This is a genomic window from Clostridium paraputrificum AGR2156 (assembly GCF_000424025.1).
Taxonomy (GTDB): Bacteria; Bacillota; Clostridia; order Clostridiales; family Clostridiaceae; genus Clostridium; species Clostridium paraputrificum.
The window spans coordinates 1-57671 of sequence record NZ_AUJC01000014.1 but is presented as its reverse complement, the minus strand read 5'-3'; the positions used below and the strand labels follow the sequence as shown (position 1 = coordinate 57671).

Genomic DNA, 57671 nt, shown 5'->3' with positions numbered 1-57671 from the left:
TAGAGAATTAGAATTAACAAATGTAGTAACAATACATTCTAGAGCTGAAGATGGTGGTAAAAATAGAGATTTGAGAGAAAAATTCGATATAGCCACTTCAAGAGCTGTTGCTAATATGACAGTTTTATCAGAATTCTGCCTTCCTTTTGTAAAAGTAGGAGGTAGTTTTGTGGCTTTAAAGGGGCCGTTGGTTGAAGAAGAGTTAAATCAAAGCAGAAATGCTATTGGAACTTTAGGCGGTAAGTTACAAGATGTGATAAAAGTAGACATTGAAGATACAGAATTAAAACATAATATTGTAGTAGTTAATAAAATAAAAGACTGTCCTATGTCGTTTCCTAGGAAAGCCGGAATGGTAACAAAGAAGCCTCTTAAATAAAATGATGTTATATGAATAATTTAATAAAAATTTGTCTTACAAAAAATAAATGTAAAAGGAAGGAAAATATACATATATATAGAAATCTATAAATAGACAAAAAAGTATTTAAGTTTAAGGATGTGTTGAATTTATGAGCAAAGAAATATTAAAGATAAATGTTAATGATATAATTCCTAATACATATCAGCCAAGAAGGTTTTTTGACGAGGTGGCATTAATAGAATTATCCCAATCTATAAAGGAACATGGAATAATACAGCCTCTAACAGTTAGAAAACGTGGGGATATTTATGAATTAGTGGCTGGAGAAAGAAGATTGAGAGCAGCTAAGTTGGCTAGTTTAGGAGAGGTTCCTTGTACATTGGTAGATATAACAGATACGCAGTCAGCACAAATTGCTTTATTAGAAAATTTACAAAGAGAAGATTTAAATTATATTGAAGAAGCAGAAGCATATTATAATTTAATGAATGATCATAATTTCACACAAGAAGAAATTGCCTCTAAAATGGGGAAAAAACAATCAACTGTGGCTAATAAATTAAGATTATTAAAGTTATCACCACAAGTTAGAGGTTTATGTCTTGAAAATTCGTTAACAGAAAGACATGCAAGAGCATTATTAAGTGTTACTGATGAGAAGTTACAATTAAAGATAATTGAAAAAGTTATAAAGAATGGATTGAATGTGAAGAAAACAGAGGAATTAATTAATAAAGAATTACTTAAATTAGCTGGTAAGTCTTTAAACTCTAAAAATAAAAATGTTAAATCAATTTTTCCTGCTAAATTATATGTAAATACTATAAAACAAGTTTTTGATAAATTTAACATTCCTGCAAACTATAAGTTTAATGAAAGTGAAGAGTATATTCAAATAACTGTAAATATACCAAAAGGAAAAAAGTAAATATTTTAATAAGAGAACTCTTATTTTTTTAAATAGGAGTTCTTTTTATATAAAATTTCTTTTAATATTACATAATTAAATATATAATAATATTATGAAAGGGGGTGTAGGCTCTATAGATTAGAGCTTTATATGAAGGTAATATGTATTTTTAATCAAAAAGGTGGAGTAGGGAAAACAACGACAAACATTAATTTATGTGCATATTTAGCTATGGAAGGTTATAAAGTTTTAACCATAGATATAGATCCCCAAGGCAATACGACAAGTGGTCTAGGGTTAGATAAGAGAAACCTTGAGTTATCTATGTATGATGTATTGACGTCTGATACATCTCTAAAAGATGTTATTTTAAAGAGTGATCTAGTTCAAAATTTACATATAGCTCCTTCTACTATGGAATTAGCAGGAGCAGAAGTTGAGATGATTGAAAGAAATTATAGAGAAAAGATATTGATAGATAAGATATCAGAAGTAAAAGATAACTATGATTTTATTTTTATTGATTGTCCTCCTTCACTAGGAATATTAACTATAAATGCATTAACTGCAAGTAACTCGGTTTTAATTCCTATTCAATGTGAATTTTACGCATTAGAGGGTGTAGGTCAACTTATCAATACAATTCAACTAGTTAAAAAGTCATTAAATAAAAATCTTACAATTGAAGGTGTATTAATGACTATGTTTGATTTTAGAACTAATTTAAGTAATGAAGTCTATAAAGAAGTAGAAAAGTATTTTGGAGAAAAAGTTTTTAATATTACTATTCCTAGAAATATTAGATTAGCTGAAGCGCCTAGCTTTGGTTTGCCAATAATGTTGTATGATGAAAAGTGTAAAGGTGCAGAATCATATTTAAATTTTACAAAAGAGTTTTTAGAAAGGCAAAAGTAATAGGGTGGTGTAAATGAACAAAAAGTTTGCTTTAGGTAAGGGCCTAGGGGCTCTTATACCAGATGAAATTAATGAAGATAATGAAGGAAAGTTAATGATTTCATTAAATAAGATCAAGAGTAATATAGATCAACCTAGAAAGTCTTTCGATAATGAAAAGATAGCAGAGTTAGCTGAATCTATTAAAAACCATGGAATTATACAACCTTTAATTTTAAAAGAAAATGATGGCGGATATATAATAGTAGCAGGTGAAAGACGATGGAGAGCTGCTAAGATGGTTGGGCTTAAGGAAGTTCCTGCTATAGTAATGGATTTAACTGAAAAGCAAGTATTAGAAATTTCCTTAATTGAAAATATTCAAAGACAAGATTTAAATCCAATAGAAGAAGCTTTAGCTTATAAAAAATTATTATCAGATTTTGACTTGACTCAAGAAGAGTTAAGTAAAAGAATTGGTAAGTCAAGAACAGCTATTACTAATACAATAAGGTTAATTAACCTAGATAGTAGAGTACAACAATATGTTATTGATGGAATTATAAGTGAGGGTCATGGAAGAGCTTTATTATCGCTAGAAGATGGTGATTTACAATATATTTATTCTCAAAAAGTTATCGATGAGAAGTTATCTGTCAGAGAACTTGAAAAACTTATTAGAAATATTTCTTTAAAATCAGAGAGAAGTGAGAAGAAAGAAGAACTAAATCCTTATTATAAGGATGTTAGAGATAGATTACAGAATTACTTTGGAACGAAAGTTAATTTAAGCAGTAAGAAGAATAAAGGTAAGATAGAAATAGAATACTATTCAGAAGAAGATTTAGAAAGAATTTTAGATATTATCAACTTATAATGTTTCACGTGAAACATTATACTGAAAGGATGACATGGAGTGGAAAGTTTAATAAGTAGTATAAATGAATTTATACCTTATATAATAGGTGGAATGGGGATAATAATTTTATTATTATTCATATTAGTAATTATATTATTTAAGTCATTAGGTAAGCTTGAAAATAGATATAGAAAGTTTATGAGAGGAACTAACAATAAAAATTTAGAGGAGTTAATAATATCTCAATTAGATAAAATTGAAAGCGCAAATAGTAACTCTGAGAAAGCTTTAGAAAAGTGTGAATTTATTCTAACAAGAATGAAGGATTGCGTTCAAAAAGTTGCTATAATGAGATATAAGGCATTTGAGGATGTAGGAAGCGATTTGAGTTTTTCTGTTGCAATATTAGATGACAATAATGATGGAATAATACTAACAGGAATATATGGAAGAAATGAAAGTACTACATATGCAAAACCAATTGATAAAGGAATATCAAGATATGATTTATCAGAGGAAGAAATATGTGTTTTAAACGAAGCTATTAATAAATATAATACGAAAAAGAAATAAAATTGGACGAGTAAATCTCGTCCAATTTTATTTTGATACATTTTTTGATAGAAAGTCATTTGATTTTTTTCCACCTACACTTTTTAAAATAAAGTGATATATTCCATTTGCTATAGAATCAGCAAGTGCCATAACTGTATATAGTCTAGTGTTTTGTAAAACCATAAATTCAAAGCTACCTGATATGTTTACTATACCAGTTATGCTCATGTTACCAACAGATGGTAGATTTTTATTCAAAGCAGAGCCTGGAAGTAGAGGTTCTTTTTTTATAGCTATTTTACCTACATTTTGAAAGCTTCCTAGACATGCATCTACAGCTATTATAAAGGGATCTTCAAAGTTTTCTTGGATTCGTTGGAGAATTGTTTCAATATTTTTTGAATGAACAGGATTCTCCAAACTTCCATATATATAAAAATTTTTTCTTTTTAAAAATTGAAGTTTATATCCTATAAGCGGCCCAAGTGAATCACCAGTAGATCTATCAGTTCCTATACATAAAAAGATTATAGGTCTTTTATCTTTTATAATGGGTTTAAGTTCATTATATAAATAGTCTCTAATATTTTCATATGAATTTGGAGACAATGAATCTATATAAAAATCAGTATTCATAAAAAACCTCCTTTATTGGAATTATTTCCAAAGAGGAGGTTCAATATACATGTGTTAAATATTTATATTATTTAATATTGATAATGTATAATCAATTTCTTCTTCTGTATTAAAATAGCCAAGACTAAATCTTATAGTACCACCTGGATAAGATTCTATGGATTTATGAGCTAGAGGCGCACAATGAAGTCCTGAACGAGTTTTTATACCATTGCATTCTAAAAAGTATGAAACTTCAGCAGGGTCAAAGCTCTTATAATTAAAAGATATACAAGTTGTGTATTTAGAAAAATCAGTGTTTCCATATAATTTTATACCATCAATATTAAGCATACCTTCATAAAGTTTTGATCTTAGATAAAAGTTTTTAGAATAGATAGTTTTAAGACCTTCCTTATTTATAAAATCAATTGAATTAGATAAGCCTACTATTCCAGGTGAATTTAAAGTTCCACATTCAAATTTATCAGGTAAAAAGTTTGGTTGATTAAGAGAATGAGACAAGCTTCCTGTTCCTCCACTAAGGATTGAAGAACATTCATCATTTAATGAGTCATCAATAATAAATCCTCCAATTCCTTGTGGTCCTAATAAGCTTTTATGCCCAGTAAATGCAATGGCATTAGCATTACATCGTTGCATATCTACTTTTATCATTCCTGCAGTTTGAGCGGTATCTATTATAAAAAATATATTATTTTCTTTACATATAGCTCCGATTTCTTCGATATTTTGAATAGATCCAACAACGTTAGAAGCATGTGAAATTATTACTAATTTAGTATTCTTATTGATTTTATTCTTTATATCAATAGGATTTATAAAACCATCTTTTGATGAATTAACTAAATCAACATTAACGTTAAGTAAATTAGAACATTCAAATAATGGTCTTAAGACAGAGTTGTGTTCTAAAGTTGTTGAAATAACGTGGTCATTTTGTTTTAAGATACCTTTAATTAAAATGTTTAAAGAAGAAGTGATGTTATTAGTGAAAATTACATTCTCACTTTTATTATAATTAAAAAAATCTGCTATTTTTTCCCTAGTAAGAAGTATTAGCTTGTTAGATTCATAAGAATTTGAATAATTACCTCTACCAGAATTGCCACCAACATTAATTATATAATCATACATTGCATCTGCCATAACTTTAGGTTTTGGAAAAGATGTGCTTGCATTGTCTAAGTAAACTTCCATATAAACCACCTTCTAAAATAAGTTTAGTAATTTTTATAATATTATAAAATAATAAAAAATAAATAACTACTAAATATTATACTAAACTTTATAAATTATAAAAATTATATATAATATTAATTAAAAGATAAAGTATAGTGGAGGTAAATATGAAATATTATATTATAGTATATAAAAATACACATGATGCAATGGAAGCAGAAAAGAATCTTACTAATGAAAATATTGAGTTTAGAGTAATGCCAACACCAACCTCAATAACTCAAAGTTGTGGAATGTGTACAAGAATTGAAAGTGAAGAGTTGTTAAGTAATGTGATAGAAAGAAAATTAGTAAATTATAAAAATATTTATATGAAGGATAAGGATGGATTTAAGTTTATGAAATAGGAGTTGATTAGATGTTTTCAGCACTTTTTAAGGTGAGTTTGGGAGATGGAAGTTTAGATATAGGAAAAGGTATATCTATCGATATGAGTGATATTGAAAATATAGTTAATAAAGGAATTAGAATAGTTATCATTATTCTATTAATGTATATAACTATAAAAATAGGTAACAGATTAATTAATAAATTTGTAAAAAAACAAATTGAAAGTAATGCACGGTTTTCTATGGATAACCAAAAAGCAAAAACTATAGGTGAAGTTTTAAAAAGTGTATTAAAATATATGACTTATTTTATAGGGGCAGCTTTAATACTTTCAGATGCATTTAATGGTATATCAGTAGCTATGGCAAGTGTTGGTGGTTTCGCACTTGGTTTTGGGGCACAGAGTCTAGTTAAGGATATAATTAATGGATTTTTTATATTGTTTGAAGATCAGTATGGAGTTGGAGATCATGTTACTATAGGAACTTTTTCAGGAATTGTGGAGACTATAGGAATAAGGACTACTGTTATTAGAGATTTTTCTGGAGATGTTCATTTGATTCCAAATGGTACTATAAATCAAGTTACAAATCATTCTAGAGGTAATATTAGATTTATTGTTGATGTTGATATTTCTTATGAAGAAGATATAGATAATGCTATTAATGTTATAACAAATGTATGTAATAAGTATAAAAATGAAAATGAAAATATAGTAGAGCCAATAGAAGTTTTAGGTGTGAATTCTCTTAATGCATCAAGTGTCACAATAAGAATAATAGGAAAGACAAAACCATTAAAGCAATGGGAAGCTGAAAGGGAACTAAGGAAGAGAGTAAAAAAGGTGTTAGATGAAGAAGGTATAGAAATACCATATCCAAAAACGCAATTAGTAAATAAGGAAGGGGATAAATAATGATAGAAACATTTAATCTTGGAGATATAGTAGAAATGAAAAAACAACATCCTTGTGGTAACCATAATTTTGAAATAATAAGATTAGGTGCAGATATAAAAATAAAATGTACTGGATGTGGAAGAATAATAATGTTATCTAGAAGTAAATTCGTAAAAGGTGCTAAGAAAATAATAGAAAGTGTAGAAAAATAAAAAAACTTGAAATTTTAAAAAATAAATGATAAAATAATAAATTGTAATCCCTGCTGTACAAAGTACAGCCGTTAGTCCGAGGGGAGGAGGTGAAATAGATGAGAAAGTACGAAACTATATTCATACTAAACCCATCTTTTGAAGAAGAAGCTGTAAAGGCTACTATTGAAAAGTTTAAGGGTGTTATTGAAAATGGTGGTGGAACTGTTGAAAATGTAGATTTCTGGGGTAAGAGAAAGCTTGCTTACGAAATTGCTAAGGTAAACGAAGGTTACTACACATTAATCAACTTTACTGCTAACACTGAATTACCAAGAGAATTAGACAGAATTTTTAGAATTACTGATGGAGTTATCAGACACATTATTGTTAAAGAAGAAGCTTAATAGGAGGTATTGTAATGAATAAGGTTATTCTTATTGGAAGACTTACAAAAGATCCTGAATTGAGATTTGCAGCTGGTAGCGGAATGGCTATAGGTAGATTTACTGTGGCTGTAAATAGACAATTCAAGAAAGATGAAACTGATTTTATTAATTGCGTTGCATTTGGTAAAACAGCAGAAACGATATCTCAATATCTTACGAAGGGTAGACAAATAGCTGTTACTGGAAGTATAAGAACAGGTAGCTATGATGCTCAAGATGGAACTAAAAGATATACTACAGATGTTGCTGTAGAAAGTTTTGAGTTCATTGGTTCTGGAAACGGAGCTAGAGATAATGCAGATTCATTTAACAATGGTGGATATGGAAATTCAAATTCTAATTATTCAGCTCAAGGAAATAACGATTCATTCGGTGACTTGAGTTTCAATGATGACATTACTCCAGTAGATGATGGAGATATGCCATTCTAAATTTCAAGGTAAGGAGGGAAACATAAATGAAAGATGTTAGAAGACCAAACGGTAAGATGAGAAGATCTAAAAGAAAAGTTTGTGCTTTTTGCGTAGATAAGGCTGAAAGCATCGATTATAAAGATGTTGCTAAGTTAAGAAAGTATGTTACAGAAAGAGGAAAGATTCTTCCAAGAAGAATATCTGGAACATGTGCTAAGCACCAAAGACAATTAACAGATGCGATAAAGAGATCTAGAAACATAGCATTATTACCATTCACAACTGAGTAATAGTGAACAGAAACCTCTGAGTAATATCAGAGGTTTTATTATTATTAAAGAAGCTTTAAGGCTTCTTTTTTGTTAAATGAAGGAATTAGTGAAAAATATGGTAAAAGCTCTGAGCTAACCTTGAAATACTCCTTAAAAAAACATAAAATATATATACAAGGATAAAAGAGGTGAGTTCCATGAAATATAAAGAACTTAACATAATGGCAAATGTAAAGATAATAGAGAATTTAAAGGCTCAATTAATATGTATCATAGGAGAATTTTTTAGATTATTAACTAAAGGATCGAATGTTGCACAAAATGCAATTTTGGAGTGCATATCTGGGGCAATAATAATATTATATGTATTAGCAGAAAAGTTAGGATATTCATTTTCTGAAGTGGACAATATAATGAAAGAAAAATTAGAACTAGGAATTAGAGCGGAAGATGAAGTTGAAAAAGAGGGAAAATGTTTAAGTAATTTAAAAAATTATATTGAAAAAAATAGAAAGTGATATCTTTGTTAGGAGGATAATTGGCTTATGAACAAATCTGAAATATTAAAGAGATATCTTAAGCCTATGACTTTAATTATAATATCTATTTTGTTCTGGTACTATGATTATAAGATGATAGGAGCAGCAGTATTTCTAATTTTTCTAATTAATAATTTTTATTTATTACAGATGTATTGGAGAAAAGATAATGATAAAAGAAAATTTATTGATGATATAAATAAATCAATATCAGATAACATGTGTAATATACCATTTCCTATTGTGCTTATCAATAATACAGGAGATATTGCCTGGAGTAATGAAAGGTTTAATGATATAGCAAAAAGGGAAGAATTATTAAATAAGAATATTTTAAGTGTTGCAAGAGGACTAAGTTTAGATAAAGTACTAGAAAATAAAGCAGATTCACATCAAAGATTAAAATATGATGGAAAAGTATATGATGTTCATAGTACAAAGCTAAATAATAACAGTGAAGAGTATTATCTTATTTATTTCAATGATATAAGCAATATTTTTGATTTAGAGAAGACAAAGGAAAGTATAGTTCATATAGAAGTTGATAACTTAAATGAAGCTTTAGATACTACTGAAGAAAATAGTAGACCCTTAGTTGTAGCAGAAGTAGAAAGATGTATAAATGCCTATGCTCATAAATTAAATGCAATGATAAAGAAGTATGATACTAATAAATATGTTTTATCAGTAAATGATAAAAGCGTTGAGAAAGAAATATCTAATAAATTCCCTATTTTAGAAGAAATTTCAAAAATAGATAAGGGTAATAAATTAGAGGTTACTTTGAGTATTGGTGTTGGTAGAGGGGGGATATCTCCTTTAGAAAATGATAATTTTGCTACCGTTGCAAAGGAATTAGCATTGGGTAGAGGTGGAGATCAAGTAGTAATTAAAGATAATGAGAATATAAAGATAATTGGTGGCAATACAAAAGAGATTGAAAAGAGAACAAGAGTTAGAGCTAGGGTAATATCTCATGCATTAAAAGAATTAATATATGAAAGTGAAAAGATATATATAATAGGACATAGGAATCCTGATATGGATTGCTTTGGTTCAGCTGTTGCGTTAGCATCTACAATAAGACAATTAGGAAAAGATTGTAGTATAATACTAGGAAATGATACTGTACCTATAAATTATTTTCTAGATAGATTAAAAAGAGATGTTAAATATAATGATTATTTTATATCTTTAGATGATGCTAATAGATATATAGATGATAATGATTTAGTTATAGTAGTTGATGTTCACAATAGAAGTTATGTTGAGAATATAGATTTTATAGAAAAAAGTAAGAGAAAGGTTATAATAGATCATCATAGGAGAAGTCCTGATATGATAGGAGGGGCTTTGCTAAATTATATAGAAGTTTACGCTTCTTCAACTTCAGAAATGATAACAGAAGTGATTCAATATATGTTGAAAGACCCAAAGCTTACTCAAACTGAGGCAGAGGGACTTTTAGCTGGAATATATATGGATACAAAAGGATTCTCCTTTAAAACAGGAGTAAGAACTTTTGAAGCAGCATCTTTTTTAAGGAATATTGGTGCAGATACAATAGAAGTTAAGAAGATGTTTACTGATAACCTAGAAGATTATTTACTAATTGCAGAAACTATAAAATCAGCTAAGGTAAATCCAAGTAATAATACTGCTATAGCAGTATGTCCTGATAATGTTGATACAGTAATAGTAGCTAAATCGGCTGATGAGATGTTAAATATATCTGGAATCTTAGCTGGTTTTGTTCTAGCTAAGATTAATGATGATATCTATATAAGTGGAAGGTCAGTTGGTGATATAAATGTTCAAGTTGTATTAGAAGAACTTGGAGGTGGAGGTCACATGAATATAGCAGGCACAAAGATGTCTGGATTAACAATAGAAGAAGTAATTGAAAAACTAGAAGAATCAATAAAAAAACATTTAAAGGTGGGTGAATAACATGCAAGTAATTTTATTACAAGATGTTAAGAAGTTAGGTAAAAAAGGTGATGTAATTAATACATCAGATGGATATGCAAGAAACTATTTATTTCCTAGGAAATTAGCTCAAGAGGCAACAGATTCAAATCTTCATATTTTAAATAATAAAAAGGAAAATGAAAGAAAACAAAAGTTAGCTGAGCTAGAAGCAGCTCAAAAGTTAGCATCAGAATTAAAAGATAAAGAAATAAAAATAACTGCTAAGACAGGTGAAAGTGGAAAGTTATTTGGTGCAATTACAAGTAAAGATGTTGCTGAATTAATAAAAACACAGTACAAGGTAGTAGTAGATAAGAAAAAAATAGTAATGGAAACAATAAAGGTTGCTGGAGGTTATACTATAGAAGTTAAGTTATATCCAGAAGTAACAACAAAGATGAAAGTTATTATTGTTCCACAACAATAAGGAGGAGTAATATTGAAGTTTCATGAGGAAGTAGACTTCTTAAAAGAAGTATTAAATGGTGACTTGACTCAGGAAGCTCAGATTAATGTATTATTTGAAATTTTAAATAATGTTTTAGATCAAGGAGCAGTAAGAGCAAGAACTGTAAAATATAAATTGCAAAAGTATGTTAATTCTCCAAATGTATGTGAGAGAGCATATGCATTAGAAATGATAGCTTCAGATGGAAAAGGTAGAGATACTATTCCATCTGAAGATGAAGTGGATAATACTATTGAAAATACAGTTGATTGGATTTCAGAAGAGTTGGCGCGTAAATATGTTCAGAGTCAAATTGAAGCTAAAGTAGAAAAAAATATAATGGATAAGCAAGAAAAGTATATAGATGAAGTACGTTTATCTGTTATTAAAAAGCAAAAGGGAAGTGAAAATTCTAAGACTAATAAAAAGTATGAAGAGTTAATTCACTTAGATGAAAAGAAAACAAATAAGAATATAATGAGTTTTCTTAGACCCGAAAATTTTAGTGAAGTAGTAGGTCAAGATAGAGCTATTAAATCATTAATATCAAAGCTTTCATCTCCATATCCACAGCATATAATCTTATATGGACCTCCAGGTGTAGGTAAGACAACGGCAGCTAGAATAGCATTAGAAGAGGCTAGAAGACTATCTTTTACTCCATTTGATGATGAATCAAAATTTGTAGAGGTAGATGGGACTACATTAAGGTGGGATCCAAGGGAAATAACAAATCCTTTGTTGGGTTCTGTACATGATCCTATATATCAAGGAAGTAAAAGAGATTTAGCTGATGTTGGAGTTCCTGAACCAAAGCCAGGATTAGTAACAGAGGCACATGGAGGAATATTATTTATAGATGAAATAGGAGAATTAGATAATATACTTCAAAATAAGTTACTTAAAGTATTAGAAGATAAAAGAGTAGAGTTTTCATCGTCTTATTATGATCCAGATGATGAAAATACTCCTAAGTATATAAAGTATTTATTTGATAAGGGTGCTCCAGCAGATTTTGTTTTAATAGGCGCAACAACAAGAGAACCTGGAGAATTAAATCCAGCCCTACGATCTAGATGTACTGAAGTATATTTTGAACCTCTATCATCTAGAGATATAGAACAAATTGTTTTAAATGCGTCTAATAAGTTAGGTGTTACTCTAGAGGATGGGGTAGCAGAATTAATAAGTAGATATACTATTGAAGGCAGAAAAGCTGTAAATATATTAACTGATGCATATGGTTTTGCTTTATATAGGAATAATTCGAATAGTACAGATAATATACAAATAACGCTTAATGACATAGAAGAAGTAATTTCTATAGGAAGATATGTACCATTTGAAAGAAACAAGGATGAAAAGGAATATGAGGTTGGACATATATATGGCCTTGGGGTAAGTGGATTCCTTGGTTCTACTTTAGAAATAGAGGCAGCAGTTTTTACTGCTAAGAAAAAGGGTGCAGGTACAGTTAGATTTAATGAAACGGCTGGATCAATGGCAAAAGACTCTGTGTATAATGCAGCATCAGTAATTAGAAAGTTTACAGATAAAGATATTAGAGATTATGATATACACGTAAATGTTGTTGGTGGAGGTAAAATAGATGGACCATCAGCAGGTGCAGCAATAACTATGTGTGTAATTAGTGCTCTATTAGATAAGCCTTTAAGACAAGATATTGCTTTAACAGGTGAAATATCCTTAAGAGGTAAAGTGAAGCCCGTAGGAGGAATATTTGAGAAAATATATGGAGCAAGAAGAAAAGAAATTAAGTTGGTTTTAGTTCCAAAGGATAATGAAAATGAGATTCCTAAGGGATTAAAAGATATAGAAGTAAGGGCAGTAGGCGATATAGAAGAATTATTGAGTATTGTATTTTAATAGTTAGGAGGAGAGTTATGTAATGGACGCTCCAGTTATGAGAAGTCTACCACAAAGTATTGAGGCAGAACAATCTGTAATAGGATCAATGATAATTGATAAAAGTGCTATTGCTCAAGTGGCAGAAAAGTTAACAGAAGACGATTTTTATAGAGATGGACATAAGATAATATATAAATCAATTTTTGAAATGTTTAAAAATGACATGGCTGTAGATTTAGTTACTCTTCTAGAGTATCTAAAATCTACAGATCAATTAGAAAAGGCTGGTGGGGTAACATATATAACAGAAGTTAGTTCTTCTGTCCCAACTACAGCTAATTTATCATCTTACATAAAAATAGTGGAAGAAAAATCTATATTAAGAAGGTTAATTAAAGCATCAACTGCAATTATAGAAGATAGTTATAATAAGCAGGGTGAAGTAGAAGGCGTTTTAGACCTTGCAGAGAAGAAAATATTTGATATAGCTGAAAAAAGGAGTACTAGTGACTTTGAAGCATTAAGTGATGTTCTTGAAAGAGGTTTTCTAGAAATAGAAAGACTTTTTAATAACAAGGGACAAATTACTGGTGTTCCTTCTGGATTTACTGATTTAGATGCAAAAACATCAGGATTTCAAAAGGGAGATATGGTTCTTATAGCAGCTAGACCATCTATGGGGAAAACTACATTTGCTTTAAATATTGCAGAAAACGCAGCATTAAGAGAGGGAAAGAGTGTAGTAATATTTTCTTTAGAAATGCCTAAGGAACAATTAGCATATAAGCTACTATGTTCTGAAGCAAATGTTGATATGCTTAAATTGAGAACTGGTAATCTTGATGATAAGGACTGGGAAAACATAGCTAGAGCTACAGGTCCTCTTTCAAAAGCTAAAATTTATATTGATGATACAGCAGGTGTAACTGTTATGGAGATGAGATCTAAGTGTAGAAGACTTAAGATGGAATATGGTATTGATCTTATTTTAATAGACTATCTTCAATTAATGTCAGGATCATCATCAGAAAATAGACAACAAGAAGTATCCGAAATATCAAGATCTATTAAGGCATTAGCTAAGGAAATGGAGTGTCCTGTAATAGCGTTATCACAGCTATCTCGTGCACCTGAACAAAGAGCTGATCATAGGCCTATGTTATCAGATTTAAGAGAATCAGGTTCAATAGAGCAGGATGCTGACCTTGTTATGTTTTTATATAGAGATGAGTATTACAATAAGGAAACAGAAGATAAGAATATGGCAGAATGTATAGTGGCTAAACACAGAAATGGTCCGGTTGGAACTGTAAAGATGGCATTCTTAGGAGCATTAAGTAAGTTTGGTGACTTAGATGTTATTCATAAAGACTAATTTAGTTGGGAGATATGTATTATGAAGAGGATTGGGTTTATAGGTTGTGGCAATATGGGAAGAGCTATGGTAGGAGGATTAATAAATTCAGGATTTTCAAATTCAAGTAATATTATTGTTTCTACTAGAACAGAAGAGTCTGCAAAATTAATACAAGAAAAATATAATGTTAATGTAACAACTAATAATGAAGATGTTATAAAAAATTCAGATGTAATTTTTCTTGCAGTTAAGCCTAATATGTATGCAAAAGTTATTGGTGAACTAAGAAGAGAATTATTGCAAGAAAAACTTATTATAACTATAGCAGCAGGAATAACTATAAGTGATATGGAAGCTTTAATTAGTGATAAAGCTAGAATTGTAAGAACAATGCCTAACACTCCTGCACTTGTAGGAGAAGGTATGTCAGCTATATGTACTAATAATAATGTTTTAGACGAAGAGTTAAAGTTAGTGATAGATATGTATAAAAGTTTTGGAGAATGCGTAGAACTTGAAGAAAAAGATTTTCATGGTTTTATAGCCTTATGCGGTTCCTCACCAGCATATGTATTTATATTTATTGAGGCTATGGCAGATGCAGCAGTAAAACTTGGCATACCAAGAAAAAAAGCATATAAAATGGCAGCACAAAGTGTATTAGGATCAGCAAAGATGATATTAGATACAGAACAACATCCTGGTGAATTAAAAGATATGGTATGTTCACCATCAGGAACAACAATAGATGCTGTAGTAGAGTTAGAAAAACAAGGATTTAGAAGTTCTATTATTGAAGCAATGATAAAATGTGCAGATAAATCTAAATCTATGTAAGTAAAGAGTAGGGCTATATCATAATAATTTATTATTTTGATATAGCCCTTTTTTATCTTTAAACAGAAACTTATTTTAAGTTTAGAGAGTCTTAACTTTTTTAAAATTATATTATAAATAACTTACGGATTATGATTGCATATAGATGTATTCTCTAAATATATAAAGAAATAAATATATGAACAAATAAATATAAAAATATATAAAGAAACAAACATATAAATATAAAAATATATAAATATGAAATAAAAAAAGTTAGCAATGGAGAAAACCTATTCTCTATTGCCAGCTTTACATTTTTTATATTTTATTTACTCCAGTTTTTATTGCAGCATTTTTTACTGCTTCAGCAACTAGATTTTGTACGTTTAAGTCGAAAGCTTTAGGAATAATATTATCTGGTCTTAATTCATCATCACTAATAGCATTAGCAATAGCATAGGCAGCTGCTACCTTCATCGCTTCATTTATTTCTCTTGCTCTAACATCTAATGCACCTCTAAATACACCAGGGAAAGCCAAAACATTATTTATTTGATTAGGATAATCTGATCTTCCTGTACCAACAACTAGTGCTCCCGCCTCAAGAGCATCCTCAGGAAAAATTTCAGGAGTAGGGTTAGCCATTGCAAACAATATAGAATCTTTATTCATTGAAGAAACCATTTCCTTAGAAACGATATTTGGAGCAGATACACCTATAAATATATCAGCACCTTTCATTGCAGTACTAAGAGAACCTGTTTCATTATTTGGATTTGTTATTTGTGCTAATTCTTTTAAAGCATCATTTTTTAAGTCAGCTTCCTTATGAATAATGCCATTAATATCGCACATAACAATATTTTTTACTCCAGATGATAATAGGAGCTTACAGATAGCAGTACCAGCAGAACCAGCACCATTAATTACAACTTTTAAGTTTTCCAACTTTTTATTAACTATCTTAAGGGCATTTATAATCCCTGATAAAACAACTATAGCAGTTCCGTGTTGATCATCATGAAAAACTGGAATATCTAATTTTTCCTTTAATCGTTGTTCAATTTCAAAACATCTTGGAGCAGATATGTCTTCAAGATTTATTCCGCCTAATGAAGGTGAAATTTTAACTATTGTATCGACAATCTCATCAACATCTTTTGTATCTAATACTATAGGAAATGCATCAACATCTCCAAATTCTTTAAATAGAATTGATTTTCCTTCCATTACAGGTAAAGAAGCTAGAGGACCAATATCACCTAAACCTAGTACTGCTGTACCATCAGATATTACAGCAACAGTATTCCACTTTCTAGTATATAGATAGGCTTTAGAGGGATCTTTATATATTTCTCTACATGGTTCAGCCACCCCTGGAGTATAAGCTAAACTAAGATCTTGTGAATCTTTAATTGGAGTTCTTGAACATATTTCAAGTTTACCTCTTTTTTCTTCATGAAATTTTAAAGCTTTTTCGTATATTGTCATATGAGCACCCCTTTTTATATATTAATTTCTAGAATAAGAAACTAAGTTTACTACTATTATTATACGAATTATAATAGTAATTTGCAAAAAAATATTCGAGTGGATATTGACCTATGACAATCACTTTGTTAGTATGTAGGAGTAGATTTTACATAAGGAGGCAGTGTATATGTCAGCGTTTATTGTTTTAGGTGCCCAATGGGGCGATGAAGGAAAGGGTAAAATGACTGATTATCTAGCTGAAGAAGCAGATGTAGTCGTTAGATTCCAGGGAGGAAATAATGCAGGTCATACTGTAGAAGTAGGAGATAGACAATACAAGCTTCACTTAATACCTTCAGGTATATTATATGACAACAAGTTAAATGTAATAGGAAATGGTGTTGTAGTAGATCCTAAGGCCTTATTTGAAGAGATAGGATATTTAGAAAAAGAAGGTGTTAAGGTAACTCCAGAAAAGCTAATTATTAGTGATAGAGCTCACTTAATAATGCCATATCATAGAGTATTAGATATTTTAAAGGAAAAGGCTAGAGGGAAGAATGATATAGGAACTACTGGAAAAGGAATAGGTCCTTGTTATACAGATAAGTTTGAGAGATGTGGAATTAGAGTTTGTGATTTATTACATGAAGATGTATTTGAAGAAAAACTAAGAGAAAACATAAAAATGAAGAATGAATATATAACAAAGGTTCTTGGTGGAGAAGCTTTAGATGCAGAAGAGATATTAGTTCAATATAAACAATATGCAGAGAAAATAGGACCATTCGTAAAGGATACATCAGTAAAAGTTTATGATTCAATTAAAGAAGATAAAACAGTTCTTTTTGAAGGAGCTCAAGGTATGCTTTTAGATATAGATCATGGAACATATCCATATGTTACATCTTCAAATACAACAGCAGGTGGAGTAAGCAACGGAATTGGTGTTGGACCAAATATGATTAAAAATGCAGTAGGTATTACAAAAGCATATACTACAAGAGTTGGTAAGGGTCCTTTCCCAACTGAATTAGAAAATGAAACTGGTGAATGGATAAGAACAAAGGGACATGAATATGGAGTAACTACAGGTAGATCTAGAAGATGTGGTTGGCTTGACTTAGTTATAGTTAAGTCTGCAGTTAGAGTATCTGGCTTAACTTCATTGGCAGTTACTAAGATTGATACACTAGCAGGATTGGATAAGTTAAAGGTATGTGTAGGGTATAAATTTAATGGAGAAATAATAGATTATTTCCCAGCAAGCTTAGAGGATTTAGCTAAGTGTGAACCTGTATATGAAGAATTTGATGGATGGGATGATTCAGTAGCAGATGCAAGAAGTTATGATGAAATACCTGAAAATGCAAAGAAGTACCTTGAAAGAATTTCAGAGTTTACTGGAACAAGAATATCAATAGTATCAGTAGGACCAAAAAGAGATCAAACTATGAGAGTTGGAGAACTTTAATTCCGAGTACTTTACTTGACTTTATTTAGTGGATAAAATATAATTTTTTTATAATACTAAGTACTAGTAAGTATAAAGAGGTGATAAGTATGATAACTAAGGATATGACAATAGGTGAAGTTATAAAAGCTGATTCAAGTAAGGCAGAAGTTTTAATGAGCTTTGGAATGGGTTGCGTGGGTTGTCCATCAGCACAAGCTGAAACAATTGAGGAAGCTGCTATGGTACATGGAATAAACTTAAATGAATTAATGGAAGCATTAAATAAATAATTAAAAGAGCGGATATTTTTATATTCGCTCTTTTTTTATATATTGAAATATTTATATAAATATAAGTTTATTGATATGAATATAGATAAGTATATGAATTAATAGAGGGATAGGATGAATAAATTAGATAAGAATAAGGTAACGTTCTATTGTTTATTATTTGGAATTATGCTTGTGGGAGTTATATGTTTAACATTTGTTATAAAGAATTCTTTTATAACAGGAAAAAGAGTATGTAATGATTTAAGGGGCAAAGTTATATACATAAGAGATAAAGAATACATTTTAGATAATGAAGTGACTTTTAAATTCAATATAGAAAGTGTAAAAGAGATAGAGTCATATAAATTAAGGGAAATACAAGGTGTATTAACAATACAAGAAGATGAAATAGAATATGAAGTAAATATGAAAATAAAATATTTAAAATCAGAAGATAAGTGGGATATATTAAATATTATCTATGATAGTACAAACATAAAAGGGAATAGTTTAAACACTATTCCCTACAGTATAACCTGATGACCATGCCCATTGAAGATTAAATCCACCGCAATCACCATTAACATCTAGTACCTCTCCACAAAAGAATAAACCTGGTGTTATATTAGATTCTAATGTTTTAGGATTAACTTCTTTTGTATTTATGCCACCTACAGTTAATTGGGCATTATTGAATCCATTAGTATCTATACATTTAAATCTCCATCCCTTAAATCTAGACAGTAATTCATTTTTATCTTTCCAATCCAAGTCATAGCAAGGAATATGAATATTATTTATTCCTGAATCCTTTAATATTATAGGTATGAGTTTTTTATTTATAATCCCAATAAAAGAATTAGAAATGGTTCTATGGCTAAACATGTATAAGTGTCCCTCTAAAAAATCTTTAGTTTCTTCAATAGATAAGTTAGGCATCATATCTACACTTAATTCAACATTTTGATTATTATCCAAGGCTCTAGAAGCTATAGCAGAAAGTTGTAATATTGGAGGCCCTGATATTCCATAATCGGTAAAGAGAACTTCACCAATATCTTCTCTAACTAATTTCCCATCAACATATATAGAGATTCTTCCATCAAACTTAATTCCAGATAATGCTTTTAGGTGTGGATAATCTAACTTTAACTGCACAATACCAGGTACTGTACTTGTGACAGAATGCCCTAAGTCTTTTGCTAATCTATATCCTGAACCATCTGAACCTGTTTTTGGAGCAGATTTTCCTCCACAAGCTAAAATAACTTTTTTGCATGTGAATAAAGTATATTCATCATTAGTTGTGGATAATTTAAAGTTTTTGTTTTTGTGGATAGTTTTTACTTTGCAATTTGTGAATAAAGGAATTTCCTTTTCCTCTATAGATAACCTTAAAAGATCTACTACAGATGAAGCCTGAAGAGAGGCTGGATATAATTTACCTTTTTCTAATTCAACTATAGGTAGACCTATAGATAAAAATAAGTTTCTAGTTTCTTCAACACTCAACTGATCTAAGCAATCTATATAGAAATCTTTATTAGAACTATGGTAAGTATCATAAGGAAAAGAAATTCTAGAGTTAGAAATATTACATCTACCATTACCAGTAGTTAAAATTTTTTTCCCTATTCTATCTGTTGCTTCTATAATTGCAACATCCTTTCCTAGATCTTTTGCAATTATTGCAGCCATTAAACCAGAAGCTCCACCACCAACAATAATAATATCGTGATATATCATAAAACTTATGTCTCCTTTTTAAAAATATAATTAAATTTTAACATAGTAATATTACCTATTAAAGAGAGGAATAATACCATAAGAGGTGATTATTTTGAAGGTTAAAGTTATTGCAGAGATTGAAGATAAGGATAGAGAATTTAAAGTAAGAAGAATGAATATAGATGAGATAATAGTTAATTATCCCACAGGTACTGGATTAAAGTCTTATAAGCATGATGAAGTTGAGTTAATTAGCGAGGGAGAGATAGATGATTTTTTAATAAACAACATTAATTTCCTAACTATAAAATTAAATAGGGGAATATCAATATTTTTCTATAAAGCTTTAAAAGACTCTTTAGAAAATGAGATGGATGAAAAATTAAATGATTTAAATGTTTTAAGAGATAGATATAAAGTTAATAAGAGAGGAATATGGGAAAAGGAACTAATTTGTGTAATAAATAACTCATTACCTATAAAAGTTATGGCATCAGGACAAAATTTTAAAAGAGACAACTATAGTATATTAATTACACCACTGGAAATACAAGGTTTTATGGAAGGGGCAAAAGAAGAAATAAATAAAATTAGAAAAGAAATAAAGCAAAAAGAAATTTTATTATCTAGATATGGAAAAGCCATAAATAATATTAAAAAAAGTGAGAAAAATGAAGCTATTTATCTCTTATCGGACACGGAATAATGCGAGGTTTAAGAAAAATAAAAAGAAATTTAAAAAAATGTGTTGACACATATAATGAATTTCTGTATTATAGTCTATGTGGTCAGCGCAGAACACATTAGCGAGGATCATAAGATAACAATTTGGCTCCTTGGTCAAGCGGTTAAGACACCACCCTTTCACGGTGGTAACAGGGGTTCGATTCCCCTAGGAGTCACCATTTTTATTTGGGCGCATAGCTCAGCTGGGAGAGCACCTGCCTTACAAGCAGGGGGTCACAGGTTCGATCCCTGTTGTGCCCACCATAAATGCGGCTCAGTAGCTCAGTTGGTTAGAGTGCTGGCCTGTCACGCCAGAGGTCGAGGGTTCGAGCCCCTTCTGAGTCGCCAAATTAAAACATCAACATTAGTTGATGTTTTTTGTTTTTATAAAAAAAGGTTTATAAAAAAGGTAATGTAGATTTTTACATTACCTTTTATTTTTTAAATTTAACTTTATTCTAATGTCATCTGAATAAAACTTGAAAAGTTTAAAATCACCTAATAGTCTAGAGTAAATTCTTTCACTATATATATTTGTTATATTAGGAAGTGAAAGGTTGGTTGAAATAAGCATCTTTTTATTTCTTAATAGTTTTCTGTTAATAAGATTAAAAAGTTCTGTTATTGAAAAATCACTCTTAGATTCGGCACCAAGATCATCAATAATAAGTAAATCACATTCAATTAAGAGTTCTTCTAATTTAGCATTATTATTAAACTTTATATCTCTTAAATCTCTTATAAGTTCTTCTGAAGTTTTATATACTACTAAAAAGCCTAGGTCTAATAGCTCTTTAGCTATACAATAAGATAAATAAGACTTTCCGCTTCCAGGGTTACCATAAAAAAGTAGATTAGTATTTGAATTATTGAAGTTTGGCAAATATTCAGAAGTAACATAGGATACAATATTATCCATATTTTTTCTGGGAGAAAATTTATCATCACTTACCTTATGCATTGAAAATAAATTAAGATCAAAATTATCAAAGTTCTTTTCTTTTAGAGTATCCTCAAGTAAAGAATTTTGATAATATAATTTTATTAGTTTTGGTTTATAGCATGAACACTTATTAATACCTATAAAGCCTGTATCTTGACATTTATTACACCTATATTTTAAGGTCAAATAGTCAGGGTCATATCCTTTAGATACTAACATTTCACATTTTTTTACTCTTAAATCTGTAATTTCATTTCTAAACTTTTTTATAGTTTCATCTGCATCCTTAGACTTAAGTATAGCCATAGATAATTGAAGCGAACGTTTTTGAATTAAGTTATCTATATCCATTATTTCAGGATACAAATTACGAATTTCGTTTCTTCTAAGTTCTAAGTTTTTAGATTCTTCATCACGTATCTTTTCATAAACGGCCATAATTTTTGCTTGATATCCGTTAATCATCAACATCCCATCCTAACAATTTCTTTTCTAAAGAGTCATAATCATATGATCTTGGTTCAAAGTTATTAAAACCTGAGGCTTTTAAGTTTTTTTGATAATTAGTAGATGAGTTTTTATAATTATTTTTATGTTGTTTATCTTTAATTGCAACATCATCTAGGGTTTTTATATTGTCATTAAACCATTTGCTAAGTATGCCATCAATATATTTAAAGTCAGCTCTATTAAGTCTTTGAAAACAAATGTCACAAGCTTTCTTTATTAATTGAATGTCAAATTTATATACATTAATCCATTTATTCAAAAGCTCTTCCTGAGGCTTCATAATTTCTGAATTGTTAATGCCTAGGTAATTTAGTATTTGTCTTATCTTAACCCACTTATCTTCTGTCTGCTTTATATGACTTTGGGCTTTTTCAATAGTTTTTATACCCATATCATTCCAAGCCAGAGCAACCTTTTCTATATACCTGTAATCAACTTTACCTTTTGATGCACAATATTCAATAAGTATTAGGATAAGTTCTGAGGTAAAAGAAAAATCTTTTTGCCATCCTAAATATATTTCCATCTCTTTTGTTGAAAGTGGTCTACAAAGTATTCTTTCTATATCTCTTAACATATCGTTAGTTTCTGTGTTATTTAGTGCATCTAATAGGTTAACATCTGGTGAAGTACTACTTAAGTCATTATCTAGTGGTACAAATTCTATACTGAAGTTATTCATTTTATCTACAGGAACAAATTTTATTACACCTTGGTCATTCCAATAATTTAATGCGTTCATTACATCAGATTCTAACAGGTTTAAGGAAGATGCTAGTATTGAACTATTTACTCCAGGCTCATTAGAAAAGTTATACTTTAATAGAAGTAAATAAACCTTAACAAATTCTCCTCTAGCAAATGGCATATATTTTTCAATAAAAACATTGCTAATAGGTGTAAAGGTACATGCGTTATTTTTCAATATAAAAGTACTCATTCTAACATTCCTCCTTTCAAAATTAGTATTTTATAAACATCATATTTAATAATTATAACAAAGGAGAGGAGGGATAACAACTTATCTAAATAGATATATAATGTATAAATTAATAGATTATGGGAAAAGTAATTGATGTGTTTTTGGAAGTGAAGGGATGATGTATGGATATAAGATTACAAACTAAATTTATATTATGTTGTTTAATAAGCAGTATAATATTAATTATTATTAACTTATTAGGTTTGAACAGTGATAATATATATAAATTATATATTAATAATCAAGAAGTAGAGTGTTATGGAGAAATAGAAGAGTTATCAATTCAATGTAATGAAGTTAAGAATAGTATAAATGATATTATTATAGATAAAGAGGATAAAAACGATATTACATATAAGAAAGTAAAATATGATGAAGTAAAAGGAACTGATAAAGATTTAAGAGATTCTATAATATCTTCTATAAATTCAGAAGCTGTTCTAACTAAAGTTTATTTAGGGGATCAATATTATGGATTAGTTCTAAATGAACAAGAGGGTAAGGAGGTTTTAAGAAGAATAGGAGAGATATTTATAGATGAAAGTAAAATAGATAGAGATAAAATTATATCTGTAGATGTAAAAGCTAACTTAAGATATGAAAAGGAAAATGAAAGAATTAGAAATGTGAAACCTATAGAAGAAATAGCTAGAAATATTATAAAAAGTGATAAGTTTAATAATCTAGTATTTGTAGATATATTATGTAGAGAAGAAAGAGTTGATAGCATAGATGTATCAACAAAAGTAGTAAATAGAGATGATATGTATTTAGGGGAAGTCTATGTAGAGGAGGGGGAGGAAGGAATCAAAAGTGTTGTATCTAACGTAGTTTACAGAAATGGATTAAAAGTAAATGAGGAAATAATAGAGCAAGATATAATAAAAGATAGTATAGATAAAGTTGTATATAAGGGGACTAAGAGCCCAATAAAAGAAGATGTAGCATTTTTAAGAATGCCAACTAGAGGTGGATATGTAACATCAAACTTTGGACCAAGATGGGGAAGTACACATAGTGGTATGGATATAGCAGGAGAAATTGGAGATCCAGTTTGTTCAGCTCTTGATGGAAAAGTTAAGGAATGTAGGTATGATGGTAGCTATGGAAATAAGATATTGATACAACATGAAGATGGAATAGAAACTATATATGGACATTTAAGCAAGTTTGAAGTAAAGGTTGGAGATGAAATTAAAAAAGGTCAGTTAATAGGTAGGGTTGGAAGTACAGGAAGAAGCACAGGACCACATTTACATTTTGAGGTTAGAGTAAATGGTAGTCCTGTGGATCCTAAAAAGTATCTAGTTAATTAATCTAATAACTTATAAAGATTTATAGTTCCTTCTCCTACCTGCTTTTTAGGTAGTTCTCCTAATTCGCAGGATAGCTTTAATAGCGAACACAAATCTTTAAAGGATAAGTTTGGATTCTTTTCGTATAAAAGTGCACATATTCCAGAAATATAGGCCGTGGATATAGATGTGCCAGAAAATGATTTATATAATACATCTAATTTTTTAGGATATATTTTAAATCCCTCTTTTTCAGATAAATAGGATGTATCTGAATTTAGAGATACTATATCAACACATGCAGCACTTAGATTAGGTTTTGAAAGATTTTTAAAGGGACCTGAAGATGAGTATAAGTAAGGTTTTAATGAGTTATTAGTATCTATTCCACCAACAGTTAAACAATTATCTAAGGTTGCAATTCCCATAATAGAAAAATCTTCATTTAAACTACTGCCACTAGGTACAATTGGGGCAACATTATTTTCAATTGCTTTATTAAAGGTATCCTTAAAAGCATTGATTATAAATATATTGTGGTTTTGTAATTCAAAAGGTAAACATAGAATTTTTATATTTTTTTCTTTAGATGTTTTTATTAATGACTCAATTGCATAGAGAACTGTAGATGAAAATCCTTTTCCACACTTATCAAAAGCTTTATAGCAATATATATCAGAACGTGGCGCTATTCCCTTATACATATTATTAGATGTTATTCCACTACTTGCAATTATACCAGCGGTGCATGTACCGTGACCATTATCATCATAGGGATATTGGAAATTATTGATTAAGTCAGTAAAGCTGGATATCCTATTAGATGGAGAAAGTAAGTCTGGATGAGGATATATTCCACTATCAACAATACCAATACCAATACCCTTTCCAGATAGAGAAACTTTTTCTGAAATATAAACTTTATTAGCAGTGGAGACACTCATTCCACATAAATGTAAGTATTCATCAAAACTTATATATTTAACTTCAGGATATTCTGAAATACGTTCTATAGACCTACTATCTAATTTAGCACAAACTATATTTGAATATTCTAATATATATATAAGTTCTCCTCTATATGAGGAGATTTTTTTTGCAATTTCTTTTGTGAAGTTTTTACATTTGATTAGAACTCTATATTTTCTATAAACTTTATTTTCCATGTAATACTTTAGGTTAGAGTCTATCTTACTTCTAAATGAAAACATAAAATACTCCTATAAATTCTTTCACTTATATAGTATAAAGATTAGGGCAATTTTGTTAATACAACTAAAAAAAGCAGTTATTATAAAAACTGCTTAAAATTTATATGTTTGACCTATATTTAGAATTTTAATTCTTTCATCATTAAAATTAACAAGTGTATCATGTGTTTCATTGAAATCTTCTAATGATATCTTAAAGGTCTTATAATGAATAGGAATCATAGCATTACATTTCATCATGCTAAACATTTTGTAGCTTTCCTCTGGAGTACAGTGCATATATGAAAATCTATCTGGTTTATAACAACCTACAGGCATAATAGCAACATCACACTCTAAGTTGTCAAAATCATTAGTAAAAGCTGTATCTCCAGCAAAAAATACCTTCTTTTTATTTCTTTCTATAAGATAGGAATTACTTTCATCGTCTATTCCTATATAAAATCTACGACCATCATGATTAGCTTTTATAGCTGTAATTTTTATATTTTCATCTTCATATATTTCTGTATCTCGAAGCATTATAACATTTTTAAATCCTAATAATTTCATTAATCGTCTATATCCTTTAGGAACTATAATAGTAATATTTTTATCTAACTTTCTTAAGGAAGAGAAGTTAGTGTGATCCATATGTCCGTGAGATAGTAGAATATAATCTATTTTTTGATCATCAAGGCTACTAGGGCGGTTAGCAATTCTTTTAAAGAATCCTAAAGTATTATTTAAAACTGGATCAGTAAGTATTATGATATCTGATAAATTTATCAATGCAGTAGCATGACCATACCAATGTACTGAATCGGTTTTCAATGCTTCATTAGAAATATCATTTCTTTGATTAAAGTATTCCTTTATATTGGTTGCTGTTAGTATGGATAAAAATTTAATATTACTAAATATATTCATTATAGAACTCCTTTGTTTAATGTTTCCATTTAAATACTATAATACCTACAACCATGATTGCAATACCTATAAGTTCTTTTAATGTAAAATTAAGTTTTTCACTTCCGAATAGTCCAAATGCTTCAATTAATGCAGCAGCTAATAATTGAGCAACAAGTATTATACCGATTCCACATGTAGGGCCTAAACCACTAATGCTTTTCATAACTGTATATGTTATTACAACACCAAGAGCACCCCCTAGTAAATATAATTTATTGGCTTCTTTAATTTGATTATAGCTTCCTTTACCTATAAAAAAGGTAATAATTAAGGTTAGTATAAGAGCACTTCCTTGAACAAAAACGTTTGTTTCCCAAACTCCAATTTTTTCTCCTAGTCGTGTATTAAATACACCTTGAACACTCATAGCAATACCAGAAATTATTGCTGTAATTATAGCTATCATTTTAATCACCTCAAAAATAGTATTCCCAGAGAGATTTAGAATATAATAAAAGCTCCCTAAAAATTAGAGAGCTTAAAATATGATGAAGTTATAATTTAAAACCATCTACAATATCTTGTTCAGAGAATCCTAGACTTATTGCAAGACTTAAAAAGTCTTCTAATAAAGTAACATAGTGATCTTCAGAAGAAGATATTAGAAGGTCATTTATGTCTATATATAAATTTAAAAATTGATCGCTTAAACAATATTCACTAGGTTGTATAGTAATACATTTAATACTGTCATAGCCTTTATCAATTCCTAAAGATAAGACTTGCCTGAAGCAAGAGATATACTTATCGAATACAGTACTTTTATTTACAGTAAAGTTATCATCAATCCAATATTTATAGCATTTTGTTTCATTTGCTAATTCACTCATTTTTATTTGAAGTTCAAGATGTTTTCTTGCAAGTAGCTTATAACCACTTAAGTTAGTATCTATTTGAACTTTATTATTAGCTTCTTTTTGTATTTTAAACAAATCTTCAATTTGCATGTTTATATCCCCCTTAATTTTCAAGGCAATCGTCTTTATATATTTTACAGAATCTTTAAAATAAAGAAAAGGTCAGAAAACGACTACAAAACAAATATTTTTCAAATATTAAAAAAAATAATAAAAACTCCTATTTATTCTTTGAAAAAATAGGAGTTTTTATTATTTTAAAAATTTCTAAGAGGATAACTTTTAATTAATGTTTCCCTTCTACTATTAGAAATTTTCCATATTTCAAATCTATCAACCTTTAGTGTAGGATAGGTTTTATTATTTTTATTTGAATCATATAGTACTTCACTATTATTTTTTTTATCCTTATTAAAATAATTTACATTGGCTAAAGAAATTGCAAGTTCATCTTCATCATTATTTAAGATATTAAATCCATGTAATTTTAAAGTATCATTGATAACTCTTGAAATCTTTCTTATATATCCAATATGTTCAATCTTGAGATTTACTGTTTTAGTAGTCTCACTTACGCAAACACTATCGCACAATTCAACTTTAAATTTTTTATAAGGTTTTAAAATCTTTTCTAAAATTGGACTAAGCTTATCTATAGTTGGATTTTCCAATGCTCCTAAAACGATGTATGGCTGAGGAGAATTTCTATTAGCCCTAAATTTTTTTGAAAGATTTTTTTGAATAGGTGATATTAACTTATAAGATTCGTCATCGAATAGTGCAACAATATAATATTTCATAGCAAACCTCACATTCGGGAAAATTTTATATACAAACTTTGTTATAAATTATAACATATTACCAAATATAAAAAAACATAAAAGCATTGATTTTATTTAATTTACTAAAAATACTAAAATTTTAACAAATTAAATGGAGTATAGTTACTAAAAAGGTGAATTTGCCATAAAAAAGATATTTAAATAACTATACTTTATGTTATAATAGTTAAGATAGAATTCTATACAATAGAGTTATAATGCGTATTTAATAGAATTTTGGATATAATTATGAATTTTGGGAATTTTAATATATATAATCTTTGAATAAGGGTGAATTTGATGGAAAAGTTAGTTATTAATGGAGGTAAGTCTCTTAGGGGAGCGGTTGAAATAAATGGTGCAAAAAATGCAGCGGTTGCAATATTACCAGCTGCTATAATAGCGAATACTGGAAAATGTGTAATTGATAATATACCGGATATAGAAGATGTACATTGTTTAGAACGTATACTAAAAAGTTTAGGATGCACTGTAAATAAGTTAGATAATAATACATTAGAAATTGATAGTACGGATGTAAATAATTTTGATGCTTGCACAGAAGATGTTAGAAGAATGAGAGCTTCTTATTATTTTATTGGATCGTTATTAGCAAGATTTAAGCAAGCTAGAGTGGAATTACCAGGGGGATGCCCTATAGGTGTTAGACCAATAGACCAACATATAAAGGGGTTTGAAGCATTAGGTGCAGAAGTTGTTATAGAACATGGTGCTGTAAAAGTTAAAGCAGATAGGCTAGTTGGGACTAATATTTTCTTTGATGTTGTTTCAGTTGGAGCTACAATTAATGTTATGATTGCAGCTACATTAGCTGAAGGGGTAACAACATTAGAAAATGTTGCAAAGGAACCACATGTAGTAGATGTTGCGAACTTCTTAAACACTATGGGGGCAGACATAAAGGGTGCAGGAACTGATGTTATTAGAATTAGAGGTGTTAAAGAACTAAGCGGATGTTCGTATAGTGTTATTCCTGATCAGATTGAGGCCGGGACATTTATGATTTCTGCTGCAGCAACAAGAGGGGATATTACAATAAAAAATGTAATTCCTAAGCATTTAGAATCTATAACAGCAAAACTTATAGAAATGGGAGTAGTTGTTGAAGAAGGTGACGATAGTGTTAGAGTTACAGTCGATGGAGAACTTAAGGGCGTTAATATAAAAACAACTCCATATCCAGGGTTTCCAACAGACATACAACAACCTATGTCTTCGCTTTTATCAACAGTACCAGGAAGAAGTATGATTAATGAATCTATATATGAAAATAGACATAAACATACTGATGAGCTAAAGAAGATGGGTGCTAACATAAAAGTTGAAGGTAGAGTAGCCTTAATTGATGGTGTAGAGAAGTTAACAGGTGCTGTAGTTGTGGCAACTGATTTAAGAGCAGGTGCAGCTATGGTTGTAGCTGGGCTTATGGCTGAAGGTGAAACAGAAATTACAAATATAGAACATATAGATAGAGGATATCCTCATATAGAGGAAAAATTTAGATCTTTAGGAGCTGACATACATAGAGTTAGTTGTGAAGATTAAGATGGGGGAAAAGTAAATGATTTTTTGCTCATTATATAGTGGTAGCAGTGGCAATAGTATTTTTATAGGTGATAAAGAATCAAAAATATTAATTGATGCTGGTATGCCTGGAAAAAAGATTGATGAAGCAATGAAGTCTATTGGGCAAGATCCTAGTAAGTTAGATGGAATATTCATTACTCATGAGCATAGTGACCATATTAAAGGTGTAGGAATAATATCAAGGAAATACGATGTCCCTATATATGCTAATGATAAGACTTGGGCTGCTATGGAAAGTTCAATAGGCAAGGTAAAAGAGCATAACATAAAAGTTATGTATAGAAGAACAAGCGTTGATATAGGTAGCTTAAATATAAAGTCTTTTATAATACCACACGATGCTATATCGCCGGTAGGTTATACAGTAAGTAATGGGATAAAGCAAGTAAGTGTTGCTACTGACTTTGGTGTATTTACAGAAGAAATTTATAGTAATGTAAAAGACTCAGAGGTTATTTTATTAGAAAGTAACCATGATGTTAATATGCTAAAGTTCGGTCCATATCCATATTCACTAAAAAGAAGAATATTAAGTGAAGTTGGTCACTTATCAAATGATGACTGTGGCGAAGCTATAGTTAATATAGCAAAAAATGGATTTGGAAAAAAGGTTATATTAGGGCATTTAAGTAATACAAATAATCATCCTGATTTAGCTTATCAAACAGTTTTAAATGTAATAAAAGATAAAGGCTTAAAACAAGGTGAGGATGTAATACTTTCTATGGCAAGTAGAAAAGAGCCAAGTGGCTATATAGAATTATAAAAAATATATTTAGAAAAGAGGAGAATAGTATGAGTTTATACAGTAATTGGACTGATATGGTAGTAGAATATGTTAAGACTAAGGGCGAAAAGGCTTTTTGGGATGAATATAGTGCTATAGAAACAAAAATATATAAAGATTTATTAGCAGATCATAAAAACGTGAAAAAAGTTGTGATTTCAAATCTTGCTAAAGAATATAATACAACAGAAGAGTTCATAATGGGATTTGTTGATGGAATAAATGATAGTTTAAACAATCCATATGATCTTGAATCTGTAGATTCAAATACTGAATTAGTATTTGATATAAACTTAGAAAAATTATATTTTAATATGTTAGATGCAAAGGCTGATTACTTATATAACTTACCACAATGGGATGGAATATTCTCAGTAGAGAAGAGACATGAAATAGAGAAAGAATATAAAGATTCTAAAACAGTTAGAAATGAAAATAAAGTAGGTAGAAATGATCTTTGCCCATGTGGTAGTGGTAAAAAGTATAAGAAGTGTTGTGGAAAGTAAGTTGAATTTAGGTAGATATGAGTATCATATCTACCTTTTTTGTATGATAAAATTTAATTAAAGATGTATTGAGGAGGTTTTTATATGGATAAGAATTTAAAGTGGGTTAATGAACAAAAAATAATTAGAACAATTGAAGCATTAGAGAAAAATAATATGAATGGTTACTTGGTTGAAAATGAAGAGGAGTTAATAGATAAAATTAAAGAGATAGTTTCAGAAGGTTCAATGGTAGCTTGTGGTGGTTCTATATCTTTATTTGAAACAGGAGTAATAGATCATTTAAGAAGCGATAGATATAAATTCCTAGATAGATATAAGGAAGGATTAACAAAAGAGGAAATAGTAAAGATTTATAAAGAGGCTTTTTTTGCAGATGCATATTTTTCTAGTAGTAATGCCATAACGGAAGATGGACAACTGTATAATGTTGATGGGAATGGAAACAGAGTAGCAGCTTTATTATATGGGCCAGAAAAAGTAATTATCATATGTGGTATTAATAAGATAGTTCCAACATTAGATGATGCTATTAAAAGGAATAAAACAGTAAGTGCGCCAGCTAATGCAAAAAGGTTAAATAAAAATACTCCTTGTACAAAGGTAGGATACTGCATGAACTGCAATAGTAAAGAAAGGATATGTAGTGAGTATACTGTTATAAAAAGACAAAGTATAAAAGGAAGAATACATGTTATATTTTTAAATAAAGAGATAGGATATTAAAATTGTATCAAAAAAGGAACCATTTAATACATATATATTATAAAAGCATCTTTATGAGGGGATGGTATATATGTTTGGAATGTTTCCTTTTATGTTTAATAATAGCCCTATGAATAATAACAATAATAATTTTAACTATGGAAGTATATTAAATGGTTTGCTAAATGATGATTTTATAAATGGAATGGTTGATCAACTTTTATCTAGTGATTTTGTAAATAATATGGTTGATGATTTGATGAATGAGGATGCTTATGATATATCAATAAAAGATTATGGCCCATATTATTTGATAAAAGGATATTTACCAGGATTAACTCCAAAGGATGTAAATATAGACTTTGAGGAAAACAAAGCTATATTAACCATTAAGAAAAAGCAAACATATTCAAATGGTAGAAATGTAAGAATGACAATAATTCAAACTGGTGGAGATTTAATAAAAACCTTCTATGTAGAAGAAATAGATGTAACAAAATTAAAAGCATCATTTGATAATGATTTATTATTGTTAACATTACCTAAGAAAAAACAAATAAAATCTAAAGATGTTGTTGTAGAAGATGATTCTCCAACTATTATAGATGTAGATAACTATAAAGTAGAATAAAATGAGTTTTAATCCTCCTTTGTGGTAATATATTAGTATATTACTTAGGAGGATATTTTTATGAACATTTCAATTATTGCAGTGGGAAAGTTAAAAGAGAAATATTTAAAACAAGCAATTGATGAATATTCAAAGAGATTGAGTAGGTATTGTAAGTTAGAAATTATAGAATTACCAGATGAGAAAACACCAGATAATGCATCAGAAAAAGAAGAGCAACAAATAAAAGAAAAAGAAGGTAGATTGATTTTATCTAAAATAAAGGATAATTCTTATGTAGTTGCAATGGACTTAAAGGGTAAGCAAATAACTTCTGAAGAGTTTGCTTCATTTATATCAAATTGTTGTGTTACAGGAAATTCAAATATAGTTTTTATAATTGGAGGAAGTTTAGGGTTATCAGAAGATGTAATTAAAAGAGCAAATTATAAGCTATGTTTTTCAAAGATGACATTTCCTCATCAGTTATTTAGAGTAATGCTTTTAGAGCAAGTATATAGAGGATTTAGAATTATTAACAATGAGCCGTATCACAAGTAAGTTTTCAAATAAAGATAAGTAGTGTGTTTTATTTGAAGAGAATATAGTAAGATTCTAGCTAAAAAACTGATTAAAAAATATATACTGTGAAAAGCTAAAGCTGAATAAATATAAATTAAGAGAATTTTGGGAGGGTAAAAATGTCCAATAAAGAAAAGTTATATTTTAATGGAGATATATTGACACTTGAGGATGAATTATATACTGAAGCAGTGTTAATTAAAGGAAGAAAGATAGATAAGTTAGGGAAAAAAGAAGATTTACTTAAGGAAGCAAGTAAAGATGTGGAGATAATTAATCTACAAGGGAAAACATTAATGCCATCATTCATAGATGCACATAGTCATTTTTCTGGATATGCTAGTTCCTTTACACAAGTAGATTTAGGAGAAGCAGTAAGTTTTGAGGAAATTGTTGATGCTATACAAAGGTTTATTAAAAAGAATAATATACCAGCTGGAATGTGGATTCAAGCAAATGGCTATGATCAAAGTTATTTAGAGGAAAAGTTTCATCCAACTAAGGCGGTTTTAGATAAAGCAGCTCCTAATAATCCACTTATTGTTAAACATAAGTCTGGACATATGGGTGTATTAAATACTATAGGAATAAATGATTTAGGGATAACAGTGGATACACCAAGTCCAGAAGGAGGCGTTATAGAAAAGAAGGATGGAGAAGTTACTGGATATTTAGAAGAAAATGCATATATAAATTATATTCAATCTATACCAGTTGTATCTAATGAAGAATTTATGGAAACTCTGCTTAAGGCTCAATGTGCATATGCCAGTTATGGTATTACAACTGTTCAAGAGGGAATGGTTGTAGATGTATTAACAGATATATTTCAGTATTTAATACAGTCTAAACTTCTAAAAATAGATTTGATTGGATATTTAGATATAATGAATGCTGAATTATTAAAAGAAAAGTTTGCAAATTGTATTCAGAGATATGATAATCATGTGAAAATGGGAGGATATAAGACTTTCTTGGATGGATCTCCACAAGGTCGTACCGCATGGATGAGAACTCCATACTTAGGAAAGGAAAAAGATTATTATGGATATGGAGTACAAAAGGATGAAGAAATAGAAAGTAAATTAGAGAAGGCATTAAGGGAAGATATGCAGATATTAGTCCATTGTAATGGAGATGCTGCTTCTCAGCAATTCATAGATCAATATGAAGTTGCCAAAGAAAGAACTCATTCGAATAATAATATAAGGCCTGTTATGATACATGCTCAATTATTAGCAGAAGACCAATTAGATGATTTAAAAGCTTTGGGTATAATGCCATCTTTCTTTGTAGCCCATGTTTATTACTGGGGGGATATTCATATAAAGAATTATGGAATGGAAAGAGCAAGTAAAATAAGTTTGGCAAAGTCAGCTCAAGATAAGGGAATACTATATACATTTCATCAAGATTCGCCTGTTATAGAGCCTAATATGTTAGAAACTATATGGTGTGCTGTTAATAGAATAACTAAAAATGGAGTTTTATTAGGAGAAGAGGAAAGGGTAAGTCCCTTAGATGCCTTAAAAGCTGTTACAAAAAATGCAGCATACCAATATTTCGAGGAAGATATTAAAGGTACCTTAAAAGAAGGTAAGTTAGCGGATTTAGTTATATTAGATAAGAATATACTAAAGGTTGATCCTATGGAAATAAAAGATATACAAGTTCTTGAGACTATTAAAGAAGGCGAAACTATATTTAAAAAGCAATAGTTATAATTTTAAAAGAAGAGGTGGTTTATCCACCTTTTTTATTTTAGGTTACTTAAAGGTAATAGTATTTAGTACTACTTTTTTATTGGTTTTATTATTGGGAGGAATATTTAAGATTGTAGATACTAGAAAAACTCAAGCTATAGAAAGAGAAAAACAGGTTGAGTTTGAGGCACAAAGACTAAAAGCAGAGGAGGAAGCTAAAAGGAAGTTGGAAGGGGAAAAAGAATGAACAGAAGCCACAAAATAATCAAACACAGGAAGGTACAACTTCTGAATCTATATTAGAATCTAATATTCCTATTAAGGAGAATACAAAAATATTTAGGGTCTGAAATAAGCAGGTTTGGATTTATTTATTATGATTTAACAAGTGGGATACAAGATAGAAATAAATGAAAATAAGGTCTTTACAGCAGCAAGTACATATAAGGTTGGCTTAAATATGGTCACATATGAAAAAATAAGAAAGGGTTCATTAGATAAATATTTCCAATACAATAAGGTCGTACATAAAATGAGTAATTATGGTGGCGCTGTTAGTGATATAGGAATAGTGTTTACAGACAAGCCATATGTAATAGTAGCGTATGCAGAAGGGGTAAGTGGCCCAGCTGAAAAAATATCTAAAATATCAAGAATGATATATAATGAACAATTGAAAAAGTAACTAATCAAGAGGTTGTCTCAGATTAAGGTTTTACCTTAGGCTTATACAGCCTTGTTTATTAAATATGAAAAAGTATGTTTAATAAATTCTTTTGTGACAATAATTAAAAAAGAAGTTATTTTGCTAAAAATAATGTATAATAGTAGTTGTAAAAACCTTGGAAAGTGGCAATATTACTTGCCTTGACAAATAAAATAGCGAATACTATAATGTATTGAGCAAAAATGTACAAGTTTTTTTACTTTTAATTATTGAGAAAAGATGGTGAGATAAATTATGAAACAAAAGGAAATAGAATTTATGCCACTTTTATTTGGCGGAGATATTAATGTTTATAGTGTGGCTAGAGCTTTTCATGAAGCATATGGAATAAAAAGTACAGTATGGGGAAAGTATGCAATAGGTCCTTGTTTTAATAGTGATATTATAGATTATAATGTGTGTGAGAAAAATGATGATCAAGAAAACTTTATTAAACATGTAAGAGAATTTGCGAATAAGCACAAGGATAAAACAGTTATATTAATTGGATGTGGAGATAGTTATGTAAAACTATGTGCTGAAAATTTAGGGAATTATCCAAGTAATGTAGTAGCTCCATATGTTAGTAGTGAAATGATGAATACATTAATACATAAGGAAAAGTTCTACAATATATGTGATAAGTATGGAATAGATTACCCGAATACATTTATATATCGTAAGGAAATGGGAAATGACTTTGAACTTCCATTTGGAGCACCATATATCTTAAAGCCTGCTAATAGTGTTATGTATTGGGAATATCCTTTCCAAAGTCAAAAAAAGGTTTATAAGCTTGATACAAGAGAAGAATTAGAAGAAACATTAAAGCAAATATATGATGCTGGATATACGGATTCAGTGGTGTTACAAGAATTTATAAATGGTGACGACACATATATGAGAGTTTTAACAAACTATTCAGATAAGAATGGAAAAGTTAAGTTAATGGCATTAGGACATGTTTTGTTAGAAGAACATACACCTCATGGAATAGGGAATCATGCTGTTATAATAAACGAATATAATGAAGATGTTACAGTGAAAATTAAAAAATTTCTTGAAGATATCAACTTTGTAGGATTTTCAAATTTTGATATAAAATACGATGAGAAAGACGGAAAGTATAAAGTATTTGAAATAAATGTTCGTCAAGGAAGAAGTAATTACTATGTAACAGGTAGTGGAAATAATATAGTTAAATATTTAGTTGAGGATTATATAGAAAATAAGGATATTCCTTTTAAAATAGCAAAAGAAAGATGCTTATGGAGTGTAGTTCCAAAGTATGTAATGTTTAAGTATATAAAACCTCAACAATATAAAGATGAAATGAGAGAACTTATAAAAGAAGGAAAAGTAACAAACTCTCTAGATTATAAAGTAGACAATGGATTTAAGAGAAAAATGAGTTTGTTTAAATCAAAGTTAGGGCACGTATATAAATATAGAAAGTATCTTGGAGGAAAATAGTAGATGTCTTCAAATACAGGTTATAATAAACTAGGTGTTATAGGTGGAATGGGACCTAAGGCAACTCAATTATTTATGGGAATGGTTATTGATAGAACCAATGCAGATAAAGATCAAGAGCATATACCAATGGTTGTTTTAAATGATACTACAATACCAGATAGAACTAGTGCTATTCTTAATAAAGATGAGAGTAAGGTGTTAAATAAGCTGGTAGAAGATGCAAAGCTATTAGAAACTACTGGATGTAAGGTTATAGCAGTTCCATGTAATACTTCACATTATTTTATAGATAATGTTCAAAGTGAGGTATGTATACCTATAATAAATATGATAAAAGAAACAGTTAAATATATATATAACAGAAAGAAAAGTATTAAAAAGGTTGCTATTTTAGCAACTGATGGCACAATAAGTGTTGGGGTATATCAAAAAGAACTTGAGTTATTAGATATTGAAAGTTATATTCCTAGTAAAGACAAGCAAGCTATGGTGATGGACATAATATATAATCAAGTTAAAAAAGGGAAAATAGGAAATTATGGTATGTTTTTAGAGATAGAAAGGGAACTTAAAGAGGCAGGCTGTGATGGAGCTATATTAGCGTGTACAGAATTATCTTGCTTTAAAGAGCAACATGATTTATCTGATTTTTATATAGATGCAATGGATATTTTAGTAAGTAAGTCTATAGAGATGTGTTCAAAAAACTAAGTAATAAAGAAAAGGAGTAGTTTATGAGTAATATATGTAGTTTAGAAGAATACCTAAAGCTTTTATTAAAACAGAATTTAGTATTGGAATATAATATAGAAGATAAGAAGAAAAGTCATATAGAGTATGTTTCATGTAATTCTAAAGATATAAAAACAAATACTTTATTTATTTGTAAAGGGGCACACTTTAGAGAAGAATTTTTAAAGGATGCAATAATAAGTGGAGCAGTTTGCTATATAAGCGAAAATAAGTATGAGTTAGGAAATGATTGCTCTTATATAATTGTTAATGATATAAGAAAAGCAATGGCGTATATATCAAATTATTTTTATAATAAAGCTTGGGAAAAGTTAAACTTAGTAGGGATTACAGGTACTAAAGGAAAGTCTACCACTACATATTTTATAAGATATATATTTGATGAATATCTAAAAAGCATTAATGAACCAATGAGTGGCGTTATATCTTCTATAGATACATATGATGGTGTTATAGATATAGAGTCACATATTACTACACCAGAATCAATTGATTTACATAAGCACTTTGATAATGCTGTTAGAAGTGGAATGAAATATATGGAGATGGAAGTATCTAGCCAAGCGTTGAAATACAATAGAGTATTAGGTATAGAATTTAATGTTGGATGTTTTTTAAATATAGGTTATGATCATGTAAGTGATATAGAGCATAAGGATTTTGATGACTACTTTAGCTCAAAGCTTAGGATATTTGAACAAAGTAAGATATCTTGTATTAACTTAAACACTGAGCATTTAGAAGAAGTATTAAAAGCAAGTAAGAAGTGTTCTAATATGATAACTTTTGGGTTAGATAAAAAAGAAGCAGATGTATATGGTTATGGTGTTAGAAAGAAAGATAATAACATATTATTTAGAGCTAGAACAAAGAGATTTGATAAGGAGTTCCAATTAACTATTCCAGGGTTATTTAATGTTGAAAATGCATTAGCAGCAATAGCAATATGTGAGGCGTTAGATATTCCTGAAAAGTATATATATGAAGGCCTTAAAAAAGCTAAGGTTAAGGGAAGAATGGAAGTTTATAACAATGAGGATAATAAGGTGATAGCCATTGTAGACTATGCTCATAATAAGTTGAGTTTTGAAAGGCTATTTGAATCTGTTAAAGCAGAGTATCCAGAAAGAAAAATAACTACTGTTTTTGGATGTCCAGGTAAGAAGGCTCTAGATAGACGTAAAGATTTAGGTGAGATTTCAGGAAAATATTCAGATACGGTAATAATTACAGAGGAAGATCCAGGAGAAGAATCAGTTGTAGATATATGTAATGAAATATCTAAATATATTAAAGCTCAAGGATGCAATTATTCTATAGTTACTGACAGAGGAAAAGCTATAGAAAAAGCCATTATGGATGTAGATGAAGATAGTGTAATTTTAATAACAGGAAAAGGAGATGAAACAAGACAAAAAAGAGGTCTTGAATATATAGATTGTCCTTCAGATGTTGATTATACTAAAGAATTTTTATATAAATATGATAATAGGTTGTTTAAAAAAGATAGAATAAAAAAATTTTAATAAGAATAAATAATAGTAATAAATCTTATATAATTAAGTAAATATATAGTAATAGATTAGTTATTAAAAACCGCACTTCGTAGATTTATAGAGGTGCGGTTTTCTAATATTATTGTTTTATTTATTAATTAGTTTTTAAAAAAGTTATACTTAATTAAAGATTGGAGTTATAAAAAAAACTTTAATTAATAGATAATAATATAGCATGATGAAAAAGAGGTAATTATGAATTCAGATAATTATAATGGATTTGAAGAGTTTTTTTACAATATGTTTAATTTTACTGGAACTTTTGATGAACAGGGATGTTCAGATATGCCAGGAGGATTTCAAGATTTAAATCCTCAGCTTTTTTCTTTGATGGGACAAATTATAGGTATGGTTATGTCTGGAAACCTACCTTTTAATGTTCAAAATGCTATAGGAAATTGGTTAATGTTGGTGGGGCAAACTATTGAAACATATAATGCACAGCAACAATATTTTCAAAGTGGTCCAGGACGTTATTATGATCTTAAATATAAAAATGTAACCAATCCGTTTTGTCCACAAAGTAACCAATCTAGTTCAACTTCACAAACAGGAGAATCAACATCAAAGAATAAGCAAACAGCAAAGACTTGTTCTGATATAGAACACCTTAGAAAAGAAGTAGATAGGTTATCATTAGAACTAGAGAGATTGAGAAAGGAAGTTCATGGTCAATGAAAGAAAAGTATTTACTAAAAATGTATAAGTATTTTATAATTAATTAATAAATTTATAGTAGTAAGTATTAATTTTATTTAAAGAAATGGATATCAGGTATGAAAGAAGTATTATTAAAAGATGTTATAACGATTATACATAGAACAATAAATTCCATAGATGATAGATTACTAGAGCATGGAGAACAGGTAGCATATATAATGATGAACTTATTAAAAGAAAGAGGTATAAATGATAAGGATGAGATAATAGATTTATGTACAATATCAATGTTTCATGATATTGGAATACATAAAGTGAGTGAAGTAAAAGACTTATTAAGTGTTGATTCTTTTAGTCCCTTTGAACATGCAATATATGGGGCATTATTTATTAAATACTTTTCACCATTAAGTAAGCTATATAAGGTGGTTTTAGGGCATCATTTTACATATAAATATATAAAGTTAAAAAATATAGATGTACCTATAGAGGCCGTAATGTTAGGATTAGCAGATTATTTTAGTATATTAGTTATAAATGATAAGGAATTAAGTACCTATGAAATTAGAAAAATGACCAATATATATACTTTAGAAAATGTACAATTGCTTTTAGAGGTAATTGATAAGTATGATATTAATAGGAAGCTAAAAGATAAATCATATAAATCTGAGTTATATGATTTCTTAAAGGATAAGAAGTTAAAAAGAGAAGAGATATTTAATTATGCTAGAATGTTAGCTTATGCTATAGATTTTAGAAGTGAAGTTACAGTTAAACATAGTATAATTGTAGAAGCTATAAGTTATGAAATTGGGAAATTGCTAGGACTAGATGAAAAAGTATTATATAAATTAAAGATATCTGGAATATTGCATGATATAGGTAAGATATCTATACCAGTTAATATATTGGAGAAAGAAAGTAAGCTAAATGAAGAGGAGTTTGAGATAATAAAAGAACATTCTATTATAGGATATAATATTTTAAGTGGATTGAATATAGATGATATTAGAGATATAGCTACCTTACATCATGAGAAAATTGATGGAAGTGGATACCCTTTTGGAATTAAGGGGGATGAGCTATCTACGGAAATAAGGATTTTATCTATAGCAGATATATTAAGTGCATTAGTTGGAAGAAGAAGTTATAAAGAATCTTTTGATAAAGATACAGTAGTTAATATACTTAATGAAATGAGCGAGAATAATAAAATAGATAAGGATATTACAAATCTAGTTATACTAAATTATGATTCTATATTGAATAAGGCTGATATAAAATCACGTAAAATAATGAATATATACTTAGATATTAAGAAAGAACATAGAGATTTGCTTGATATGTTATAGATAAACATATTACATATTAATTAAAAAGGCAAAAATCACATTTACGGAAATAATTACCTCTGATACTATTATTCTATAAGATATTAGGGGAGGAGATAAAATGAAAAAGAATTTAGACATAGTTATAGGTGGAATATTAACGGTATATTCTATACTGGTAAATGTATTGAGTTTTAGGAAAATCGCCTTTAGTGAAGTTTTTTTAATAGCTGGTATAGTGTTTATACTATATCATTTTATTAAGAAAAAGATATATAATAATGAGAAATTAAAATTAATAGATAAAGTAATCAAGATTTTTGTATGCATTGGACTAGTTGTGTTTTTCATTATAGAAGGCATTATAATATGTTACCCTAAGAATAGTACAGAGACAACTGATTATATTATTGTTCTAGGTGCAGGGTTAAATAATAGGAATGAGCTAAGTCAAACCTTAAGGGATAGGCTTAATACAGCATTAGATTGTCTTAATAAGTATAATAAAGAGAGTTACATTGTGGTTTCTGGTGGACAGGGTGAAGATGAAGATATGTCAGAAGCAGAGGCAATGGAAGGGTATTTATTAGAAAATGGTGTTAGTAAAGATAGAATTATAAAAGAAGATAAATCAAGAAATACATCTGAAAACTTTAAGTTTTCAAAAGAAAAAATTCAAGAGCATAGTAATAAAGATTTAAAAGATGTAAGCGTAAAAATAATAACAACAGATTTTCATGCTTTCAGAAGTAGTATGTTAGCAAAAAGAAATGGATATGAAAATATTGAAGTATATTCAAGCAATACAGTAAATTACTTAGTTCCTGTATTTTATACAAGAGAATTTGTAGCTTTAGTAAAAAGTTATTTTTTTGATAGATAACAAAAAAACCTCTAGTAAAAAATTTTACTAGAGGTTTTTTATGTTTATAGAAGTCTTCCCATCATGACTCCCATAGCAGAAGCCATCATAAGGCCTCTTGTCCATCCACTTGAGTCACCTAAACAGTGAAGTCCTTTTATATTAGTTTCAAAGTTTGTATCTAATTTTATTTTATTGCTATAGAATTTAATTTCTGGACCGTAAAGAAGTGTTTCTCTACTTGCAAACCCAGGAACTACTGTATCCATAGCTTCAATGAAGTTTAATATGTTGGTCATAGTTCTATATGGCATTGCAGAAGTTAAATCACCTGCTTCTGCATCTGGAAGAGTGTGTTTTACATTTGATTCATAAAGTTCATGTTCCCATGTTCTCTTACCATCTAATATATCACCATATCTTTGAACTAATATCTTTCCATTACCTAGCATATTAACAAGTTCAGCTACTTTTTTACCATATTCAATAGGCTCGTTAAAAGGTTCAGCAAAGTTATGAGAACTTAATATAGCTAAATTAGTATTATCAGACTTTAGATTCTTATATGAATGACCATTAACTATAGCAAGATTATTATCATAGTTTTCTTGGCTTACAAAACCACCAGGGTTTTGACAGAAGGTTCTTACCTTATCTTTAAATGGAAGAGGATGTCCAATTAATTTTGATTCATAAAGAACATTATTAACACTTTCCATTACCTCATTTCTAAGTTCTACTCTAACACCAATATCTACTGGACCTGCAGAATGGTTAATATTATGTTCAACACACATATCCTTTAACCAGTCAGCACCTTTTCTACCTGTAGCAACAACAACTTTATTACTGAATACTTCTTCATCCTTTTTCTTAGTTAAGGAATCAGTTAATAAGGCTCCAGTAACAGAGTTATTTTCTATAATTAAGTTTTTAACTAATGTATCAAATTTAATTTCAACACCAACTTCTAATAGGTGATTTTGAATTTTAAGGTATATTTCTTGAGCCTTTTCTGTACCTAAATGTCTAATAGGACAATCTACTAATTTTAGTCCACCTTGAATTGCTTTTCTTCTAATTTCTTTAACAGCATCATTATTATCTATACCCTCAACTTTAGTATCAGCACCAAAGTCTAGGTATATTTTATCAGTATAATCAATAAATTCTTGAGCAGTTTTTGCTCCAACAAGGTTTGGTAAATCTCCACCAACTTCATAACTTAATGATAACTTTCCATCTGAAAATGCACCAGCGCCAGAGAATCCTGATGTGATATGACAATAAGGTTTGCAAGAAACACAAACATTTGTCCTGTCTTTAGGGCAATGTCTTTTATCTATTTGTTTTCCAGCTTCAATTAAAAGGATTTTAGATTGTGGTTTTTGTTTCTTAAGTTCATATGCAGTAAAGATTCCTGCAGGGCCAGCACCAACTATAATTACATCATAATTCATTATAAACATCTCCTCGTAAATTAAGATAATATACTTAGCAGACACTTATAGCCCAGAGTAATTTACGGTAACTCGGTAGAAACATCCAACCCATATTGTAGGATTTATATAAGTGAACAATTTATTTGAAATTAATAAAAAAGTTCTAACTACAAGGTGATTTTAGCTTATTTTACACATAAAATCAATACAAAACTGTAAAAATTCAAAATAAAAAAGAATAAAACACGAATATTATTCGTGTTTTATTCTTTCTTTATCCCATATAAACAGTTGGCTAGGGTTGTTTAAACATCCAAAAATATTTTTTTTGAAACATGGTATTTTTCTATCTAAATCTTTGATTAGTTCTTTCATATCTTGCCTTTTGGTTTTTCCGTCAGCAGGACAAGGATTCTTAATAATAGGTAGCTTGTTATTTAGAGCAAATTTTCTAATAGAGCTTTCGTTTATATAAACCATAGGTCTAATAAGGAATAAGTTGTTTTTATCCATATAACTTTTAGGAGAAAAACAATTAATTCTGCCTTCATAACAAATGGAAAGTAAAAAAGTTTCTAATGCATCATCTTTATGATGACCTAATGCAACTTTATTACAACCAAGCTTACTTGCATTATCATTTAAGGCACCCCTACGTAAATTTGCATATAGAGAGCATGGATTTTTTTCTTTTCTAATATCAAAAACTACTTCCTTTATATTAGTTTCAACTTCATAAAAAGGTACTTCTAATTCTTCGCATAACTTATGTAAGGGAGAGTTATCTACTCCACCTGGATTTAGCGTTATAGCTATTAAATCAAAAGATTCTGGGGAAAATCTTTTATAAGAATTTAATAGATATAATAAAGTTAAGCTATCCTTACCTCCAGACAGTCCTACTGCAATTTTATCTCCATTTTCTATTAAATTAAAATCATTTATAGCTTGTCGCATTTTACTGAGAAGCTTTTGCATATATATTTCCTCCTATGTTGTAAATGTATTATAATTTTATAACAAAAAGCAAAATTTAAAAATATATTTCTTATATTTTAATTTGACCTTAACTTACTATAAATAAATAGAAAATTTAAAATAAATTAACTTAATTTATATTTAATTATAGTTATATAATATTTATACTATAATTAAATTTTCTGTAAAATGGAGGGCCTTATGATTAAGAAAGATTTTATGAAAGAAATTGAAAATTTACTAAAAATAGTTAAAAGAGAAGTTGATAAAAATATAATAAATGGAGATGTTAGTAAGGCTAAAGAGGCTATAAACAATCAATTAAAGGGGTTAGTAGGGTTAGATATAATGACAATCGACACGATTTCATTTAGTAGTGTTATTGATATTATAAGTCGTGAGGATGAATTTAATGGAGAAAAGTATATAGCTCTTGGAGAATTGCTTTGTTTACAAGGTTTTGTATGTCAAAGTACAGGGGATGAAGAAGGTCAAATTAGATATTATCTAAAGTCTATAGATGCTTTAAATGAGGCCTTTAGAGAGGATAGTGATATAGAAAAAAGGTATTTTCAAGATGGAATACATATTTCAGATTTATTATCGGTATATGATTTAACGATAAATGAAAATAAAAAGATATTTAAGTTTTATGAGATTGTTGGAAAATATGATAAAGCTGAAGATATATTATTTTATATGATAAAGAAGAGTAATAAAGATAAGAATATAATATCAATGGGCATTAACTATTATGAAAGATTAAAAAACTTAAGTGATGAGGTACTAGAAGCTGGTAATTTATCCAGAGAAGAAATAGAAGATAGCTATAAAGAATTAATGAATATTTGTTGACAAAATACATTAATTATAAGAAAATAAATCAGGAATTTAATAAGAACTTTTTTAGCAGACGGGCGGCTAGACTACCCGTGTGCTTTTTTTATTTTAACTAAGGAGGAAATTATGGGAATATTAAGGGATAAAAAGTTTATTAAAACGATGCTGACATTAGCAATACCTATAACCATACAAAGCTTTATAACATCATCACTAAATTTAGTAGATAATTTAATGATTGGAAAGTTAGGAGAAGAAGCTATTGCAGCAGTAGGACTTGCTAATCAATATTTCTTTATTTTTATGCTGTGTTTATCAGGAATTAATGCTGGTGCAAGCGTATTTATGTCTCAATATTGGGGTAAAAGAGATGTTAAAAGTATAAAAAAGGTATTAGGTTTAGATTTGACCATAGGATTTATTGCATCTTTATTATTTGGAATAGGAGCATTCTTCTTATCAGACGGTATAATGAGCATATTGTCTAAGGATCCAAGTGTAATAGAATTAGGTGGGATGTACTTAAAGGTTATTGCAATAAGTTATCTTATAACTAATGTAACTCAAGCGTATTCATCTGCATTAAGAAGTACAGAACAACCTAAAGTTACAATGTATGCAAGCTTGATTGGTGTATTAAGTAATGCATTTTTAAACTGGATATTTATATTTGGTAACTTAGGTTGTAAACCAATGGGAGTAGCAGGAGCTGCTTTAGCTACTACTTTAGCAAGAGTAATAGAAATGCTATACATACTATTTGAAGTATATATAAGGAACAATAAAGTATCTTCTAATATAAAAGAGCTATTTAGTTTTGATTTTATCTTTGTAAAAACTTACTTTAGAACATCTACATCTGTAATAATAAATGAATTAGTATGGTCATTAGGACTTACTTCTTATTCTATAGCTTATGCACAGATAGGTACAAGTGCAGTAGCAACCATGCAAATAGCAACTACATTAAATAATATGTTTATGGTATTTTGTATAGGGCTTGCAAGTGCAGCAGCTATAATGGTAGGTAATAAAATTGGGTCAGGACATGAGGAAGAGGCTGTAGATTATTCTAAGAAAATAGGAATTGTATCACCTATAGTGGGACTAGCTTTGGGCGTATTAATATGGATATTTGCCCCTACAATTTTAAAGTTATTTAATATTACTGAAGGTACAGTAAGTGACACCATATATGTATTAAGAATTATGGCAGTTTTCTGTTCAATAAGAACATATAATGTTGTAATGATAGTTGGTGTATTCAGAGGTGGTGGAGATACGACGTATTCAATGCTAGTTCAGGCAGGTACTATATGGCTTTTTGCTGTTCCAATGGCATTTATAGGAGCAGTAGTTCTTCAAGTGCCGGTATATGTAGTTTATTTCTTTATATGCTTAGAAGAGGTAGTTAAGCTGTTCTTTGAGTTTGCTAGATTAAGATCTGGTAAATGGGTTAATAATGTAATAAGTTCTAATTAGATAGGTAATAAAAAATGAGTTGTTGCAACGGAGCAACAACTCATTTTTTTATTATCTAAAATATAATGAAGCTTATTTTAATGGTGATAATATTATAGATTCAACTTTTTCTGGTAAAGATAAAGATTCCTCTTTGCTTAGTGATTTAGTATCTATTGCTGGATGAATAATAACCTCAACTTTATCAGCCTTAATTTTGTTACCATTTCGCTCTAATAGTTTATAAGTACCATTTATAGTAATAGGAACTATTGGAACCTTTGGCTTAAGTGCTAATTTAAAGCTTCCACTTTTAAATTCATGAGGCTCTCCACCTTTACTTCTTGTTCCCTCAGGGAAGATTACCATAGAATAACCGCTTTTTAAAATATTAATTCCCTCAACAATAGCTTCAGCTGATTTTCTTAAATTAGCTCTATCCATAAATATGCATCTTATATATCTCATCCATGTACTTATTCCAGGCCAGTTTTCAAGTTCTTTTTTTGCTATAAAGCCTTTTGGTACATCAATAACACTCATTAATAGTGGGATATCAAAGAAGCTTTGGTGATTTGCCATAAATAATACAGTTTGGTCATCAGGTATATTTTCAAGACCTTTAACAGTAATTTCAGCACCACTCATTTTCATTACAAAACGAGCCCAACCTCTTGTTACTTTATGAATAAATATTGTTTTCTCTTTTGTTTTTCCTCTAAGTTCTAAATATTTAATTCTAATTAGTGCCAACAGCGAAACAAATAAGCTTAATACCACTGCAGGATAAAATAAAATAGTTCTTATCATAAATATAATTCCTTTCTAGAATCAAAATTTTATATAAAAACAGTATATTATATCTTAATAATAAATAAAAGAACTAATAAACTTAATAATTCATATAAATGCATTATAAATAATATTATTAAGGGGATTAAAAGTGAAAGAGTTTATGAAAGAAAAACTTAATATTGAAGTTAATGACTTATTATTAGAGAACGCAAACATACAAAATCGATTTTATACATTAACACACTCAGATGAAACAGGAGAATTATTTTTGTTTATAGATACAAAGTATAGGGAGGATAAGTTTTCAAAGCATAGAGATGAAGTTATATCATGTTGGAAAGAGATTGATAATAAATATATTTTAGAAGTATACTTATGTATAGATGGACAGGATAATATTGGTGATATAGAGAAAAGAGATATAATATTTAGAAAAGAACTTCCACTAGCTTTAGAAGCAATAGTATATGGTGATAAGGGGATTTTTCTTGGTAACAAAAGTTTAATAGATTCTCCAATTATAGTTTACTTTAATTCGAGTAATCCTAAATACAATAAGATAGAAAGGTGGGGACAAGTATCTGATTATTTAATAAAAAAGGATAGGGTACAAAACAATTTTAAAGTACCTCAGAATATAATAAATTCAAGATTAAAGGATGGAGTAATATTTACATTATTAAGTATCTATATAGAGAAAGAAATGAAAAAGATATATGGTTCAAAGTATGTATACTGTCCTAATTTTTCTGATATAATTATGATTAGACCTTTAAGTGCACCTTTAGCATGTAAGGGGAAGTATATTGTTGTAGTAAGAGTAAAATCGGCTGGGATAAATAAAAATCCAGTAAATGAAACTATAATGGAATTTTTAATAAGTACTGATGGAGTTAAAATACAAAGTGTAAAAAATCCTAGGAAATATATGGGGTAATATTATAAACTATTTTATAGAAAGTGGTGATTTTATGGGAGTAAAGTTAGTTACAGATAGTACAAGTTATATTTCTGAAGAATTAATAAATAAATATAATATTTCAATTGCATCATTAAATGTTATACTTCAAGGAAAAAGCTATAGAGAAGTTAATTTAGATAATAAGTATTTCTATGAGGTTATGGATCAATCAGAGGAGATACCAACATCATCACAACCAAGTATAGATGAGCTTTTAGATATATTTAAAAGTATTGTTAAGTCAGGAGATAATGTTGTAGGAGTATTTCTATCATCAGATATGAGTGGGACATATTCTAGTGCACATTTAGCAAAGAATATGGTTTTGGAAGAGTATCCAGATGCAAGGATAGAAATAATAGATTCAAGAACTAACTGTATGCAAATGGGATTTCAAGTAATTGAAGGAGCAAGAGCTGCAAAGGAAGGAAAATCTATAGAAGAAGTAGTTGAAGTAGTTAATAATGTTGTTAAGTCTAGTAGATTTTTATTTGTACCAGATACATTAAGGTATCTTAAAAAAGGTGGAAGAATAGGTGGTGCTGCTGCTTTATTTGGAACAATACTTCAGATAAGACCAATTCTTACTGTAAGAGATGGAGTTACTTCGGTTTTTGAAAAAGTTAGAACAAAGAAAAAAGCAGTTAATGCAATAGTAGATAAGGTATTAGATGATATTAAAAATTATGGCCTTGGAGATGTTATAGTTCATTATATAAATTGTGAAGAAGAAGGAAGAGAACTTGCGAAGAGGCTAGAAGAAGAGTTAAATATTCCAATAAGGATACAATCTATAGGACCAATAATAGGTTTGCATGTAGGACCAGGAAGTATAGGGGTAGCTTATTTTACTAAAAAGGAATTATTATAAGAGGTAGGAGCTGAGTTATAGGCTCCTACTTTTTTTGTTAAAAATAATAAATCTTAAAAATATATAAATAAAAAAATATATAAATATAACAATATATAAATAAGAATTAATACAATCTTTCTATTTATTTAAGAGTATTTTAAGATTATAAAAGTAAAATGAAATTATAAAGTGGATTGTGAAAGATATAAGGAGTATTGTATGGAGTGTAGAAATAGTTTTTATGATAACGTCAACAACTCCTCCTTTATAGTAAGAAATAGCAACAAGGGTCTTACAGATGATGAAGTAAGAGATAGAATTGCAAGAGGAGAAGTAAATAAAATACCAAAGGCGCCTTCAAGAACAATGTGGCAAATGATAAGGGCAAATTTTTTTAATATATTTAATGCCTTAAATATAATATTAGCTTTGGTTTGTATAGCAGCAGGATCTCCAAAGAATGCTATATTTGCAGGCGTAATAATAATAAATAGCATTATTGGAGTTGTACAAGAATTAAGTGCTAGGAGCACCTTAGAAGAGTTGTCTGTTTTAAGCATGGCTCATGCCAAGGTATTAAGAAATGGAAAGATTAAAAAGGTTTGTGTTGAAGAATTAGTTTTAAATGATATTGTATACCTTGATTCGGGTAACCAGGTTTTAGCTGATTGTGAGCTTATTGATGGTGATGAATTAGAAGTAGATGAATCCATGTTAACAGGAGAGTCTGATTCAGTATATAAAGAAAAGGGAGATAAAATATTATCAGGGAGTTTTATTATCGCAGGTGAAGGATTAGCTGAGGTTAAGAAAGTAGGTGCAAATACTTACTCATCTCAATTAGCTGAAGAAGCAAGAAAATTTAAGATAATTAATTCAGAGTTGCAATCATCTATAAGCAAAATAATAAAAATTCTATTGTGGTTAATAGTGCCAATAGGAATAATTTTAACAACAACACAAATAGTTTTTAGTAATATTGGATGGAGAAGTGCAGTGCTAGGAGCTGTTTCTGGAATAGTGGGAATGATACCTGAAGGTTTAGTTCTTCTAACAAGTGCAACCTTTATAGTATCTGTAGTTAAGCTTGCAAAATATAAGACATTAGTACAGCAATTATCGGCAACAGAAGTTTTAGCTAGAGTTGATGTGTTATGTGTTGATAAAACAGGTACAATTACAGAAGGAAAGCTTAATTTAGTTAATGTTGAGTTAATAGGAAATAGTGATAAAGAACTAGTAGACATAGCATTATCAACATTAGTACATAATTTACCCAATAAAAATCCAACTCAATTAGCTATATTAGAAAGATATAAAGATTGTGCTACCTTAGATGTATTAGAAAAAGTACCATTTTCATCTAGAAGAAAGTGGGGAGGAATAGTAATACAAGGTGAAGAAGCTTGGATATTAGGTGCACCTGAAATATTATTGGATGATAGATACAGTAAGTTTAGTGAGAAAATTGAGAAGGAAGCTAGAAAAGGAAGAAGAATTTTACTGTTAGGAAGAATGGATCAATCTTCTCTAAAAAATGGAATTAAGGAGCAAGTTAAAGAAGAGGCGTTAATTTATATAGAAGATGTTATTAAGGAGGAAGCTCCAAGAGTATTAAAATATTTTAAAGAAGAAGGAGTTAATTTAAGAGTAATATCAGGAGATAATCCAGTTACTGTTTCAGCAGTAGCAATGAGAGCTGGCTTAAAAAACTGGGATAAGTATGTAGATGCAAGAACTTTACCGGAGGATATTGAAGAATTAAAAAAAGTTATAGATGAGTATACTATTTTTGGAAGAGTAACCCCACATCAAAAGAAGGATATTATAAAAGCATTACAAGCTAATGGTCATACTGTTGCAATGACAGGAGATGGGGTAAATGATGTATTAGCATTAAAAGAATCTGATTGTGGAATAGCCATGGCTAATGGTTCGGATGCAACAAGAGCTGTAGCCCAGCTAGTACTTCTAAATTCTGATTTTGGAGCATTGCCTCATATAGTTGAAGAGGGAAGAAAGCAAATAAATAACCTAGAAAGAGTGGCAGAGTTATTTCTATCAAAAACGGTGTTTTTTGTATGTTTAGCATTTATTTTTTCAGCATTAATGCTACCTTATCCACTATTACCAATACAGGCTTCTTTAGTTGGTAGTTGTGCAATAGGTATACCTGCATTCTTTTTAGCTTTATTGCCATCTAGAGGTAGGGTAAAGAGCGGATTCTTAAAAAGAATATTAACAACAAGTATTCCTAATGGTGTGCTTATGGTTACTTTTACTACAGCAGGATATATAATGAGTTACTTATCAGGGGCGAGTATAGAAGTTAGTAGGTCTATAGCCCTACTAATATTTGCAGGTATAAGTTTAATTATATTAATTAGATTATCTTTTCCTATTACTAAATTTAAATTTGTATTAGTAATATGTATGATAAGTTGTATTGTATTATGCTATACGACGCCAATTGGTAGGGAAGTATTTAGTTTGTCACCATTAACAATTAGAGAATGGGGTATAGCAGGAATATTTACAGTTTTATCTTGGCCTTTAATATCTATAACGGTTAAGGGTGCTAGAGTTTTATTTAAAGAAAATTCAAAAGTTCAAATGGTTTAAGTAAGAAGTCCTCTAGTTTTGAGGACTTCTATTTTAGCGTTATATAGAATTAAGAGAGTTATAAAGTTGACAACTAATGGCAAGTGTAATAAAATCTATATGTAATTTAATTAAGTATGTCCTCATAGTTCAATGGATAGAATAGTCCCCTCCTAAGGGATAGATGTAGGTTCGATTCCTACTGGGGATACCACTTGTATTAAAAGAATGGCTTAATCACTAAGGTTAAGCCATTTATTATGTTCAAAATACCGACATTTAACCGACATTTGTAAGCAAAAAAATTTATAGGTCATCAAACATACTATTTAGTAGGTCTGCAGTTTGCTTTTCCATCTCGGGTAATACATGACTATAAGTATCCCAAGTAATCTTTGTGGAAGTATGACCAAGTCTTTTTGAAATAACTTTTATATTCTCACCTTTAAGTAATAAAACTGTAGCATGAGTATGCCTTAGACCATGGATAGATATTTGAGGTAGCTCTTTGCTTTTATCTTCAAGCTCTTTATACTTCTGTACCTTCTTTGTGAAGTCCATAGACACGTTTCTAGGATTACACATAACATTATCCCTATTAAGTATTACAAAGCCCTCTATATTGCTATTAAGCTGATTATTTTTATGTTCAATTAGCAACCTAACTAGATTATTAGGTATTGATATACTTCTAAATGCTGAATTTGTTTTTAATATCCTCGTATGGATTAATTGATGGTTAGTTTTATCTTGAATAACTTGCTCCCTAACATTTATAAATCCATTTTCTAGGTCTACATTATCCCATCTAAGACCACATAGCTCACCTATTCTTAATCCTGTAAGGCTTATTATTAACACAGGTAAATAAAGCCATGTATCCTTTATTTCTGATAAAAAGAATTTAATCTGATCCTCATTCCATACAACAACTTTTTCTTTTTCTTGAGGTATTGTTTCTATGTCAGTAGGAAGATAATTAACTAGATTTAATTTCTTAGCATATTTATAGCAACCTCTAAGAACTTCAATTATCTTTTTGCAGCTATTAGGCTTTAAGTCTTGTTTAATAAGGTCATTATAGAATTGTTGAACTGTAGCAGTATTAAGCTTACCTAGTTCTATTTCACCAAGTTGAGGGATTATATAATTATCTATCCTGGATCTATAAGAGGTCTTGGTATTAATGCTTAATGTTTTAGATTTATAATCATCATACCAGGAGTTAATAAAGTCTTTTAAGAGCACCTTATTATCTATTACATTTAATCCATTAGCTATATCAACACTAAATGAATTAGCATATGCTATAGCTTCTTTCTTAGTCTTAAATCCACTCTTAAATTTTCTCATTCTTTTACCAGTAGAGGGGTTTCGTCCTAAGTCTATAGTAACTTCCCATTTACCATTATTGAGTTTTCTAAAGCTAGCCAAGGTATCAGCTCCTTTCTTTATTTATTAAGAGGGTTCGTCATAATGCCGAACCCTAGATGTGGTTATCATAAAAATAAATATAGTAACTATAATCGCTATGCTTTAAAAACATAACGATTAATTAATAAATCTATAAATATATCCATTTATTGAATAAGTTTCTCAATAAGAGTGGGGAAGGATAGTTTGTGTCTAAAGTCGCTAGTAACGACTTTAAAAATCCTAATCCACGAATTTCATAGTTTAGGTGTTGGCTTAATCGACACCTAGATATAGTTATCTTTAAAAGTAATATAGTACCTACACAGCAGCTTAGATAATATCTATGTTACGTTTTATGCTAGATGTCTTTTAATTGGATATCTAAACGGTCAATTCAAATTACCGTTTTAGATGGATAAATTTAATGTAGTTATCTTTGGATTATGTATAGTACCTACATAACTAGGTCAATTTTATTGACTTAGTTATTAAAGTCAGTCAAGTTAAGCGACCGAGATTATGGGAATTGCATAAATAAATGTAGTGCTTACTTTAATTTTCTTTTTTTAGATTTGTAGATATATATACAAGATTTATTGTGTTTTAATTCATTAAATATGTTCAGATGCTAGAAAGATATATTAATATTTAAATATATCTTTATCATATTCATTTTTAGAAGGATTTTTCCTACTTAAAATTTCATTTATTTTTGTGTTGAAAGAAAGATATACGAAGTATCCTATCTCTTCTATTTCATTGTCTGTAAAATCATTCCTATTATATCTTAATATACTGTTTGATATTAATGTTTCATCTATTAGAACTTTAATATCGTCTAAAATCCATTTTTTCATTAAATTCTCATTTAAAATTGTATCTTTACTACGTTGAGCATCTATATCTAGCATATTTTGGATTTTATCGATTTCTTTCTCATTCTCATTTATTGTTTCATTAATAATGTTAATTGCATCATTAACTATTAGAGAATAAATATTAGTATTTAATTTTTTTGAAATATCTTTGATAACATCAAGTGATGGAGTAACTTCGTTATTTTCGTATTTCTGAATCATTCTTTCAGATTTAGATATCAAATTTGAAAGCTGTTTTTGTGTTATTTTATTTTTTTTTCTTGCTTCTTTTATCGCAAGACCTACATTAATACTCAATTTAACACCTCCTAAATTAAGGATACCATAATACGAAATAAAAATACAGATTTTTAAAAAAATATATTGACATATGAAATTTTAGTGCGTATTATATATGCTATAGACGAAATTTGAGTTCGTGAGGAGGTGGATATATGTTAACAATTTTAGAGTTAGAGAGAAGAAAGCAAGAATTAACTCAATCTCAATTAAGAGATAAAGCTAACGTAGGGCTAAATACAATTGTTGCTTTAGAAAAAGGTTGCATTGACGGTGTAAGGGTAAAGACGCTTAAGAAAATTGCCAAAGCGCTCGATACAAGCGTGGCTGAACTTTTCTTCAGTGAAGAAGAATAAGAGCTTAATGCAAAATTTATGTGAGTAACATATCTAAAATCGGTATTAACGATTTAGAAATTTAAAAGTGTATTATATGCACTTTAGGAAAGACAAAAGTAAAGTGTAATGCTTTATATATTATTTCTGCTTATCAGATAAGCCATATGACAGGCTTTGAATGATATGAGGATAAATTATACTACTAAAAATTAAAAGGCTCTAATGAGCTAATAGAAAGGAGAATATAACAATGGCTAAAGAGAGGGATTGGTTAACTACAGAAGAAGCAGCAGAGCGTACAGGACATTCACCAGCATATATAAGAGAAATACTTAATAGGGCTCAATATGATAAGTCAATAAAGCTTAGAGGAACTAAATGCGGTAAGGAATGGCGTATTGATGAAAAGAGTGTTAATGAGTATCTAGGAATAGATATTAATGAGAAGGACTATAAGAAAGATTTATATATTAAAGAGCTAGAAGGAAAAGTAAAAGCGTATGAAGTGAAGATACAGGCATATGAAACATTAGCTATAACACTACAAGGATTAATAGGAGGGAGAATATGAATATTAAGTTATTAGATAAATATATTGAGCTTTGTAATCTATGGAATAAACCCGTTACTTGGGAAGGTTTAAAATTGTTTCAAATGGCTTTTAAGTAGGTGGAAAATTTGAATGAAAGCAATAGATGGGATGAGTTTAATTCAATAGTAGATACATTAGATTTAGATGTTAAAGAAAAAGGATTGTTGTTAATTATATTTAGATATGTAAATCATAAAACGGGATATGCAAATCCAAGTAGAACATTATTAAAAAAATTATATGGGACAAATAAAAATGATGTTATAGACAGAGTAATAAATTCATTAATTAACAAAGGATATCTATATAGAGAAAGTGGTAAGGGAATTAGGAGCAAATATTTTTTGAAACTAGGTACTCAAATAGAACCTAGTACCAAAATAGAACTTAATACTAAAGTAGAACCTATACTAGGTACTAAAAGAGAACCTATAGTAGGTACTAAAATAGAACCACAAAAAGAAAATAAAAAGAAAATAAAAGAAAATAATATATATAATACTATTTTTGATTTTTGGATAAGTAAGAATATTAAAAAACATAGAACATTAACTAGTGAAATGAAAAAAAATATAGATAAAACATTAAAGGAATACTCCAAAGATGAAATACTAGAGGCTATTAATAACTATGGCGATATGTATAATGACCTTAATTATCAATGGTGTAATTATCAATGGGGGTTAGATGAATTCCTAGTAAGAAGAGATAAAGATAGTATAAGACAACTAGGATTATTTTTAAATGATGGCAGTAAGTATCTAAATTATAAGTCTTGGAGTATTAAAAACAATCCATCAGATCCATTAGATGAAGAGAGTTGTCAAAAAATAGCATTAAAAATGTTTTAGGTGGTGAGAGCATGGATAAATTTAATTTGCAAATAGAAAAAGTATTACTTGGTAGTTCTATGAGGTCAAAGCATATACTTGTAAAGTTGTTAGATAAGGGAGTTGTTGAAGAAGATTTTTATAGTTCAAAGCATAAAATCTTATTTAATTCCTTAGTTAAGTGTTATGCTGCTAAAAATAGCACAGACATACTGATTGTAAGTAAGGAATGTGCTGATAATGGAGTGTTGGCAAGTGAGGTGACTGATATATATCAAAGTGGTAATGAGGGATATGACATAAACGCCTTAATAAATGAGTTACTTGACTTAAGGATTGTTAGGGAAAGGATAAGACTTGCTGATGATATAAGGAGTGGAGTTTTATCAACAGATGAAGATATAAAGAAAAGGTTTGATTCTATTGAATTTATAAAATCAAAGATAGGTAATGATAATACAATAACAACATTAGATAAGGTTTCTATTGTTGATGTTTATAAGATTGATAAAATCCCTACAGGGTTTAGAGAGATTGATTGTAAGTTATTAGGGTTTGCTATGGGTAGTTTAAATATAATTACTGGATATAACGGTAATGGTAAAAGTACATTGATAAATCAAATGTGTATAGCAGAAAGCCTAGCAAGGGGATATAAGGTATTTGCATATAGTCCAGAGTTAACAAACTCTAATTTCAAGAGTTGGCTATATCCAACAATAGCTGATAAGGATCACTTCATAGAGAAAGAGTATAGGGCAGTTAAATACAAATATGTAGGGGATATAGGTATAAAATATATTGATTCTTGGATAAAGGACAAGCTATTCCTGTATACAGATGACAGTATAACTCATGATGAAAAGCAATTATTAACTGATATGAAGCAGTTGGCAGAAAATAAAGGGGTTAAGGTATTTATTATTGATAATCTCATGAAAATAGAGCTAGAGGGAAGTTGTAAGAATGAATTAATATCTCAAAGAAGGTTTGTTAATAGGTTAAAGGAATTTGCTAGAAGATACGGAGCAGTAGTCCACTTGGTAGCACACCCTAAAAAGCCTAATGAAAACAATAAAAAGATAGGAAAATTTGATATAGCTGGAAGTGGAGATATAACTAACTTAGCTGATTATGTTATGTCAATTTCAAGAGTTAGCGAAGAAGATAGAGAGGAGATTCCAATATTGAAAGATAGTGTAATAAAGGTTATGAAGGACAGAATAAAGGGAAATAGTGAATTTGCTATTAATTTAGAGTTTGATAGGGTAAGAAAAAGATTCTATTCAAGTCAGTTTGAGCTAAATAAAGATTATGG

General features: G+C 29.0%; 62 protein-coding genes, 4 tRNA genes and 1 riboswitch (1 of these 67 running past the window's edge). Of the genes, 50 read left to right on the top strand and 16 right to left on the bottom strand.

Going from position 1 to position 57671, the window contains the following annotated elements; genetic code table 11:
* From rsmG to G594_RS0113225, 5 genes are all read left to right on the top strand, one after another.
* Positions 1 to 379: the 3' portion of a 16S rRNA (guanine(527)-N(7))-methyltransferase RsmG gene (gene rsmG / locus G594_RS0113245; RefSeq protein WP_027099029.1), read on the top strand. The gene continues 341 nt to the left of window position 1, outside the view; the window shows 379 of its 720 coding nt (coding positions 342-720); the start codon falls outside the window, past its left edge; the stop codon is at positions 377 to 379.
* A 133-nt stretch (positions 380 to 512) separates the two neighbouring features.
* Positions 513 to 1292 carry a nucleoid occlusion protein gene (gene noc / locus G594_RS0113240; protein WP_027099028.1) on the top strand — a complete coding sequence of 260 codons (780 nt, stop codon included), beginning with the start codon at positions 513 to 515 and terminating at the stop codon, positions 1290 to 1292.
* Between the two features lie 132 nt (positions 1293 to 1424).
* Positions 1425 to 2189, top strand: a complete 765-nt coding sequence (locus G594_RS0113235; protein ID WP_027099027.1) for a ParA family protein — start codon at positions 1425 to 1427, stop codon at positions 2187 to 2189.
* A 13-nt stretch (positions 2190 to 2202) separates the two neighbouring features.
* Positions 2203 to 3045, top strand: a complete 843-nt coding sequence (locus G594_RS0113230) for a ParB/RepB/Spo0J family partition protein (RefSeq protein ID WP_027099026.1) — start codon at positions 2203 to 2205, stop codon at positions 3043 to 3045.
* A gap of 39 nt (positions 3046 to 3084) precedes the next feature.
* The gene (locus tag G594_RS0113225) at positions 3085 to 3600 is read left to right on the top strand and encodes a DUF4446 family protein (RefSeq protein WP_027099025.1); all 516 of its coding nucleotides are present in this window, start codon (positions 3085 to 3087) and stop codon (positions 3598 to 3600) included.
* Between the two features lie 27 nt (positions 3601 to 3627).
* Here G594_RS0113225 and yyaC read toward each other — a convergent pair whose 3' ends face one another.
* Both yyaC and G594_RS0113215 read right to left on the bottom strand, forming a co-directional pair.
* On the bottom strand, positions 3628 to 4218 hold the full coding sequence (gene yyaC / locus G594_RS0113220) for a spore protease YyaC (RefSeq protein WP_027099024.1): 591 nt from the start codon (positions 4216 to 4218) through the stop codon (positions 3628 to 3630).
* Positions 4219 to 4272: 54 nt separating this feature from the next.
* The gene (locus G594_RS0113215) at positions 4273 to 5418 is read right to left on the bottom strand and encodes an aminotransferase class V-fold PLP-dependent enzyme (RefSeq protein ID WP_027099023.1); all 1146 of its coding nucleotides are present in this window, start codon (positions 5416 to 5418) and stop codon (positions 4273 to 4275) included.
* A 149-nt stretch (positions 5419 to 5567) separates the two neighbouring features.
* Here G594_RS0113215 and G594_RS0113210 point away from each other — a divergent pair, with 149 nt between their 5' ends.
* From G594_RS0113210 to proC, 12 genes are all read left to right on the top strand, one after another.
* Complete coding sequence (locus G594_RS0113210) at positions 5568 to 5807, top strand: putative Se/S carrier protein (protein WP_027099022.1); 240 nt, start codon at positions 5568 to 5570, stop codon at positions 5805 to 5807.
* Between the two features lie 11 nt (positions 5808 to 5818).
* On the top strand, positions 5819 to 6706 hold the full coding sequence (locus G594_RS0113205; RefSeq protein WP_027099021.1) for a mechanosensitive ion channel family protein: 888 nt from the start codon (positions 5819 to 5821) through the stop codon (positions 6704 to 6706).
* Positions 6706 to 6900: a DUF951 domain-containing protein gene (locus G594_RS0113200; RefSeq protein ID WP_027099020.1), complete on the top strand. Its 195-nt coding sequence runs from the start codon at positions 6706 to 6708 to the stop codon at positions 6898 to 6900. The genes G594_RS0113205 and G594_RS0113200 overlap by 1 nt, the downstream gene beginning before the upstream one ends.
* Positions 6901 to 6998: 98 nt before the next feature.
* Positions 6999 to 7286 (top strand): 30S ribosomal protein S6, encoded by a 288-nt coding sequence (rpsF, locus tag G594_RS0113195; RefSeq protein WP_027099019.1) that lies wholly within the window; start codon positions 6999 to 7001, stop codon positions 7284 to 7286.
* A 14-nt stretch (positions 7287 to 7300) separates the two neighbouring features.
* The gene (locus tag G594_RS0113190) at positions 7301 to 7759 is read left to right on the top strand and encodes a single-stranded DNA-binding protein (protein WP_027099018.1); all 459 of its coding nucleotides are present in this window, start codon (positions 7301 to 7303) and stop codon (positions 7757 to 7759) included.
* A 26-nt stretch (positions 7760 to 7785) separates the two neighbouring features.
* On the top strand, positions 7786 to 8031 hold the full coding sequence (gene rpsR, locus G594_RS0113185; protein WP_027099017.1) for a 30S ribosomal protein S18: 246 nt from the start codon (positions 7786 to 7788) through the stop codon (positions 8029 to 8031).
* Between the two features lie 179 nt (positions 8032 to 8210).
* Positions 8211 to 8531 carry a MazG-like family protein gene (locus G594_RS0113180; protein ID WP_027099016.1) on the top strand — a complete coding sequence of 107 codons (321 nt, stop codon included), beginning with the start codon at positions 8211 to 8213 and terminating at the stop codon, positions 8529 to 8531.
* A 27-nt stretch (positions 8532 to 8558) separates the two neighbouring features.
* Positions 8559 to 10502 (top strand): DHH family phosphoesterase, encoded by a 1944-nt coding sequence (locus tag G594_RS0113175; protein WP_027099015.1) that lies wholly within the window; start codon positions 8559 to 8561, stop codon positions 10500 to 10502.
* A 1-nt stretch (position 10503) separates the two neighbouring features.
* Positions 10504 to 10950: a 50S ribosomal protein L9 gene (gene rplI, locus G594_RS0113170; RefSeq protein ID WP_027099014.1), complete on the top strand. Its 447-nt coding sequence runs from the start codon at positions 10504 to 10506 to the stop codon at positions 10948 to 10950.
* A gap of 12 nt (positions 10951 to 10962) precedes the next feature.
* On the top strand, positions 10963 to 12858 hold the full coding sequence (gene lonC / locus G594_RS0113165; protein WP_027099013.1) for a Lon family ATP-dependent protease: 1896 nt from the start codon (positions 10963 to 10965) through the stop codon (positions 12856 to 12858).
* A gap of 22 nt (positions 12859 to 12880) precedes the next feature.
* Entirely contained in the window at positions 12881 to 14215 is a 1335-nt protein-coding gene (locus G594_RS0113160) for a replicative DNA helicase (RefSeq protein WP_027099012.1), read from the top strand.
* Positions 14216 to 14233: 18 nt separating this feature from the next.
* Complete coding sequence (proC, locus tag G594_RS0113155) at positions 14234 to 15034, top strand: pyrroline-5-carboxylate reductase (RefSeq protein ID WP_027099011.1); 801 nt, start codon at positions 14234 to 14236, stop codon at positions 15032 to 15034.
* 300 nt (positions 15035 to 15334) lie between these two features.
* Here proC and G594_RS0113150 read toward each other — a convergent pair whose 3' ends face one another.
* Positions 15335 to 16507, bottom strand: coding sequence for an NAD(P)-dependent malic enzyme (locus G594_RS0113150; RefSeq protein ID WP_027099010.1), 1173 nt, complete (start codon positions 16505 to 16507; stop codon positions 15335 to 15337).
* Between the two features lie 169 nt (positions 16508 to 16676).
* On the opposite strand from G594_RS0113150, the gene G594_RS0113145 reads away from it, so the two are divergent.
* The 3 genes from G594_RS0113145 (at position 16677) to G594_RS0113135 (ending at position 18757) form a co-directional block, all read left to right on the top strand.
* Complete coding sequence (locus G594_RS0113145; RefSeq protein ID WP_027099009.1) at positions 16677 to 17963, top strand: adenylosuccinate synthase; 1287 nt, start codon at positions 16677 to 16679, stop codon at positions 17961 to 17963.
* Between the two features lie 89 nt (positions 17964 to 18052).
* Positions 18053 to 18235 carry a DUF1858 domain-containing protein gene (locus G594_RS0113140; RefSeq protein WP_027099008.1) on the top strand — a complete coding sequence of 61 codons (183 nt, stop codon included), beginning with the start codon at positions 18053 to 18055 and terminating at the stop codon, positions 18233 to 18235.
* Between the two features lie 114 nt (positions 18236 to 18349).
* Positions 18350 to 18757 carry a hypothetical protein gene (locus tag G594_RS0113135; RefSeq protein WP_027099007.1) on the top strand — a complete coding sequence of 136 codons (408 nt, stop codon included), beginning with the start codon at positions 18350 to 18352 and terminating at the stop codon, positions 18755 to 18757.
* Here G594_RS0113135 and G594_RS0113130 read toward each other — a convergent pair.
* Positions 18728 to 19963, bottom strand: a complete 1236-nt coding sequence (locus G594_RS0113130; RefSeq protein WP_027099006.1) for a BaiN/RdsA family NAD(P)/FAD-dependent oxidoreductase — start codon at positions 19961 to 19963, stop codon at positions 18728 to 18730. The genes G594_RS0113135 and G594_RS0113130 overlap by 30 nt on opposite strands.
* Positions 19964 to 20057: 94 nt before the next feature.
* Between G594_RS0113130 and G594_RS0113125 the strand changes: the two genes are divergently transcribed.
* The 4 genes from G594_RS0113125 to G594_RS0113110 all read left to right on the top strand — a co-directional run bounded on the left by G594_RS0113125 (position 20058) and on the right by G594_RS0113110 (position 21019).
* Positions 20058 to 20651 carry a hypothetical protein gene (locus tag G594_RS0113125; protein ID WP_027099005.1) on the top strand — a complete coding sequence of 198 codons (594 nt, stop codon included), beginning with the start codon at positions 20058 to 20060 and terminating at the stop codon, positions 20649 to 20651.
* A 124-nt stretch (positions 20652 to 20775) separates the two neighbouring features.
* A tRNA-Glu gene (locus G594_RS0113120) sits at positions 20776 to 20850 on the top strand.
* 9 nt (positions 20851 to 20859) lie between these two features.
* Positions 20860 to 20935, top strand: a tRNA-Val gene (locus G594_RS0113115).
* 7 nt (positions 20936 to 20942) lie between these two features.
* A tRNA-Asp gene (locus G594_RS0113110) sits at positions 20943 to 21019 on the top strand.
* A 79-nt stretch (positions 21020 to 21098) separates the two neighbouring features.
* Here G594_RS0113110 and G594_RS0113105 read toward each other — a convergent pair.
* Both G594_RS0113105 and G594_RS0113100 read right to left on the bottom strand, forming a co-directional pair.
* A complete protein-coding gene (locus G594_RS0113105; protein ID WP_027099004.1) occupies positions 21099 to 22079 on the bottom strand; it encodes an ATP-binding protein in 981 nt (326 codons plus the stop codon).
* Entirely contained in the window at positions 22072 to 23064 is a 993-nt protein-coding gene (locus tag G594_RS0113100) for a DnaD domain protein (protein WP_027099003.1), read from the bottom strand. Before G594_RS0113100 ends, G594_RS0113105 begins: the two co-directional genes overlap by 8 nt.
* Positions 23065 to 23228: 164 nt before the next feature.
* On the opposite strand from G594_RS0113100, the gene G594_RS19695 reads away from it, so the two are divergent.
* Positions 23229 to 24422: a peptidoglycan DD-metalloendopeptidase family protein gene (locus G594_RS19695; protein WP_027099002.1), complete on the top strand. Its 1194-nt coding sequence runs from the start codon at positions 23229 to 23231 to the stop codon at positions 24420 to 24422.
* On the opposite strand, the gene G594_RS0113090 is transcribed toward G594_RS19695, so the two are convergent.
* From G594_RS0113090 to G594_RS0113070, 5 genes are all read right to left on the bottom strand, one after another.
* Entirely contained in the window at positions 24419 to 25612 is a 1194-nt protein-coding gene (locus G594_RS0113090) for a S8 family peptidase (protein WP_027099001.1), read from the bottom strand. The genes G594_RS19695 and G594_RS0113090 overlap by 4 nt on opposite strands.
* 93 nt (positions 25613 to 25705) lie before the next feature.
* The gene (locus tag G594_RS0113085; protein ID WP_027099000.1) at positions 25706 to 26521 is read right to left on the bottom strand and encodes an MBL fold metallo-hydrolase; all 816 of its coding nucleotides are present in this window, start codon (positions 26519 to 26521) and stop codon (positions 25706 to 25708) included.
* Between the two features lie 16 nt (positions 26522 to 26537).
* Entirely contained in the window at positions 26538 to 26969 is a 432-nt protein-coding gene (locus tag G594_RS0113080) for a DMT family transporter (protein WP_027098999.1), read from the bottom strand.
* A gap of 88 nt (positions 26970 to 27057) precedes the next feature.
* Positions 27058 to 27510, bottom strand: coding sequence for a dUTP diphosphatase (locus G594_RS0113075; protein WP_027098998.1), 453 nt, complete (start codon positions 27508 to 27510; stop codon positions 27058 to 27060).
* 167 nt (positions 27511 to 27677) lie between these two features.
* Entirely contained in the window at positions 27678 to 28220 is a 543-nt protein-coding gene (locus tag G594_RS0113070) for a hypothetical protein (protein ID WP_027098997.1), read from the bottom strand.
* A gap of 321 nt (positions 28221 to 28541) precedes the next feature.
* Between G594_RS0113070 and G594_RS0113065 the strand changes: the two genes are divergently transcribed.
* The 15 genes from G594_RS0113065 (at position 28542) to G594_RS0112995 (ending at position 42110) form a co-directional block, all read left to right on the top strand.
* Positions 28542 to 29807, top strand: a complete 1266-nt coding sequence (locus G594_RS0113065; RefSeq protein WP_027098996.1) for a UDP-N-acetylglucosamine 1-carboxyvinyltransferase — start codon at positions 28542 to 28544, stop codon at positions 29805 to 29807.
* A 16-nt stretch (positions 29808 to 29823) separates the two neighbouring features.
* Entirely contained in the window at positions 29824 to 30615 is a 792-nt protein-coding gene (locus G594_RS0113060; protein ID WP_027098995.1) for an MBL fold metallo-hydrolase, read from the top strand.
* A 29-nt stretch (positions 30616 to 30644) separates the two neighbouring features.
* The gene (locus G594_RS0113055; RefSeq protein ID WP_027098994.1) at positions 30645 to 31142 is read left to right on the top strand and encodes an SEC-C metal-binding domain-containing protein; all 498 of its coding nucleotides are present in this window, start codon (positions 30645 to 30647) and stop codon (positions 31140 to 31142) included.
* 84 nt (positions 31143 to 31226) lie between these two features.
* Positions 31227 to 31868, top strand: a complete 642-nt coding sequence (locus tag G594_RS0113050; protein WP_027098993.1) for a lactate utilization protein — start codon at positions 31227 to 31229, stop codon at positions 31866 to 31868.
* Positions 31869 to 31938: 70 nt separating this feature from the next.
* Positions 31939 to 32478: an Hsp20 family protein gene (locus G594_RS0113045; protein ID WP_027098992.1), complete on the top strand. Its 540-nt coding sequence runs from the start codon at positions 31939 to 31941 to the stop codon at positions 32476 to 32478.
* 60 nt (positions 32479 to 32538) lie between these two features.
* Positions 32539 to 33018 carry a 23S rRNA (pseudouridine(1915)-N(3))-methyltransferase RlmH gene (gene rlmH / locus G594_RS0113040; RefSeq protein WP_027098991.1) on the top strand — a complete coding sequence of 160 codons (480 nt, stop codon included), beginning with the start codon at positions 32539 to 32541 and terminating at the stop codon, positions 33016 to 33018.
* A 140-nt stretch (positions 33019 to 33158) separates the two neighbouring features.
* A complete protein-coding gene (locus G594_RS0113035; protein WP_027098990.1) occupies positions 33159 to 34757 on the top strand; it encodes an amidohydrolase in 1599 nt (532 codons plus the stop codon).
* 85 nt (positions 34758 to 34842) lie between these two features.
* Entirely contained in the window at positions 34843 to 34989 is a 147-nt protein-coding gene (locus G594_RS20155) for a hypothetical protein (protein ID WP_155849311.1), read from the top strand.
* 141 nt (positions 34990 to 35130) lie between these two features.
* A complete protein-coding gene (locus G594_RS0113025) occupies positions 35131 to 35427 on the top strand; it encodes a hypothetical protein (protein WP_027098988.1) in 297 nt (98 codons plus the stop codon).
* A 276-nt stretch (positions 35428 to 35703) separates the two neighbouring features.
* Positions 35704 to 36921 (top strand): carboxylate--amine ligase, encoded by a 1218-nt coding sequence (locus G594_RS0113020; RefSeq protein WP_027098987.1) that lies wholly within the window; start codon positions 35704 to 35706, stop codon positions 36919 to 36921.
* Between the two features lie 3 nt (positions 36922 to 36924).
* Positions 36925 to 37635, top strand: a complete 711-nt coding sequence (gene cuyB / locus G594_RS0113015) for a cysteate racemase (RefSeq protein ID WP_027098986.1) — start codon at positions 36925 to 36927, stop codon at positions 37633 to 37635.
* Positions 37636 to 37658: 23 nt separating this feature from the next.
* Entirely contained in the window at positions 37659 to 39203 is a 1545-nt protein-coding gene (locus tag G594_RS18965; protein ID WP_051196016.1) for a Mur ligase family protein, read from the top strand.
* A gap of 225 nt (positions 39204 to 39428) precedes the next feature.
* Positions 39429 to 39911, top strand: a complete 483-nt coding sequence (locus G594_RS0113005) for a hypothetical protein (RefSeq protein WP_027098985.1) — start codon at positions 39429 to 39431, stop codon at positions 39909 to 39911.
* Between the two features lie 98 nt (positions 39912 to 40009).
* The gene (locus G594_RS0113000) at positions 40010 to 41248 is read left to right on the top strand and encodes an HD-GYP domain-containing protein (protein WP_027098984.1); all 1239 of its coding nucleotides are present in this window, start codon (positions 40010 to 40012) and stop codon (positions 41246 to 41248) included.
* A 100-nt stretch (positions 41249 to 41348) separates the two neighbouring features.
* Positions 41349 to 42110: a YdcF family protein gene (locus G594_RS0112995; RefSeq protein ID WP_027098983.1), complete on the top strand. Its 762-nt coding sequence runs from the start codon at positions 41349 to 41351 to the stop codon at positions 42108 to 42110.
* A gap of 44 nt (positions 42111 to 42154) precedes the next feature.
* Here the strand turns inward: G594_RS0112995 and G594_RS0112990 are convergent, their stop codons facing one another.
* Together G594_RS0112990 and G594_RS0112985 are read right to left on the bottom strand one after the other, a co-directional pair.
* Positions 42155 to 43549 (bottom strand): NAD(P)/FAD-dependent oxidoreductase, encoded by a 1395-nt coding sequence (locus G594_RS0112990; RefSeq protein ID WP_027098982.1) that lies wholly within the window; start codon positions 43547 to 43549, stop codon positions 42155 to 42157.
* A gap of 28 nt (positions 43550 to 43577) precedes the next feature.
* A riboswitch (purine riboswitch) is annotated at positions 43578 to 43681 on the bottom strand.
* 102 nt (positions 43682 to 43783) lie between these two features.
* Positions 43784 to 44509 (bottom strand): PP-loop family protein, encoded by a 726-nt coding sequence (locus G594_RS0112985; RefSeq protein ID WP_034866718.1) that lies wholly within the window; start codon positions 44507 to 44509, stop codon positions 43784 to 43786.
* 201 nt (positions 44510 to 44710) lie between these two features.
* On the opposite strand from G594_RS0112985, the gene G594_RS0112980 reads away from it, so the two are divergent.
* The gene (locus tag G594_RS0112980) at positions 44711 to 45364 is read left to right on the top strand and encodes a DUF6483 family protein (protein WP_027098980.1); all 654 of its coding nucleotides are present in this window, start codon (positions 44711 to 44713) and stop codon (positions 45362 to 45364) included.
* Positions 45365 to 45475: 111 nt separating this feature from the next.
* Positions 45476 to 46831: an MATE family efflux transporter gene (locus tag G594_RS0112975; RefSeq protein ID WP_027098979.1), complete on the top strand. Its 1356-nt coding sequence runs from the start codon at positions 45476 to 45478 to the stop codon at positions 46829 to 46831.
* A 72-nt stretch (positions 46832 to 46903) separates the two neighbouring features.
* Here G594_RS0112975 and G594_RS0112970 read toward each other — a convergent pair whose 3' ends face one another.
* On the bottom strand, positions 46904 to 47620 hold the full coding sequence (locus tag G594_RS0112970; protein ID WP_027098978.1) for a lysophospholipid acyltransferase family protein: 717 nt from the start codon (positions 47618 to 47620) through the stop codon (positions 46904 to 46906).
* Positions 47621 to 47753: 133 nt separating this feature from the next.
* Between G594_RS0112970 and G594_RS19940 the strand changes: the two genes are divergently transcribed.
* The 4 genes from G594_RS19940 (at position 47754) to G594_RS0112950 (ending at position 52234) form a co-directional block, all read left to right on the top strand.
* Positions 47754 to 48542 (top strand): staygreen family protein, encoded by a 789-nt coding sequence (locus G594_RS19940; protein ID WP_081663713.1) that lies wholly within the window; start codon positions 47754 to 47756, stop codon positions 48540 to 48542.
* A gap of 34 nt (positions 48543 to 48576) precedes the next feature.
* A complete protein-coding gene (locus G594_RS0112960; protein WP_027098977.1) occupies positions 48577 to 49437 on the top strand; it encodes a DegV family protein in 861 nt (286 codons plus the stop codon).
* Between the two features lie 201 nt (positions 49438 to 49638).
* A complete protein-coding gene (locus G594_RS0112955; RefSeq protein ID WP_034866715.1) occupies positions 49639 to 52041 on the top strand; it encodes a cation-translocating P-type ATPase in 2403 nt (800 codons plus the stop codon).
* 118 nt (positions 52042 to 52159) lie between these two features.
* Positions 52160 to 52234 (top strand) — tRNA-Arg (locus tag G594_RS0112950).
* Between the two features lie 92 nt (positions 52235 to 52326).
* On the opposite strand, the gene G594_RS0112945 is transcribed toward G594_RS0112950, so the two are convergent.
* Together G594_RS0112945 and G594_RS0112940 are read right to left on the bottom strand one after the other, a co-directional pair.
* Positions 52327 to 53454, bottom strand: a complete 1128-nt coding sequence (locus tag G594_RS0112945; protein WP_027098975.1) for a site-specific integrase — start codon at positions 53452 to 53454, stop codon at positions 52327 to 52329.
* Positions 53455 to 54077: 623 nt separating this feature from the next.
* Positions 54078 to 54611 (bottom strand): helix-turn-helix domain-containing protein, encoded by a 534-nt coding sequence (locus tag G594_RS0112940; RefSeq protein ID WP_027098974.1) that lies wholly within the window; start codon positions 54609 to 54611, stop codon positions 54078 to 54080.
* 137 nt (positions 54612 to 54748) lie between these two features.
* On the opposite strand from G594_RS0112940, the gene G594_RS0112935 reads away from it, so the two are divergent.
* The 4 genes from G594_RS0112935 to G594_RS0112915 all read left to right on the top strand — a co-directional run.
* Positions 54749 to 54949: a helix-turn-helix transcriptional regulator gene (locus G594_RS0112935; protein WP_027098973.1), complete on the top strand. Its 201-nt coding sequence runs from the start codon at positions 54749 to 54751 to the stop codon at positions 54947 to 54949.
* Positions 54950 to 55181: 232 nt separating this feature from the next.
* The gene (locus G594_RS18955) at positions 55182 to 55502 is read left to right on the top strand and encodes a helix-turn-helix domain-containing protein (protein WP_051196015.1); all 321 of its coding nucleotides are present in this window, start codon (positions 55182 to 55184) and stop codon (positions 55500 to 55502) included.
* Positions 55503 to 55609: 107 nt separating this feature from the next.
* On the top strand, positions 55610 to 56374 hold the full coding sequence (locus G594_RS18950) for a helix-turn-helix domain-containing protein (protein WP_051196014.1): 765 nt from the start codon (positions 55610 to 55612) through the stop codon (positions 56372 to 56374).
* 11 nt (positions 56375 to 56385) lie between these two features.
* Positions 56386 to 57671: DnaB-like helicase C-terminal domain-containing protein (locus G594_RS0112915; protein WP_027098972.1), on the top strand; the 1286-nt coding region annotated here is incomplete at its 3' end.

Excerpts from the sequence above, each read along its gene's own strand:
- noc (WP_027099028.1), top strand. The coding sequence starts at position 513 with ATGAGCAAAGAAATATTAAAGATAAATGTTAATGATATAATTCCTAAT.
- G594_RS0113235 (WP_027099027.1), top strand. The coding sequence starts at position 1,425 with ATGAAGGTAATATGTATTTTTAATCAAAAAGGTGGAGTAGGGAAAACA.
- G594_RS0113230 (WP_027099026.1), top strand. The coding sequence starts at position 2,203 with ATGAACAAAAAGTTTGCTTTAGGTAAGGGCCTAGGGGCTCTTATACCA.
- yyaC (WP_027099024.1), bottom strand. The coding sequence starts at position 4,218 with ATGAATACTGATTTTTATATAGATTCATTGTCTCCAAATTCATATGAA.
- G594_RS0113215 (WP_027099023.1), bottom strand. The coding sequence starts at position 5,418 with ATGGAAGTTTACTTAGACAATGCAAGCACATCTTTTCCAAAACCTAAA.
- G594_RS0113210 (WP_027099022.1), top strand. The coding sequence starts at position 5,568 with ATGAAATATTATATTATAGTATATAAAAATACACATGATGCAATGGAA.
- G594_RS0113205 (WP_027099021.1), top strand. The coding sequence starts at position 5,819 with ATGTTTTCAGCACTTTTTAAGGTGAGTTTGGGAGATGGAAGTTTAGAT.
- G594_RS0113200 (WP_027099020.1), top strand. The coding sequence starts at position 6,706 with ATGATAGAAACATTTAATCTTGGAGATATAGTAGAAATGAAAAAACAA.
- rpsF (WP_027099019.1), top strand. The coding sequence starts at position 6,999 with ATGAGAAAGTACGAAACTATATTCATACTAAACCCATCTTTTGAAGAA.
- G594_RS0113190 (WP_027099018.1), top strand. The coding sequence starts at position 7,301 with ATGAATAAGGTTATTCTTATTGGAAGACTTACAAAAGATCCTGAATTG.
- rpsR (WP_027099017.1), top strand. The coding sequence starts at position 7,786 with ATGAAAGATGTTAGAAGACCAAACGGTAAGATGAGAAGATCTAAAAGA.
- G594_RS0113180 (WP_027099016.1), top strand. The coding sequence starts at position 8,211 with ATGAAATATAAAGAACTTAACATAATGGCAAATGTAAAGATAATAGAG.
- G594_RS0113175 (WP_027099015.1), top strand. The coding sequence starts at position 8,559 with ATGAACAAATCTGAAATATTAAAGAGATATCTTAAGCCTATGACTTTA.
- rplI (WP_027099014.1), top strand. The coding sequence starts at position 10,504 with ATGCAAGTAATTTTATTACAAGATGTTAAGAAGTTAGGTAAAAAAGGT.
- G594_RS0113160 (WP_027099012.1), top strand. The coding sequence starts at position 12,881 with ATGGACGCTCCAGTTATGAGAAGTCTACCACAAAGTATTGAGGCAGAA.
- G594_RS0113150 (WP_027099010.1), bottom strand. The coding sequence starts at position 16,507 with ATGACAATATACGAAAAAGCTTTAAAATTTCATGAAGAAAAAAGAGGT.
- G594_RS0113145 (WP_027099009.1), top strand. The coding sequence starts at position 16,677 with ATGTCAGCGTTTATTGTTTTAGGTGCCCAATGGGGCGATGAAGGAAAG.
- G594_RS0113140 (WP_027099008.1), top strand. The coding sequence starts at position 18,053 with ATGATAACTAAGGATATGACAATAGGTGAAGTTATAAAAGCTGATTCA.
- G594_RS0113135 (WP_027099007.1), top strand. The coding sequence starts at position 18,350 with ATGAATAAATTAGATAAGAATAAGGTAACGTTCTATTGTTTATTATTT.
- G594_RS0113130 (WP_027099006.1), bottom strand. The coding sequence starts at position 19,963 with ATGATATATCACGATATTATTATTGTTGGTGGTGGAGCTTCTGGTTTA.
- G594_RS0113105 (WP_027099004.1), bottom strand. The coding sequence starts at position 22,079 with ATGATTAACGGATATCAAGCAAAAATTATGGCCGTTTATGAAAAGATA.
- G594_RS0113100 (WP_027099003.1), bottom strand. The coding sequence starts at position 23,064 with ATGAGTACTTTTATATTGAAAAATAACGCATGTACCTTTACACCTATT.
- G594_RS19695 (WP_027099002.1), top strand. The coding sequence starts at position 23,229 with ATGGATATAAGATTACAAACTAAATTTATATTATGTTGTTTAATAAGC.
- G594_RS0113090 (WP_027099001.1), bottom strand. The coding sequence starts at position 25,612 with ATGTTTTCATTTAGAAGTAAGATAGACTCTAACCTAAAGTATTACATG.
- G594_RS0113085 (WP_027099000.1), bottom strand. The coding sequence starts at position 26,521 with ATGAATATATTTAGTAATATTAAATTTTTATCCATACTAACAGCAACC.
- G594_RS0113080 (WP_027098999.1), bottom strand. The coding sequence starts at position 26,969 with ATGATAGCTATAATTACAGCAATAATTTCTGGTATTGCTATGAGTGTT.
- G594_RS0113075 (WP_027098998.1), bottom strand. The coding sequence starts at position 27,510 with ATGCAAATTGAAGATTTGTTTAAAATACAAAAAGAAGCTAATAATAAA.
- G594_RS0113070 (WP_027098997.1), bottom strand. The coding sequence starts at position 28,220 with ATGAAATATTATATTGTTGCACTATTCGATGACGAATCTTATAAGTTA.
- G594_RS0113065 (WP_027098996.1), top strand. The coding sequence starts at position 28,542 with ATGGAAAAGTTAGTTATTAATGGAGGTAAGTCTCTTAGGGGAGCGGTT.
- G594_RS0113060 (WP_027098995.1), top strand. The coding sequence starts at position 29,824 with ATGATTTTTTGCTCATTATATAGTGGTAGCAGTGGCAATAGTATTTTT.
- G594_RS0113055 (WP_027098994.1), top strand. The coding sequence starts at position 30,645 with ATGAGTTTATACAGTAATTGGACTGATATGGTAGTAGAATATGTTAAG.
- G594_RS0113050 (WP_027098993.1), top strand. The coding sequence starts at position 31,227 with ATGGATAAGAATTTAAAGTGGGTTAATGAACAAAAAATAATTAGAACA.
- G594_RS0113045 (WP_027098992.1), top strand. The coding sequence starts at position 31,939 with ATGTTTGGAATGTTTCCTTTTATGTTTAATAATAGCCCTATGAATAAT.
- rlmH (WP_027098991.1), top strand. The coding sequence starts at position 32,539 with ATGAACATTTCAATTATTGCAGTGGGAAAGTTAAAAGAGAAATATTTA.
- G594_RS0113035 (WP_027098990.1), top strand. The coding sequence starts at position 33,159 with ATGTCCAATAAAGAAAAGTTATATTTTAATGGAGATATATTGACACTT.
- G594_RS0113020 (WP_027098987.1), top strand. The coding sequence starts at position 35,704 with ATGAAACAAAAGGAAATAGAATTTATGCCACTTTTATTTGGCGGAGAT.
- cuyB (WP_027098986.1), top strand. The coding sequence starts at position 36,925 with ATGTCTTCAAATACAGGTTATAATAAACTAGGTGTTATAGGTGGAATG.
- G594_RS18965 (WP_051196016.1), top strand. The coding sequence starts at position 37,659 with ATGAGTAATATATGTAGTTTAGAAGAATACCTAAAGCTTTTATTAAAA.
- G594_RS0113005 (WP_027098985.1), top strand. The coding sequence starts at position 39,429 with ATGAATTCAGATAATTATAATGGATTTGAAGAGTTTTTTTACAATATG.
- G594_RS0113000 (WP_027098984.1), top strand. The coding sequence starts at position 40,010 with ATGAAAGAAGTATTATTAAAAGATGTTATAACGATTATACATAGAACA.
- G594_RS0112995 (WP_027098983.1), top strand. The coding sequence starts at position 41,349 with ATGAAAAAGAATTTAGACATAGTTATAGGTGGAATATTAACGGTATAT.
- G594_RS0112990 (WP_027098982.1), bottom strand. The coding sequence starts at position 43,549 with ATGAATTATGATGTAATTATAGTTGGTGCTGGCCCTGCAGGAATCTTT.
- G594_RS0112985 (WP_034866718.1), bottom strand. The coding sequence starts at position 44,509 with ATGCAAAAGCTTCTCAGTAAAATGCGACAAGCTATAAATGATTTTAAT.
- G594_RS0112980 (WP_027098980.1), top strand. The coding sequence starts at position 44,711 with ATGATTAAGAAAGATTTTATGAAAGAAATTGAAAATTTACTAAAAATA.
- G594_RS0112975 (WP_027098979.1), top strand. The coding sequence starts at position 45,476 with ATGGGAATATTAAGGGATAAAAAGTTTATTAAAACGATGCTGACATTA.
- G594_RS0112970 (WP_027098978.1), bottom strand. The coding sequence starts at position 47,620 with ATGATAAGAACTATTTTATTTTATCCTGCAGTGGTATTAAGCTTATTT.
- G594_RS0112960 (WP_027098977.1), top strand. The coding sequence starts at position 48,577 with ATGGGAGTAAAGTTAGTTACAGATAGTACAAGTTATATTTCTGAAGAA.
- G594_RS0112955 (WP_034866715.1), top strand. The coding sequence starts at position 49,639 with ATGGAGTGTAGAAATAGTTTTTATGATAACGTCAACAACTCCTCCTTT.
- G594_RS0112935 (WP_027098973.1), top strand. The coding sequence starts at position 54,749 with ATGTTAACAATTTTAGAGTTAGAGAGAAGAAAGCAAGAATTAACTCAA.
- G594_RS18955 (WP_051196015.1), top strand. The coding sequence starts at position 55,182 with ATGGCTAAAGAGAGGGATTGGTTAACTACAGAAGAAGCAGCAGAGCGT.